Here is a 54,407-nt window from a genome sequence, read left to right as displayed (position 1 = left end):
GATAAGCAGGCACTCTCCGCCTTTCCTTATCCTTTATCTCGTCGGAGGCACTCCAGTCTGTACCTCGATAAACAGGCGCTTGCGCTTTTCTTATTCAAAAAATCATTACTGTAAAATGAAGGGATTGATCGTCATAAAAATCGAAGCCATACATATTCATGCTGTCCATTTACCTTTGTACAGCCCTTTTATTGTGAGCTATGGTATCTTTCACCATATGCCCACCATCATCGTCAAAATAGAAACGGATGAAGGCATTATAGGTTACGGGGAAGCTTTGCCGGACGAATACGTGACCGGCGAGTCTTTTGAAAGCACGTACTACCTTTTAAAACATACTCTCGCTCCGCTGCTGATCGGCAAAAACCCGATGGAATTTGAAAAGATACACGATCTGATGAATCGGACAATTTATGCAGTTCCTGCAGCAAAAGCAGCATTGGACATCGCCTGTTTTGATGCTGCCGGCAAAAAGCTCGAACAGCCTGTCTACCAGTTGATTGGCGGGCGTTATCACGAAAAATTTCCGATCACCCATGTTTTGAGCATCGCAGAGCCGCAGGAAATGGCTGAAGAAGCGGCAGCCATGATGAAACAGGGCTACAACTCTTTTAAAATGAAAGTCGGTACGGCAGTACAGAAAGATGTCGAGCGGATTCAAGCTGTCAGAGAAAAAGTCGGCAAGGACATTGCCATCCGTGTGGATGTCAATCAAGGCTGGAAAAACAGCGCCGCCTCCCTTGTCGCGATTCGTTCATTAAAAGACTTGAATATCGATTGGATAGAACAGCCTGTGGCAGCCGATGATATCGACGGCATGGTTGAAATCAAATCAAAAACCGATATTCCAGTCATGATTGATGAAGGTATGAAAGGGCCCCGTGAACTGCGGGAAATCATCCGGAAGCGGGCTGCGGACAAAGTCAATATCAAGTTGATGAAATGCGGAGGCATCCTTCCGGCAGCAAAGCTTGCATACCAAGCCGAAATGGCCGGCATTGAGTGCCAGGTCGGATCGATGGTGGAATCATCGATCGGGTCAGCCGCCGGTTTCCATGTCGCTTTTTCCAAGAAAAACATCACAAGTGTTGAACTGACCGGACCATTGAAGTTTTCTCGGGATATCGGAAACCTTAAATACGACGTACCTTTCATAAAGCTCAATGAAGAGCCGGGGCTCGGCGTGGAGGTCGACGAGGAAACTTTGAAGGAATTGACGCAGTTCAAGGACGTTGTCCGTTAAGGGGTTTGAAGGTATTTACGGCAAATAACATAAGCTCCAGGAAAGGAATTTTCCTTTTTCCCGGAGCTTTTTTCTCATTCCGTGGAGACAACTTCTGTTTGCTGAGCGGTCTCCTGCCTTGCTTCCATCCGTTTTACAATATAGATACTCGCTTCGTATAGTAATGCCATCGGGATCAGCACCATCAACTGGCTGATAAAATCAGGGGGTGTGATCAAAGCCGATACAACCGCTATGGCCAAATACGCCCATTTTCTCACTTTTTTCATCGTTTCCGAGGTCAACACCCCGATGGATGCCAAAAACATGGCGACAATCGGCAGTTCAAATAACAAGCCAAGCGGCACAGTCGTCATAATCAGGAAGTGTACGTATTCCTGTGCCGAAACGATGACATCAAAATTCATTGCACCAAAATTCATTAAGAAATGATAGCTTAAAGGATTGACAACAAAGTAGCCGAAAGCGACCCCCATAATGAATAACAGAAACATTGCGGGTGAATATAATCCAAGAAATCGAATCTCATTGGACTTCAAGCCCGGCTTAACAAACTGCCATATAAAATGGACGAGAAACGGCAGCGACAATCCAAGCGCAAGAGTCACACAAATAGAAGTGTAAAACTTGACGATTTGAAAAGGGCCGAAAACAACAAGCTCATTCCCTTTCGTCACATAAGGGAACCAATAGTTCATCGTTGTAAAGACAACAAGAAGAAATACAACAAACACAGCCAGACTTTTGATCAACTGCTTGCGAAGATCGGCTAAGTGCTCAACCAAAGCTTCCCCGTTCGTTTCTTCCTCTTGCTTTTCTTTCCGATAATAGGGACGATCCATATTGCGGTCTTCGGGCTTTTTGTCCAAGGGACTGAGAATTTTTCTATCCTGTTTCGTATCTTGTCCCATTCAGCGCACCTTCTAAATCAAATCTCTTTTTTATTCTCTTGCTTTGAGGTATCATCGTCGTCCATGATTTCCCGGGTCGATTTTTTAAACTCTGACAGCGTTTTCCCCATGGCTCCGCCAATCTCCGGAAGCTTTTTCGGCCCGAAAATAATCAAAACGATGACCAGAATAATAATTAGTCCTGGTACTCCAATCTGTGAAATGCCCATCTCTGAACGCCTCCTTTTGTATTAAACAAGACTTCCGCCTTTTTTGCTGTATTTTATGATGCCTTCCGCACATCTGTAAGCCAATGCGCCGACAGTGCCGGTAGGGTTATAACCACTGTTATGGGCGAAATTTCCGGCTCCGACTACGAATAGATTATCGGCATCCCAATGCTGCAAATAGTTGTTTACAACACTTGTGGCGGGATCCGCTCCCATTGTCGTGCCGCCCGTGTTATGGGTTGTCTGGTATGGGACGATATCATAATCTGTCAATACGTTTTCAGGGACAACCTCTTTTGCTCCCATATCTTTCATAATTTCAGCGGACCTTTCCGTCGCAAATTTGTGCAGGGCACGGTCCTGATCGGTAAAATTATAGGTCATCTGCAACAGCGGCAGGCCGTATGCATCTTTATATGTCGGATCAAGCGACAAATAATTTTCCTTAAATGGCAGCGATGCACCCTGGCCACCCACAAACAATGTCCGTGTGTAGTAGTGAATGGATGCCTTCTTGAACTCCTCGCCCCAGAGTGGAACATCCGGCGGGACCGGGTTGCTTGCAATCGGCCTGGATCCCGACTGTGTAATCCAGATTCCGGCGCCGTGGAGAAAATCTTCTTTGCTATGGTCAAAATTGTCGCCGTTGAAATCGTCCATATACATCCCAAGTGCTCCTGCTCCCATGAATGTATTCATTTGATCATCAAAAAAGCCTGTCGCTCCGGCGTTCATTTGATAGCAATAGTTTCTGCCAAGCGTTCCTCTTCCTGTGTCAGGGTCATACTGTTCGCCGATGTCGGATACCATCAGTAGTTTGGCATTGTTCAATACATAGCTTGTCAGCACTACTATATCTGCAGGCTGGATGTATTCCTGCCTTGTCGCTGTGTCGATATACCTGACACCTGTAACCTTGTCGCCTTTTTTCAAGATCTCAACGACATTGGCGTTTGTCCGGACTTCATAATTGCCGGTCTTTTCCGCTGCCGGAATCACTGTTATTTCCGGGGAAGACTTCGCCCCGTACTCACATCCGAATCTTTCGCAAAACCCGCAATATTGACAGGCGTAAATGGTCTGCCCGTCCGGATTTTCATATGTTTCGGACAAGTTTGCAGATGGCATCATATACGGATGATATCCCCTGTCCTTCGCCGCTTTCTCAAACTTTTGCAGTATAGGCGTCTTTTTCATCGGCGGCGTCGGATAATCATTGGACCTTTTTCCCCCAAGCGGATTGGTTTCACCGGAAATCCCCGCTGTCTTTTCAAATTTATCAAAGTAAGGCTCCATTTCATCGTATGTAATACCCCAATCCTGAAGCAAAAAGCCGTCAGGAATCTTATCTTTTCCATATTTCTTTTCCGTCATGCTTCTGATTTCAAAATCGTAAGGCAAAAATCTGAAAGTCCATCCGTTCCAGTGGGTTCCAGAGCCGCCAAGGCCTTCGCCCAATAAAAATGACCCCATCTGTCTCATGGGCAGTGCTTTTTCTTTGCGGGTATTTCTGAATGTGATCGTCTCTTTTGACAAATCCTGCATCAAATCATAACGGATGGCATACCGATACTCGTCGTGAATCCGCTGATAGTCCTGGGTCCCTCTTCTTTCCCCGCGTTCGAGGCCCACCACTTTCAATCCTTCCTTTGCACACTCGGCTGCTACGATGCCGCCTGTCCAGCCGACCCCAACGGTTACAACATCCACTTTATCCAAAGTTTTAGCCATGTCCTCAACTCCTTTAATGATCCATACTTGCCAGTGACTGGGGATTGATTTTTTGAAATTTGTCACTGTCCACGACGTTTATATATGCTGCCTGGTGACCCGGGAAGTTTTTCATCCTCCAGCCGTCCATATTGTTATTGCCGCCGTATATCGGGTCTGCGTAGGCTCCTTCCAGTGTTGCAGACCTGAGCAGCGTAAAAAAGAAGTCGGATGTGATTCCATCCATTTTCACTTTTCCTTTTTGGAAGTCCGTCAATATTTCATCCATCTGATCGGCTTCTAAATTGGCAAAACCTTTTTTAAAACGATTTTGCGCTTCTTTGTCCATCGTTTTGATTCCAAGCAGAAAAGCCTCCTGACGGTTCATCGGAGTTTGATAACCCTGGGTGATTTCCCCAATATCAAATGGTCCCTGCATATATTCCCTTGCATTCAAACCGTAGCTTCCGGCAAGCTGATTGTCGATAAAATACGGGACACCCAGTTCGATGGCACCGGGACCCAAATCATCCTTTGGAAAAATCCGTTCGGTTGCCTGTGATAACACTTCAAAGTCATTGTAATTTTTGAAAAACTGCAATCCTTTTGGGCTTGACCTGTCTTTGCCGGTTCCCTGATCCTTTCTCGCAGTATCGGGTTGTTTGTTCGCGTTATATCCGATCAATCCGCCGAGCACACCGCCTCCAATCAACGTTCCTGTCGCAATTCCGGAGGTTTTCAGGAAATCGCGGCGCGTCAAGCCCTTATCTTTTTCTGACATTTTAACTGCCTCCTTATTTTCCTATTTGATTACCAAACGGCAATGAAACAAAGGCGCAAGCGCCACGTCCTGTGGCGCCGGAGGCACTAGGACCTCCTGTCCGTCGGAGCCGGACGCAGCATTAAGTGACAAATAAGCTACTTACAACCTGAGCATTTTATAATTTCCTAAATAAAAAAACCGCCATAGGACTTATATTGCCCATGGCGGTTTTAATCATACTTTTTTTTACATTTTTTTCATTAAGCCCGCTCAGATTTTCCAATTTGAGACCGTTTCTAAAAAGTTTTGGCCGGCGAATCCCCGTACTTGATCCTCCGAGTAATATTTTAAAAGCTCATTGATCAGATTTTGGTATTTTGATGCATTTTCCAAACCGGCAATATGGCTATCGATTCCATCAAAATCAGAACCGAATCCAATATGGCGAACTCCGCCGAGCGAACAGAAATGATCAATATGTTTGATGAGATCCGGGATGGTCACTATTTCTTTTTCTGCTATGAATTCAGGAAAAAAAACAACATGGACCATGCCGTTTTTTTCAAAGAGGGCTTCAGCCTGCTTATCTGTCAAATTTCTTGGATGGCTGCATAGTGCCTTTGCATTGGAATGGCTCGCAATCGGATAATCCGCAAGGTCCATCACGTCCCAAAAGGACCTCTCACTTAAGTGGGAAACATCTGTAAGCATCTTGCGCTGATTATTAAAATGAACAACTTGCTTTCCAAAAATTGTAAGACCCGCTCCACGCGGCTCTTCCGCCCCATCCGCAGCCAGGTTGGCATAATTCCAGGTAAGACCTACAGAACGGACCCCCATACGATTTAGAAGACTGAGTTTCTGCAGGTCATTGCCAATGCAATCTACCCCTTCAAGTGTAAGCACAGCCCCTGTTTGGCCGGGTTTTAAATCCAGAATATCCTTCCAGCATTTGATCTGGATGATGTCGGGGTTATTTTCCAGGATTTCCGTATAGTAATAATTGATTTGCTCAAGGGCGTCCTGAAATTGCTCTGTTGTCTTAATTTCCGGTGGAATGAAAACAGCGAAGCACTGAACCTTCACATTTCCCTTTTTCAAACGTTCCTTATTTGCATCAAGTTCAGGTGAATCATTGAAACGAAGCTTACCCTTGCTTTCCCACAGCTTCCATAAAACATCACAATGAAGATCGATGATATTCACACACACCCCGCCAATTCCGGTTAGATTCTTTTTAACGCTTCTTCAATAGGAGTGTCGCCGGAGACAAGATCGAACGATTTATTATGAGTATGCTCTTCTTTTAAACATGCAACAACTGCCTTGGCCACATCTTCACGTGGAATGATGTCCCGTTCTGTTTTTTCACCAGCACTTACTTTCCCGGTCCCAGGCTCGTTTACTAGACCGCCGGGCCGCACAATCGTATAGGTCAAACCGCTTTGCAATAAGGCTTTGTCAGCGTAATGTTTGGCTGCGTAATAGTGTTTGATTTTTTCATTCCAGTTTTCACGGTTGTTCGCCTGGAAAGCACTGACCATAATAAAGCGGTTAACGTTTGCCAATTCGGCTGCTTCCACCGTTTTGACCGCTCCATCCAGGTCAATAAGTAGTGTTTTGTCTGCTCCGGTATGACCGCCTGAACCGGCTGTGAAAACGACGGCATCACAGCCCTTCATAGCCTCTGCCAATTCATCGACACTGCCTTCCAGGTCTGCCAATACCGCTTCCATCCCCTTCTCACTGAAGGCTTCGGCCTGTTCTTTGCTTCTAACCATTGCAATACCGGTATAATCGTCGCTGTCTTTCAATAGTTTCATAATATGACGGCCGATTTGTCCATTTGCACCCGCTACAAAAACTTTCACTTGAACACACCCCTTGTTATTTTTGACTTTGGCTGATCCCTATTTGCCCACATCATATCCCTGGTCTTCTACGGCTTCTTTCATTTTGCCGATATCCGTTTTGGAACGATCATAGGAAACTTTAACAGTTCCTTCATCCAGGTCTGCCTCGGCTTTTTCAACCCCTTTAATGGCTGTTAATGCTTTTTCAACTGATTGTTTGCAGTGTCCGCATGTCATTCCTTCTACTTTTAATACGGTTTCTTGCATGTTCAATCTCCTCCTGATTTTATAATTTTACTCTTTTTAAACGCAGTGAATTGGAAACAACTGAAACCGAACTGAAGGCCATCGCCGCTCCGGCAACCCATGGGGCCAGCAGTCCAGCTGCCGCGATTGGAATTCCGGCTGAGTTATAGGCAAGGGCCCAGAAAAAGTTTTGGTGAATATTTCTCATCACTGCATGGCTGAGGCGGAATGCTTTTGGTATGAGAAGCAAATCTCCTCCGAGAATTGTCAAATCAGCAGCTTCAATGGCAACATCTGTACCCGTTCCAATGGCGATCCCTACATCAGCGAGTGCAAGCGCCGGGGCATCGTTGATGCCATCCCCTACCATCGCCACTGTTTTCCCTTGATCTTTCAGCTCTTTTACCTTTTCCGCTTTTTGTTCCGGCAAAACTTGCGCATAAACACGATCAATACCGACCTGGCCCGCAATCGCCTTCGCAGTTCTTTCATTATCTCCTGTCAGCATGAGGACTTCAATGCCCTCTTCCTTCAAACGGCTGATGGCCTCTTTTGCATGTTCTTTCACAGTGTCCGCAACTGCCACTATGCCTGATAATTTTCCATCCACAGCAATAAACATGACTGTTTTCCCCTGGCTCTCCAATTCTTCAGCCTTTTTCACTTTTTCCTGATATAAAACAAGATTGTCGCTCATCAGCTTTCTCGTTCCGACCAAAATTTGGCGGCCATCTATCGCAGCCCTGATTCCGTGTCCTGCGATTGCCTGAAATTCCGTTACCTGTTTCATTTCAACGCCTTGCTCTTTTCCATACCTTACAATGGCGTCCGCCAATGGGTGTTCGGAGGCATTTTCGGCAGAAACGAGATAAGCAAGAACAGCCTCATCATTACAATCAATATCTGTTACCGAAGGTTTTCCCACCGTAATTGTGCCAGTCTTATCCAAAATGACCGCATTCACTTTATGCGCCATTTCCAAATGCTCGCCGCCTTTGAACAGGATGCCTGTTTCCGCCCCCTTGCCGGAGCCTACCATGATCGATGTCGGGGTAGCCAGTCCAAGAGCACACGGACATGCGATGACAAGAACAGTGATCGATGATTCAAGCGCTTTGGCAGCATTTCCGGGTTCCACAATCATAAACCAGGCCAAAAAGGTTAAAACGGCTATACCTACTACGATCGGTACAAATACCCCGGATATTTTGTCTGCAATCCGCTGGATAGGAGCTTTGCTTCCCTGAGCCGCTTCAACGATTTTAATAATCCCGGCAAGGGCCGTATCCTTCCCGACTTTCGTTGCTTTTATCCGGATCATGCCTTGCTTATTGATTGTCGCTCCAATAACCTCTTCACCCGGCCTTTTTTCTACCGGGATTGATTCGCCTGTGATCATCGATTCGTCGATAGCCGCTTCACCAAAGATCAATTCTCCGTCTACAGGTATTTTTTCACCCGGCCGGACAACGATAATATCTCCTGCTTTTACATCCTCCACAGGTATTTGCTCTTCTTCTTCCCCTCTCAGCACGCTCGCATTTTTTGCCTGCAGGCTTAATAAGTGGGAGAGAGCTTCAGTTGTTCTTCCTTTCGCCCGCGTTTCAAAAAGCTTGCCAAGCAGAATCAGTGTAATCAGCACTGCACTTGTTTCAAAGTAAAGATGCGGCTCATATCCCGGATGAAGCCAAGCGCGGATCCCTTCCAGTACACTGTAAAAGAAAGCCGCGGATGTACCAAGCGCCACTAGGACATCCATATTGGCACTCTTATTTTTTAATGATTTATAGGCACCTCTGTAAAATTGTCCCCCGATATAAAATTGGACCGGCGCCGCCAAGATGAACTGAAGCCAGGGGTTCATTAAGACAGCCGGAACCGGAAGGGCCAAATTGCCAGGCAAATGTCCCAGCATCGTATAAAGCAAAGGCAAGGAAAATAGGGCGGAAAGAATGAATTTCTTTTTTTGTTTCTCGTATTCCTTCGATTTGGCCTCTGTTTTTTCTGCCTGAGTCGTCTTCACTTTGGCATCGTATCCGAGTTTTTGGATTTTTTCAATGATATCCGAAGCAGTTGCTATACCTTGCTCAAATGCTACGGATGCGGTCTCGGCAGCAAGATTGACTGTTGCCGATTGGACTCCGTCCATTTTATTCAGTACTTTTTCAATTCTTGCTGAACAGGCTGAGCAGGTCATTCCATATATATCTAAATCAAGCTGTTCTGCTTTTACCCCATATCCAAGGTCTTCTATTTTTTTCGCAACGTCCTGAGCAGAAACTTGCTCATCTGTAATCGTCACAGATGCCTGTTCCAAAGCAAGATTGACATTCGCTTCAACTCCCGGCATTCTGTTCAATACCTTTTCGATCCGGTTCGAACAGGCTGCACATGTCATGCCTTCTATAGGTATGTCCAATGATTTGTTGGGCATATCGGATTCCTCCTTTCTTAATCATGTCTTGACCAGTTGATTGACAATCTTCATCATTTCTTCAATGGTATCATCGCCTTCTCCGATTTGATAGCATCTGCAACACAATGATGAGCATGCTTTTCAAGCTGCGTTAAACCCACCTGTTTCAAAGCCGAACTGATCTTTTATAAATAACATACCCCTAGATGGTATTTTAATCAAGTCTTTCGCATTGGAATTCTTTTATGCATTATATTTGTCCAAGCAATAGGCACTGCTTGTTCATACAATATTCCAGGAGAGATAAGGAGGTGTTTATTCATGAGTGGAATGAGAATGGGTTTCGCTTTGATTGTTGTCCTGTTTATCCTATTAATTATTGTCGGGACATCTTACGTTTATTAAGACGTTTTGGAAGCGCCGTCGGCGCTTCTTTCTAATGTATAGGAATCCTCATATCCTGTGAAAGTTAAGGATATACTATCAGTTATTATGATAATAAGGTGTGATCAAATGGAGCCATTTCCGGTCATACATACAAATTTCTGGGATTCAGTCATTGCGGTCCCGGCCGTATTGATTGCCACCCAGTTCATCAAGATCCTGCTTCCGATTCCGCGAGTTCTCATTCCGACTGTAGCCAATATTCTCGGATTGGCATTCGCTCTCTTTATCGCCCATCGATTTAATTTTTGGGGAGCCGTCTTTATGGGTTTTTTTTATGGAAACGCCGCTGTCGGCGTATATGCATCATTAAAAACTTCCTTGAAAACTTACCGGGACTCGGAAAATTAGAAAAGCGCAAGCGCCTTGCCCATCGACGTACAGACTGGAGTGCCTCCGACGAGATAAAGGAAACACGGCGAGGAACGAGCCGATGTTGACTTATCGTAGGAGGAGGTGCGAAGTCTGCTAGTCGATAGGCGCTGGAGCTAGACAACAAATGGCTTTGTTCAAAGTTTTAAAGCTGAAAAATCTTATACGCTTACTCTGTAAAAAAATAGGCCGGGTGCATGAGAATTTCGTGCACCCGGCCTCTATTATGAATGGAAGCCGATCAATTTGGCTTCTTTTCCGGCCCCAGGCATTTCATCAGCCGGGAATACAATGATAGAGTCAATATACTCCCATTTAATCAATAGATGTGTAGGGCAGGTCTCCTTAAATTGTTCAGATGCCGGAACATCACTCCCGTCATCTTCTTTTACTTTTGTCCTTTCAAAACACGGGTTTTCAACCCAAATCCCCATTGATTCTGTAAAAATCAATTTTGCTATACACCATTTGTCCGGGTGATAAATGCCTGTAACAGGCCCTGAAAGGGATTCCGGTAAGTTCTTGAACTTGATTTGAATCTTTTGGTTTACATAACTGTCCAAAAACACGATCTCAGCCCCCTCTGCTACATTCTACTGTAATACTTCCTCTTTTTTCATTCTTTAAACTGAAGAAAGCACACCTGTAATGGTGTGCTTGGCGACTGCTGTCACTTCCCGAATTTTGTCATAAAAATTTCCTCTGGACATTTCTGCCGTCATAGCTAAAGATCATTGGGCGGTTTTCCACAACACTCTCCAGGTGGACGGATCTCCCCCAAAGCTGGTAAATGTACGGGAGCACCTTTTCCAAATACTTCAAATCCAGTTCGACGCCCTCATAAGAGTGCTTGATGTATAATTCCCCATTTTTCATGTAATCCCCATCATTTACGGTCAAATATGGGAAGCCGCCGTTGACTCTCATATTGACAAGCTGGTCCCTTACTTCTTTCCAGTTTTTATCGACAATTTTATAATCGCGGCCCTGTTTCTGAAACAAATACATGTCTTCCCTTGTAACAAGCTCTTTCGTAAGGTAATTCCGAAGGAAAGAGATGTCCGAATCAAGTTCCCTTACTTCAAACATTTTCTCTCTTCCCGAACCCGGTTCGACTCCCTGTTTTTTCAATTCCTCATCCGGATTGTCCCAGCGCTTTTCGATATCTTCGAAAATTTTCAACCCCAGGTAGTAAGGGTTAATGCTCGTTTTTGACGGCTGAATGACTCCCGCATTCAGTTTCGCAAATTCAATCGCCTCATCGCTGGATAAATCCATTTCTCTGATGATCCTTTGATGCCAATAGGAAGCCCAGCCCTCATTCATGATTTTCGTTTCGAGCTGCGGCCAGAAATAAAGCATTTCCTCCCGTACCATCGTCATAATGTCCCGCTGCCAATCGGATAGCTCCCTGCTGTATTGCTCGATAAAAAGCATAAGGTCTTTTTCCGGCTGCGGCGGAAACTTTTTCTTCCGCTTTTTCCTTTCTTTCTTAGGCTGCTTTTCATCCAAATCCCAGAGATCGTCAAATTCAGTTACCGGCTTCTCCTCTTCTTCCTCCCACTCTTCTTCATCCATTTTCCAATCAAGTGATGGACGAAGCAAAGATGGATCAATATGCTCTTCTATCGACAGGACGGCATCAAGGAACTCCTCGACTTCCCTCCTGCCGTGTTCAATTTCATATTGCCTGATTCTTTCCGCGGTAGCAGCCATGCTTTCGACCATATCCCGTTTCGTATTCCGGAACCGGACATTATTTTTGAAAAAATCGCAGTGGGCAAGGACATGGGCAACAATCAGCTTATTTTGAATAAGTGAATTCGAATCAAGCAGGAAAGCGTAGCAAGGATTCGAATTAATGACCAGTTCATAAATCTTGCTTAAGCCGAAATCATAATGGAGCTTCATTTTGAAAAATTGTTTTCCGAAGCTCCAGTGGGAAAAACGAGTCGGCATTCCGTAAGCTCCAAATGTATAGATGATATCTGCAGGGCAAATTTCATAACGCATTGGGTAAAAGTCAAGTCCAAATCCGCTGGCGATTTCTGTAATCTCACTTATGGCATTTTGCAACGCTTTCGTATCCGCACTCATTGGCAATTCCCCTCCCTTATCCACAATGTATGAATAAAAGAGGGCAATCATGAAGGAGCAAAAGCAATTCATCATATTTTTCCTTGAAGCACTTCCATATATACGTATCATGAATTGGCAGGCGGATGCGGCGGCAATGTCAACATTTACAGCCAAAACATCCATTTCGGCTGTCCATACTAAATACAACTCCTAAAAAAGGAGGGAGTTCATTTGCTGGATTATGACCGTGCCCTATATTATACCCATCGGTCCCAATGGGATAATTTAATCGTTTTGATGGTCAGGACGAAAGACGACATGCTCTCAAAAAGAATTGAACACTTTTTGCATGCGTATTATTTTTCCAGGGATTACTCACTGATTGAACGCCGGCTATTTTCCCTGCTCCGTTTTTTGGAGCATGCCGCAGCAGTTGTGGACAGCAAGGACATTTTTGAGGAATATCCGCTAATTCGAATGTGAACCCCGGCTGCCAATCTTTGGCAGCCGCTTTTTACATAAAACTTTAACAATCCTGTTACAAGCTCCCATATTTTTTACATTCATAAGGGATTAATACTATAATCAAGATAATTCTTATTAAAGGCAGAGGATGCAGATGGAATCAAAATCGGCGAAAAATCAGGAAAATATGCTTTTTTTTGCATGGGCCATCTCAGTTATTGCAACGCTTGGGAGTTTATATTTTTCCGAAATAAAGCAATTTGAGCCTTGTGAGCTTTGTTGGTACCAAAGGATTTTAATGTATCCTTTAACGATCCTCCTTGGGATTGCTTCGGTTAAAAAATATTACGGCATTTCATTGTATTCGGCTGTCTTTTCCGGAATTGGAATTTGCGTTTCCTTATACCATTATTTAATCCAGAAAGTTCCTTTTTTCACTTCAAGCGCTCCGGCATGCGGCCGTGTTCCATGCACCGGCCAATACATTAACTGGTTTGGCTTTATCACCATACCTTTTCTTGCCCTTATTGCTTTTATCATGATTTTCATTATTAGTTTGCTGTTGCTGAGAATGACCAAGGGAGTGGACCGTACATGAAGAAATTAATTATTTTTTTTGTTGTCATAATTGCTTTATTTGCCGCTATAGCAGGCCTGACCAAATGGCAGCAGGCGAAGAAATCGGAAGGAAATGTTTATAAGAAGGAGAGCCTTGATCCCTTAACTGTAGATTTGCTGGACGATCCTTTATATCAAAACATCATTTTGCCTGATGAATTAAAGAAAAAACTTAAAGACAAAGAAGACGTGACCGTTTACTTCTTCAGCCCCGAATGTCCGCATTGTATGAAAACAACACCGGAGCTGATTCCGGCTGCGGAAAAGACAGACGTAAACGTTTATCAATTCAATCTGCTGGAATTCAAAGATGGTTGGGACCAGTACAGGATCAAATACACCCCTACCCTGATGCACTTTAAAGATGGGAAAGAATATGCAAGGCTCGTTGGAGAACAATCACAGGACGAAATAGAAGCTTGGTTAAAAGAAAACGTTAAGTAGGACCGGCCCTTTTGCCGGTCCTTTTCATATTAGAAACTCATTGGCTGCGCTGGTAAACATGGATAACGCCAAATCAGAATTATGTAGAGAAGAAAACTGTCTGTATGTAAACGGAAAAGAGATATGGTATTTTTCCAATATCCATTTGTTTTTATAAAACAAATTTTCGTAATCCTTATTCTCACCGGGAAGGGACTTCAATTCCAGTAAAGAAATGAGCACCTGGAGTGCGGCAATGATACGGAACGCATCATCCGCAGTTTCAAGCCACTCCTCCTTTTCGTCAGGAGCTTTCAAAACCTCCCAGCGAATGAACTCCTTTATTTCCCCCGCTTCAAAATATAAAGGGAATACGGAATGATAAAGATGGTCAATCAAATCATTGATCATCTTTTTTTGTTCCAAGCTTGCCGCAAAAACCACTTTCATTGCCTGCCCCTGCCTTTAACTATAGTAATAGGTCTTTTAAGAATAACATACGTTTAATCTTTGTTTTTATGGGAATGGCAGGAAATAAAATGGAATTTTTATTCAAGTTCATAAAAGAGGCCATATGCCTCTTTTATGAAAAATTGAAATTGTCGGGATCTGGCCCGTACCTTTCATCCATATTTAATGCACTGATTTCATTCATGTCACTCATCGATAATTCAAAATCGAACAAGTCGGCATTTTCGCGGATTCTTTCTTCGTGTACAGATTTCGGAATAATGATATGGCCGTTTTGCAAGTGCCAGCGCAATATAATCTGAGCTGTGGTTTTTCCGTGCTTGTCGGCAAGATGCTTCAATGTCGGCTCTTCCAGAAGGCGGCCGCGCGCAATTGGTGACCACGCTTCAACGGCAATGTCATTCTGCTCGCAATACTCACGCAATGGCTCCTGCGTTAAGCGCGGATGCAGTTCCACCTGATTGACAACCGGCTTTTCATTGCTGCTGGCCGCCAGGTCTTCCAGGTGATGAATTTGAAAATTGCATACACCTATGGCCTTCACCACTTTTTCATCATAAAGCCTTTCAAGGGCGCGCCATGTTTCTTTGTATTTGTCTTTTACAGCCCAATGGATCAGATAAAGGTCGAGATACTCCATATCCAGCTTTTCCAAGCTCTGTTCGAATGCTTTCAGCGTCGAGTCGTACCCCTGATCGGTATTCCAAACTTTTGTAGTTATAAACAGTTCTTCCCTTGGGACTCCGGATTCCCTGACCGCTCTGCCGACAACATGTTCATTTTCATAAATACGGGCAGTATCAATAGACCTGTATCCGTGCTCAATGGCATATTTTATCGCAGCAGCCGCTTCTTCTTCCTCTTTCATCAGATAGACCCCAAGCCCTATGTACGGCATTTTCACTCCGTTATGCAGTGTTTTTACATCTTGCAAATTATTGATCATACACAGTCCCTCCTTGACTTTTCTTTTATTGTATCCGTTACCGGGCATGAAGACGAATAATTTGTTCACAATATTTATTCGACAGAAACTTTTAACTTTCATCAATATGAGCTAAAATAAAATCGTTTGGTATAATAACCATGGAAAAGGTGGGAATTTATTAATGGTCTTTAACAGGAAAAAAGACAAGTTTGCTACATTATTGGAGAAAATTGCGGCAAACTTGAAAGAGAGTGCGGATTATTTCGCCGACTATAAACTTGGGAACAAAGATGACACCAAAATTTTCGCCGAAAAAATGAAGGAATATGAGAATATCGGAGATTCACTTGTCCATGAAATGATAAAGGAATTGAACAACTCCTTTATTACTCCGATTGAACGTGAAGATCTTTGGGACCTTTCCATGATCATGGATGATGTACTTGACGGCATGGAACATACAGCCGGTCTGTTTGAAATGTATAATATTGTCAAAGCCGATGAATATGTTGTCAAATTTGTAGAAACCATCCGAAAATGTGCAATTGAAATTGAAATTTCCATCGGTTTGTTATTCAGTAAAAAACTTCCGGAAGTCCGGCCTCACGCCATCAAAATAAAAGAATACGAATCAGTATGCGATGATGTATTACGCGAATCCATGAAACATCTATTTGCAACTGAAAAAGATCCTATCCAGCTGATCAAATATAAAGAAGTGTACGAGCATATGGAACAAATCGCGGACGACTGCCAAGGCGTCGCCAATACACTCGAAAGCATTATAATGAAAAACGCTTAAGGGAGTCTTTATTTATGGATTCATTATTACTGATCACCATACTGATCGTTATTCTTGCTCTTGCTTTTGACTTTATCAATGGTTTTCATGATACAGCCAATGCGATTGCCACAGCCGTTTCGACTAAAGCACTAAGGCCGCGTGTCGCCATTGTTCTTGCGGCTTCAATGAATTTTCTCGGAGCCATGACATTTACAGGCGTTGCACAGACCATCACAAAGGATATAGTGAACCCTTTCAATTTGCAAAATGGTTCAATCGTGATCATGGCAGCCCTGATTTCGGCCATAGCCTGGAACTTGATCACCTGGTATTTTGGCATTCCAAGCAGTTCTTCGCATGCGCTGATCGGATCGATTGCGGGCGCGGCGATTGCATCTGCAGGAATGGCATCGATTAACTTTAAAGGTTTTATCAAAATTATTGAAGCGCTGATTTTTTCGCCTATTATTGCTTTTGTAGTAGGCTTTATCATTTATTCCATTTTCAAGGTCAGCTTCAAGAATTTTAATTTGGCGAAAACGAATAAACGTTTCCGTTACTTCCAAATATTCACTGCGTCCCTGCAGGCATATACCCATGGAATGAATGATGCCCAGAAAGCGATGGGGATTATCACAATGGCCCTTATTGCCAACAACCTGCATGCAACGACCGACATTCCGCATTGGGTACAGCTCTCCTGTGCGACAGCAATGGGTCTGGGTACCTCAGTCGGCGGATGGAAGATCATCAAAACTGTTGGCGGTAAAATCATGAAGATCCGCCCTGTAAATGGAGTGGCTGCCGATCTAAGTTCCGCTCTGATCATTTTTGGGGCAACATACATTCATTTGCCCGTAAGCACCACGCATGTCATTTCATCCTCCATCCTTGGCGTCGGTACGTCTCACCGGGTAAAAGGCGTTAAATGGGATACAGCCAAGACGATGGTCATCACGTGGTTTATTACGCTGCCGATTACTATTTTGCTGTCTGCACTAATTTATTACCTTTTAAATATTTTTGTATAAATGCCGGGCAATCCTGTTTCCAGGATTGCCCTTTGACAGTTAAACTTTAACCGGAGGTTCCTTCATGTTCAAATTAACAGAAAACAAAACAGACGTTAAAACAGAAATTCTGGCAGGTGTCACAACTTTTTTGACAATGGTTTATGTTGTGGTTGTCAATCCGATTATTTTAAAGGATGCGGGTGTTCCCTTTGAACAGGTTTTTACAGCTACCATCATTGCCACTGTTGTCGGAACATTGTGGATGGCGCTTGCCGCCAATTATCCGATTGCCATTGGGCCGGGGATGGGATTGAATGCGTATTTCGCCTATTCTGTTGTCGGAGCGCATAATATATCCTATACAACTGCGTTTGCAGCAGTTTTTGTTGCCGGTGTGATTTTTATCATTTTATCCCTGACCCCTTTTCGCAAAATATTGATTGAGGCGATACCGGCCAATTTGAAACACGGAATTACAGCAGGTATCGGGTTGTTTATCGCATTTATCGGAATGAGACTGACCGGAATCATTGTCGCCCATCCTTCGAACCTTGTAGCGTTGGGCGACCTTCACTCCCCAGGCGTCTTACTGGCCCTGCTCGGGCTTGCGGTTACACTTGTTTTGATGGCGCTTAATGTCCATGGAGCATTATTTATCGGTATGATCATCACGGCGGTTGTTGCTTATTTCACTGGCCAATTGTCATTTGACCAAGGATTTGTACAGATGCCGTCATTGCCGGAAGGTTTGCTTGTCACAAATCCGATTGCCGCAATAAGTGACGTTTTCCAACATTTTCTTTTTGCTGTCGTCTTTTCATTTCTGCTTGTCACCATTTTTGATACAACCGGAACGATGATCGGAGTTGCCCAGCAGGCGGGGTTGATGAAAGGCAGCTCATTCCCGCGTGCCCGACAGGCTCTCCTTGCAGATTCAGTGGCCACAACTGTTGGAGCCATGTTCGGGACAAGCCCGACAAGCGCTTATATCGAATCTTCATCAGGCGTAGCCGCAGGAGGCCGGACAGGTTTAACAACAGTGACCGTCGCTGTCCTGTTTATCGCCGCAGCTTTCTTCGGCCCGCTTGTCAGCGCGGTATCGGGGCTATCCGCCATTACAGCGCCTGCCCTCATCATTGTCGGAAGCCTGATGATGGGTGCTATCTCTGAGATCAATTGGAAGGAGATAGATGAGGGATTTCCTGCGTTTTTAATCATATTGAGCATGCCGCTGACATCCAGCATTGCAACAGGCATCGCCCTTGGATTCATCTCCTACCCGTTATTGAAAATCGTCAAAGGGAAATGGCGCAGCGTGCATCCTCTTCTGTATATATTTGCGGTATTGTTTTTCTATCAGCTGGCGTTTATACCACATTAGGGTTTTAGAAAAAGCGATTATCAAATTGATGATCGTTTTTCTAAGGGTTCTTCTATTTAAGGCGTTGGCTACGCGAGCCAATGACCGTGTTTCACTTTTTTACCCTTGTGCGGGCTTTGGCTGCGCGAGCCGATGACCGTGTTTCACCTTTTCACCCTTGTGCGGGCTTTGGCTGCGCGAGCCAGTGACCGTGTTTCACTTTTTCACCCTTGCGCGGGCTTTGGCCACTCGAGCCAATGACCATGTTTCACCTTTTCACCCTTGTGCGGTCATTGGCCGCTCGAGCCAATGACCGTGTTTCACCTTTTCACCCTTGCGCGGGCATCGGCCACGCGAGCCAATGACCGTGTTTCACCTTTTCACCCTTGTGCGGGCATTGGCGGCGCAAGCCAGTGACCGTGTTTCACCTTCTCACCCTTACGCGGGCATTGGCACCGGGAGCCAGCTGCAAAAACTGCATACAAAAAGCCTAATCTTCAGCGATTAGACTTTTCACCGGACCTTTCATTAAAAATTGACTGTCTTCTCGATCGCTTTTGCAACACGGCCGACGGACGGCAAATAGTGCTGTTCCAATGAATAAAACGGAACCGGAACATCGAAGCCAGTGACCCTTTCAATCGGCGATTTTAAATAAAGAAAAGAGGTGTCATTGATTAATGCTATGATTTCCGTTCCCAACCCGCCCGTTGCATGGGCTTCATGAACAATAACTGCCCTTCCGGTTTTTTGCACCGACTCTGCAATCATGTCACGGTCAAGCGGGTACAGTGTCCGCAAATCCAGCACATCACAGTGAATCCCTTTTTCTTTCATTTTTTCTGAAGCCTGGACTGCTACCGGAACCATTGCTCCCCATGCAATCACGGTGACATCTTCTCCGGATCCCAGTTTTTTTGCCTTTCCGATTTCCACTGTATATTTTTCTGTGGGTACCTCTTCCCTGAAGGCCCGGTAGACCCTCATTGATTCAAGAAAAAGAACCGGATCGGGATCTTCTATGCTGGCAATGAGCAATCCTTTTGCATCATAAGGGTTGGCCGGACAGACTACCTTGATCCCCGGCATGTGGGTAAAAAATGCTTCGACACTGTCAGAATGGATTTCCGGAGCCCGGATGCCCGCTCCATATGGGGCCCGTATGACGAGGGGAACATGAAAATGGCCGTTCGTCCTCATCCTGAGTCTTGTGGCATGAGTCATGATCTGTTCAAATGCCGGGTAAATGAAGCCAAGAAATTGCATCTCTATCACCGGAAGCAGACCGTTGACTGCCATTCCGATGGCCGTTCCCGCAATTCCGGATTCGCTGATGGGGGTATCTATGACCCGGCGCTCCCCGAATTCTTCGATCAAACCGTCCGTTGCCCGGAAAACACCGCCGTTGACACCGATGTCTTCCCCCATCAAGACGATTTCTTCCCGTTCCTTCATCATTGTCCTTAAGCCGTCGGTCACCGCTTGAACCAATGTCAGTTTTTGAGTGGCAGGTGCTGAAATACTCATATTTACACACCTCGCAAATAATCGAAATATTGGTCTTTCTGGTCCTGGATCGTCCACGTTTTTTCTTCAAATACATGGTCGAACAAATCATTTGCATCGGCTTCCGGATAGGCCTCCATTGTCCTGACAGCCTCTTCAACCGTCTCAGCCGCCTCTTCCCAAGTCCATTCATTCCATTTCTCGTCCCAAATGCCTTCCATTTTCATGAACCTTTCCAGCCGTAAAATAGGATCTCCGGATTCACGTTTTTTCTCGCTCAATGACTGGTCACGATATTTTGTCGGGTCATCCGCTGTTGTATGGGCGCCATATCTCCATGTAACTGCTTCAATCAATGTCGGGCCTTCCCCTGCCCGAGCTCTTTCCAAAGCCTTCTTCGTCTCAAAATAGGCGGCGAACACGTCATTTCCGTCAATCCGGACGCCCGGTATGCCATAAGCAACAGCTTTTTGCGCAATTGTCCTGGAATTCATCTGCCGTTCAATCGGAACAGAAATAGCGTATTGATTGTTTTGGTTGAAAAAGATGACCGGGGCTTTGAAGATGCTTGCAAAATTCATCCCTTCATGGAAATCCCCTTCAGACGTAGAGCCGTCGCCAAAATAAACAATTGCCGCATGATCGGTACCTTTGTATTGTTCAGCCATAGCGGCTCCGGCAGCATGCGGCAGCTGGGTAGCTAAAGGCACAGCCGGCGGAAAGATTCTTTTTCCTTCAGGCGGAATGCAGCCTTCCGATCTCCCGTTCCAATAGAGCAGCACCGTATCCATCGGCATTCCAAATGTCATCGTGGCTGCGTGGTCCCTGTATGTCGGAAATATCCAGTCATCCTGCCTGAGCGCATACGCGCTGCCCACCTGGGCTGCTTCCTGCCCTTCAAACGGAGCATAGGTTCCTAGCCTTCCCTGACGCTGCATATTGATCGCTTTCCGGTCAAAAGTCCTCATCAGAACCATCTGCCGATAAAAGTGCTTTACAAGGTCCTCTGTCAACTGACTTTTCATTTCATTGTCCACCAGATTTCCATCTCCGTCTACATAAACGACCTTAGCAAATTGCTCCTCCATGCTGCCCCTCCTTTTGGTAGATGATCACACGGATATTAATGCCGATCTCCCATTTGGGCGGCTTGTTTCTTGTGAAAAACTTTCTCTTGGACTGATCCCCCTATAGTAACCGCTTACATTTAGCGAATGACATCGTGTGCCGGGTCGCTTTCCGGCCTGTACCTGGTCATTGCTGAGATTAGCCTGCTCATATATTTGAATTTGCCCGTAAAAATCCATAAGCGCCGTTTTGTAAAAAAAAGGAGTTCCGTTGATTCAAAACTCCCGTAAAACGCCTTCAATTTTATTTTTAAATCCGGCATATCCGGGGCAGTATAATCCTACCAATCACAAAGCCCCGCCGGCTTTCGGTACTATCAAAAATGATCCGATATAAACCGTATGAATCTTTACAAAAATCAGCTTGTCAAAAGTGCTTTATCGCTTGCAAACTGTTCACCGCGTATTCTCTGGAACTCGGCAAGCAGCTTCTCAATCGTCAATTCCTTCTTCTTATCTTCTTCCACCTCAAGGATGATTTGGCCTTTGTCCATCATGATCAGCCTGTTTCCAAGATCAAGCGCCTGCTGCATGTTGTGTGTAACCATCAGGGTTGTCAAATTATCTTTATCCACAAGCTCCTTGGTCAGGTTAGTGATCAATTCCGCTCTTGCCGGGTCAAGTGCGGCTGTATGCTCATCAAGAAGTAAAATGGAAGGCTGGGTGAAAGTCGCCATCAATAATGACAATGCCTGCCTTTCCCCTCCGGACAGCAGTCCAACCTTGGCGTTTAAGCGATTTTCCAAGTTCAAATGGAGAGTTTCCAAAGAGGTGCGGAAAAAGTCCTTTCTTTTCCTATCCACTCCTTTTTTCAAGGTGCGTTTTTTATTTCTGGAGTAAGCCATTGCCAAGTTTTCTTCAATTGTCATCGTAGGCGCGGTGCCTGCCATGGGATCCTGAAACACTCTGCCAATAAAATGAGAGCGTTTATACTCGGGGAGTTTAGTCACATTTTTAGAATCAATTTCTACTGTACCGACATCGGGGGTAAGAACACCTGATATCATATTCATCAAAGTGGATTTGCCAGCACCGTTACTTCCGATCACTGTGACGAAGTCGCCTTCTTTCAAAGAATAGCTTACTCGATCCAGGGCGATTTTTTCATCCGGTGTGCCTTCATTGAAGATTTTGCTAATCTGTTCGAGCTTCAGCAACGGTTTCTACCTCCTTGTTTTTGGCTGCTTCCAATGCCGCCATCCTGTCGGCATGCCACTTGACTTTTCTTCTGCTTTCTCTTCTCTTCTCAATGTATTGAGGCATGACAAGCGCAGCAATGACGATGACGGCCGTGATCAGTTTCATGTCGCCTGTATCAAGCAATTTAATTCTAAGTGCCAGGCCAAGGACAATCCGGTAAATGATTGCACCGGCTACAACAGCGAGTGTTGTCCTTACAATCGTCTTTGTACCGAAAATCGCTTCGCCGATAATGACGGATGCAAGGCCGATGATAATCATCCCGATCCCCATGCCGATATCAGAGAATTTCGCATATTGCGCAATCAACGCACCTGATAAAGCAACCATGGCATTGGAAATTCCAAGCCCTATTATGACCAAATTATCAGTATTCGCTGAAAAACTTCTAATCATCCGCTTATTATCCCCGGTTGCCCTGATGGCAAGACCCACTTCCGTTTGCAGGAACCAATCCGCTGCAAATTTGATGATCAGGGTCAAAATTGCCATAAGGATCAGCGTACCCCAAGTGGATGGAAGATGCTGAATGCCGATGGCCCCCAACATATTGTTCAACGCCGCGTCAATCCCGAGGTTCCCCCAGAATGCCTGGAACTTTGAAAATACGGTTTCTGAATTCAATAGCGGGATATTCGGCCTGCCGACGGAATTATCGGAAGTGAATCCCATAATCCGTAAATTGATGGAATAAAGGGCGATCATCATTAATATTCCGGATAAAAGGGGGTTGATCTTTCCTTTTGTATGCAATAATCCCGTAACACAACCGGCAAGGAATCCAACGACAAGTGCAACAGCCGTGGCTGCCGCCGGATGATATCCGAAAAATATCATCGTGGCAGCAACCGCAGCACCTGTTACAAAACTTCCATCAACGGTAAGATCCGGAAAATCCAGAACCCGGAATGAAAGGTACACCCCAAGGGCCATAATCGCATAGATGATTCCTTGCTCCACGGAGCCAAACAAAGCTGCAAACATCTAGAATCATCTCCTTATTTTTCAAGATCTTTAACGTCTTCTGCGTTCCAATCATCTTTAACTTTTAACTTAATAGCTTCAGCAGTATCCTTATTAATGACAAATTTCAGATTTTGAGGATATTGGACCGGCATATCTGCAGGTTCGCCTTCGCCATTTAAGATTTTAACCGCCATTTCACCAGCTTCATATCCAATATCATAATATTCAAAGCCGTATGCACCCAGACCGCCTCTTTCGACAGAGTCGAATTCACCGACCATCATTGGAAGATTATTGTCATTTGCAACAGCTACTACAGATTCAAGTGCAGAAACAACAGTGTTGTCCGTGATGGTGTACAAGGAATCCACTTTGCCGACCAGTGATTCAGCCGCTTGTTTCACATCAGCGGATGTTGCTACAGAAGCTTCTACGATTTCAAGGCCCAGTCCCTCGTCTTCAATCAGCTTTTTAATGGAGTCTACCTGTGCACGTGAATTTTGCTCACCGGAGTTGAATACCATGCCAACCTTTTTGGCATTAAGTTCTTCTTTCAAAAATTTTAATGTGTTTGGGATGGCATCCGGATGTGTATCAACTGTACCGGTAACATTTCCGCCCGGTTTTTCATTTGATTCTACCAATTCTGCTCCCTCGGCATCGGTAACGGAGGTGAACACAATCGGAATGTCGCTTGTGGCGCTGGCTGCCGCCTGTGCACTCGGCGTGGAGTTGGCAAAAATAAGATCCACTCCGCCGCTTACAAGGTTATTTGCAATAGTAGTGTTTTGGCTGTTGTCACCTTGCGCGATTTGCACATCATATTCAGCTTGGATGCCTGCTTCCTTCAGAGCCACTTTAAAACCTTCAAAAGCTGCGTTCAATGACGGGTGTTCAACAATTTGGGTAACCCCGATTTTATAGGTCTTGGCTTCTTCCTGCTGGGCCGGCTCATCCGGCTTCTCCTCTTTTTCCGGTGCCCCGGTATTGCTTCCGCAGGCAGCAAGCATCAATACAGCTCCGCCGAATAAAGCCATTGCACTTTTTTTCCACTTTCTTTTCATTTATTTTCCCCCTCTTTAGTTTTTTATCGCCTTATGGTAAAGGACAATAATTACCGTAATGGTACAATGGTTGGACTTGATAGTCAATAAGTTTCAAAGGTTGGCAGGCAGAGTTGCTCTATCAATCTCCTTTGAATAGAGGTTTCCTTTTTTCCAAAAAGGCCTGGACTCCTTCGCGGTGGTCGCCTGAAAGTCCCGCCAGGCTTTGCGCATGAGCCTCTTTCTCCAAGACCCCCTCAAGGGGCAAGTCCCATGACTTCATCAGGGCCTCTTTGATCAGGGCGATGGCTTTTGTTGGCATGGAAGCCAGTCTATCGGCAAAGGCGGATATCTCACTTTTCCAATTCTCTTCGGATATGACTTTTGTCGCAAGCCCAAGCCTTCCGGCTTCCTCAGCTCCCACCTTGTCTCCAAGAACCATGAGTTCAAGAGCTTTTGCATGGCCGACCATTCGCGGCAAATAATATGTATTGCCGGAGTCGGGCACAAGTCCTATATGGATGAACGCATTTAAAAAACTAGCTTTTTCAGATACAAGCCTGAAATCAGCTGCCAATGCCAAGCTGAATCCCGCCCCGGCAGCCGTACCGTTTACAGCGGCAATGACCGGCTTCCCAATCTCGGCCATTTTTTGGATAATCGGATTATACCTATTTCTCAATAAATCCCCGTAGTCCGTGGAATTGTCCACCTCAGACAAATCCTGGCCGGCGGAGAACGCCCTTCCCGCTCCCGTCAACACAATGGCCCTGATCGCTTTGTCATTCTCCGCCTCTTGAAGCGCTTTCAGCAATTCGGAATGCATGGCCTCATTAAAGGAATTCAGCTTCTCGGGACGGTTTAGCGTAATCCAGACAGTGGAACCTCTTACTTCATATAAAATGGTATCAAACATCATATCTCTCCTTTAACGCCCCTTGAAATCCGGCTTTCTTTTTTCAATAAATGCTTTCATGCCCTCTTTTTGGTCTTCCGAAGAGAATAGCAGATAAAAGTTCTTTCTTTCAAAGAACATTCCTTCCTGCAGCGGATAATCCACCGCTTTGTTGACAGCTTCCTTGATCAGGCGGACTGCAAGTGGGGGCTTTTCAGCCAGCTCCTTTGCATATCCGAGCGCTTCTTCTATCAGATCGTCTTTCGGATACAGCCGGTTGACGATCCCTAATTCATGGGCTTCTTCCGCTGGGTGCATGTCACCGCCCCAAATCCATTCAAGCGCTTTTGTCTTTCCGATCAGCTTGGTCAATCTTTGGGTTCCGCCGGCTCCGGGCATGACAGCAAGATTGATTTCCGGAAAAGCGAATTTGGCATCGTCTGCCGCAAACAGCAGGTCGCATACAAGTGCAAGCTCAAATCCTCCACCGAGACAAAATCCGTGTACTGCCCCGATGATCGGCTTTTTTACAAGGCTTAACCTGTCCCAGTCGGCAAACTGGTTCAACAGTTCCATGGAAACGGAATCATCCTCGGCCATTTCATCGATATCTGCGCCTGCCGCAAAAGCTCTCCCCTTTCCGGCAAGGAATATCACACGGATGTCATCATTGCGGTCATATTCTTCAAAAACTTCGAGAATTTCATTTACCATTGTCCGGTTTAATGCATTCAAAACATCCGGCCTGTTCAGCCAGACGACCCCGACCCGGCCGCATGTCTCCGTCTCAATAAACCGGTAATCACTCATTTACTTCCTCACCAAACATGAATGTGACAATATCGCCCGCAAATTTCATGACATCTTTGCCTGAAGCTTTCGACTCCTCCGTCTTTGAAGCTTCTTTGAAAGCCTCAAAGCTGTCATAATACATTTCGCACATCAAATAGTACGGGCTTTCCCCCATTGGAGACCCCGTGAATTTGGTGATTTCCACCTTTCGCAGCCCCGGGATTTTTTCAGTGATTGGAATATGTGTTTCAAAATAATATTGATCAAACTCCTCGGTATTTTCCGGTTTTTTGAATAACGCTATCATTTTAAACATTCATCATTTCCCCTTTCTGTATATATGTGGAATTTTTTTAAGAAAAGCGCAAGCGCCTTGCCCATCGACGTACAGACTGGAGTGCCTCCGACGAGATAAAGGAAACACGGCGAGGAACGAGCCGATGTTGACTTATCGTAGGAGGAGGTGCGAAGTCTGCTAGTCGATAGGCGCTGGAGCTAGACTACGCTTGCGAAGGCGTAGTTTGCCTTCATCAGCGATTGGCTTAATCCTTGCGCTGATGGCGCCTGAAGCTGAACATTACGTTAATCTTGTTGGAAGAGAAAATTCGGTAAAATTTTATGCTTTCTTAAGCTGGCTGCCCCGGAGAAAATTTATTTTGTTTTCTTCTTCGAAGGTTTGCCGTCCTCCCCCCAGGACATGATCTCCTTTTCATCCAGCATTTGCTGCTCATATTGGCGCCACTTCTTGCGCAGGTAGCCGTAACCTTTCGTCAAACGGTAATCTTTGTTATCCAGCCGGTTGACGATCTGACGTTCTTCGGGCTGCATCATGCGGATATCATCCCGCTTCACTACCCAAATATCAACAACCGGCTCCCTGCGCATGAAGTTTTCCTGTGCCATGACAAATGCCATTTCCTTATTTGGGGCCAGCAAACTGAATTGGTGCTGAAAATCTGCTTTGTGATTTCTCTTGCTGAATACTTCATATATTTGATAAAATCCATCTGTTTTTTCTTTGCCCATGCAGTCCTCCTCCCTCCTTTTCGCTGCTTTAGCCGAGTGCCCTTCTGACCCATTCATGCTCCTTGTAGGCTGTTCTTCTTAACTGGAGCCTGCTTCCGGATCTGGGTCCTTTATTGGAAATGATTTTTTTGAACTCGCTCCAATCGGGCTGCTTATAGATCCACTCCTGTTTGTCCTCGTCAAACCTCAGTGTTTCATCCGGGACTGTAAGGCCGAGTGAATGGACTCTCGGAATATATTTTGAGAGAAAATCCTGGCGAAGCTGCTCATTCGTTTTAGTTCTGATTTTATATTTGATGGTTATATCCTGCTTGGACGATCCGGTTGTTGCAGCTGAAGCGGGTCCGAAAAACATGAGCAGCGACGGCCACCACCTGTTGATCGCATCCTGTATCATTCTCCGTTGTTCCTGCGAGCCTTCCGCAAGAGCCAGAATGATCGATTCCCCATGCTGGGCGTGAAACACCTCTTCCGCGCAAATTCTTTGAAGGGCCCTCGCATAAGGGCCATAGGAGGCTCCGAGCATATTTGTCTGGGTGATGATAGCCGCTCCGTCAACGAGCCAGCCGATCAACCCGGCATCCGCCCATGTAGGGGCTTCCATATGAAAAACATTATGAAACTTCAAATCTCCCTTCAGAAGATCATTCATAATATCTTCCCTGCCTTTTCCAAGCGGGGCCAATAAATCTTCGGCTACACGCAAAAGAAGCTGGCCGTGTCCCATTTCATCCTGGACTTTCGCCATGATTCCGAGCTTTCTGCGAAGTGACGGCGCCTTCGGCACCCATTCCTTTTCCGGCAGAGCCCCCATGATCTCACTGACTCCATGCATTGAAATCAACTTGATCAAGGCCATCCGGTAATCATCCGGCATCCAGTCATTCGCCTCAATTTTTTCTCCGGCATTTATTCTCTCCATGAAACGGTCCAGCTTTTCTTCGTAAGAGAGCCCTGTTGCCACATCCATCAAACGCACTCCTTTCAAAAAGCAACGTTTTTTGTAGGCGCTTTCATACGGGTTTTTTATAATATAACGAAAAATCGCCTAAATGGGTAAATTCCGTTATATTTATCTAAAGAATACTTTTAATTTCATATGCTGTCAACTATAAAATCAGAAAATTATTCAAAAACAAATTGCAGGAGGTTCACTCTAGATTTGAGCTCTCCTCCTGCAATAATTTCCGAAAGATCATACCATCGACGTTTCAGTTTCCTTTTTAAAGAAACTTTTCATGGCATGATACACATCGGCCTTCTGCTTTAAAATATAATAGTGGAACTTTTCATCTTTGATATTTTTATAGGCTGACATCAAAGTGGAATTTCTTTGGTATTGATTGACCTCTCCGTAACCAAACATGTTCGATTTTTCCATTAGTTCGCCTACAAGTTTGATACACCTGGCGTTGTCTGAAGTGAGGTTATCCCCATCGGAAAAATGGAACGGATAAATATTGAAACGGGCGGGATCATATTTGTCTCCGATGATTTCAAGTGCTTTTCTATACACGGAAGAACAGATCGTGCCACCGCTCTCTCCTTTTGAGAAAAAGTCCTCTTCCGATACGACTTTCGCTTCCGTATGATGGGCAATGAATTCAATGACGACTTTTTCATATTTTGTCCGTAAAAACCGGGTCATCCAAAAGAAGAAACTGCGGGCCATATACTTCTCCCAGACGCCCATTGAACCGCTTGTGTCCATCATTGCGATGACGACAGCATTAGATTCGGGCTTTTGGACCTCATTCCATGTACGAAATTTCAAATCTTCCGGAAAAATGGGATAAAAATTAGGGTCACCGTTCATGGCATTCCGTTTAAATGCGCTCATCATCGTCCTTTTCTTGTCAATGTTGCCCATCAACCCTGTTTTTCGGACATCATTATATTCTATATGCGTTACCTGGTTGGCATCCTGCTCTTTTCTTTTCAGATTCGGCAGTTCCAGCTCTTTGAACAGCGCTTCTTCCAAATCCAGCATGGAAACTTCCGCTTCAAAAAAATCTTCGCCCGGCTGGTCGCCTGCGCCCTGCCCTTTGCCCGGACCCGGCTGCCGGGAACCGTCCCTGGCTACTACATCTCCAACTTGGCTGTCCCCTTCGCCTTGGCCGACATGTTTATTTTTATCATAATTATATCTGATTTTATATTCATCTAAAGATCTGATCGGAATTTTAACAACATCGCGGCCATCTGACATAATGATACTTTCTTCAGTGATCAAGTCCGGCAGGTTGTTTCGAATGGCCTCCTGTACCTTCTCCTGATGTCGTTGTTGATCGTCAAAACCTTTTCGATGGAGGGACCAATCTTCTTGAGAGACAGCAAACTGATGAGACTGTGAGTTTGACATATTTACGACGCCCCCCTTGCATTTTTTTAAAAATATGGTGAATGCACAGACGATGTACACTCACCATTTATTACTCTATCTTATGCAGAATGGCAGATTTATTTACAGAAGTTTGCGAGAATGGGACAATGGATTTAATAATAAAATAACCCCTTCCATTGTCGGGAACATGTGTTGTTCACTCCTTTGGAAGGGGCCGCACATTATCTGTTCAACAGGCTTCCGACATAGCGGAGCAATTCGTTCGCTGATGTCGAGTTATAACCGTGTTCATCAATCAAACGGGCTACAACTTCGTTTATCTTTTTCAATTGCTGCTCATCCGGCGTTTTTGCCGATGTCGTAATTTTGACAACATCCTTCAAGTCAGCAAACAGCTTCTTCTGGATGGCTTCCCGAAGGCGTGCATGGGATCTGTAGTCAAATCGCTTCCCTTTTCGTGCGAGAGCCGAGATGCGAATTAAAATTTCTTCCCGGAATGCTTTTTTGGCATTTTCGGAAATGCCGATCTGTTCCTCAATGGAGCGCATCAATTTTTCGTCCGGATTGATTTCTTCCCCTGTCAGAGGATCGCGAAGCTTCGATTTATTGCAGAATGCCTCTACGTTATCAAGGTAATTGTCCATCAACGTTTTTGCAGACTCTTCATATGAATAGACAAACGCCTTCTGAACTTCCTTTTTCGCCATTTCATCGTATTCTTTCCGGGCAACGGAAATGAAGTTCAAATATTTTTCACGCAGCTCCTGTGTAATGGACGGGTGCTGGTCAAGTCCTTCTTTTAAAGAACGCAGTACATCCAATGCATTGATGGACGGCACTTTTTTGCGGATGATCGTGGAGGAAATCCGGTTGATTACATACCTTGGATCTATGCCGCTCATACCTTCATCCTGATATTCCTTCTTCAGTTCATTCAGATCGGATGAATTGAATCCTTCCACATTTTCACCATCGTAAAGGCGCATTTTTTTCAAAAGGTCAATATCTCCGCGTTTCGGTTCTTTTAACCTTGTCAGTACAGTAAACATTGCAGCAACTTTCAATGTATGCGGTGCAATATGGACATCGGCCACATCACTGTCGCGAATCATCTTCTCATAAATTCGTTCTTCCTGGGAGACCTTCAAGTTATATGGAACAGGCATAACGATGATCCGGGAGTGAAGCGCTTCGTTCTTTTTATTGGAAATGAAGGACCTATACTCAGTTTCGTTCGTGTGCGCTACAATCAGTTCATCGGCGGAAATAAGAGCAAATCTGCCCGCTTTAAAATTTCCTTCCTGTGTCAATGAAAGCAAATGCCAGAGGAATTTTTCGTCGCACTTCAGCATCTCCTGAAATTCCATCAGACCGCGGTTGGCCTTGTTCAATTCACCGTCAAAACGGTATGCCCGGGGATCCGATTCCGATCCGTATTCTGCAATGGTTGAAAAATCAATACTTCCGGTCAAATCGGCTATGTCCTGGGATTTCGGATCGGACGGACTGAATGTTCCGATTCCCACCCGTTTATCTTCGGAAAGGAAAATCCGCTCCACCAGCACGTCTTCAATCCTGCCGCCGTATTCCTCTTCAAGCCTCATCGTATTTAACGGCGAGAGATTCCCTTCCACCTTTATCCCATATTCCCGGTAAAAGTCTTCCCGTAAATGCTGAGGTATTAAATGAAGGGGATCTTCGTGCATCGGGCAGCCTTTGATGGCATATACCGCTCCCCGGTCAGTTCTTGAATATGCTTCAAGTCCTCTTTTTAGCATCGTGACAAGTGTTGATTTCCCGCCGCTGACAGGACCCATCAGCAATAGGATTCTCTTTCTGACATCAAGGCGTTTTGCCGCCGGATGGAAATATTCTTCAACAAGCTTTTCCAGTGCTTCCTCCAACCCAAACATTTCATGACTGAAAAAGCGATATACTTTATGGCCGTTCTCTTCTTCAACACCCGCATCCCTGATCATATTGTATATACGGGAGTGTGCCGACTGTGCTACCCACGGCTTTTCTTTGACTAATTTCAAGTAATCGGCGAATGTTCCTTCCCACCTCAACTTCTCTTCTTGAGACCTGTATTGTTCAATCTTTTTTAGAATATCCATATGGACCTCCCTGTGTGCTTGATGAGGAATGTTTAATTAACCATATGCATCCGCCCGGCCGAACATGTCTCAATTAAGCCGGCATAGCTTTGTCCCAAAATTTTTTTCAAAGGATCGCCATATTTACAATACGGGTGTTCCATTCACATTATGCAGAAAATCGGATATAATAAGCTTCAGGGACAACTATGATGAAAAAGGAGGCTTACATAAGAATGAGATTAATCTTGGTATTAGGAGTGACTGTTGCATTCTTGTCAGCAATTTTCGCATCCGGCCGTGAAGATAAGCCAGGGGTATTCAAGAAATAACAATCCATTTTATGAACGAAAAAAGGACCGTCGGGTTTGATGTGACGGTCCTTTTCTATTGGGCGGGAATCGCCGCTTTAATGAACTAAAGGGGTCTGCCCCCCTCACTTCAACCCCGGGTAGCCCTGTTGACGCAGCGCCTCGTATACAAGGATAGCTGCTGTATTTGACAAATTCAGCGACCTTACATTTCCGGTCATCGGAATCCTCAGGCACCTGTCGATACGATCCTCCAGCAGTTCCTTCGGAAGCCCCGTCGTTTCTCTGCCGAATATGAAATAATAATCTTTTTCAGGATCATCATATGCGAATGATGTATGCGGTTTCTTGCCGTATTTTGTCAAAAAGAAATATTCGCCGCCCCGGCTTGCGGCAAAAAAAACATCCAAAGAATCATGATATTTAATGTTTACATACTTCCAATAATCAAGCCCTGCTCTTTTCAGCATTTTATCATCAGTGGAAAAACCGAGAGGCCGGATAAGGTGCAAAAATGTATCCGTAGCAGCGCAGGTCCTTGCAATATTCCCTGTGTTGGCAGGTATTTCAGGTTGATATAGTACTACATGTATGGCCAAAGTGTGTCACCTCATTCATCAAAATACCGTGATATTATAACACCTTGATGAATGAAAAGGAACCGATTATCCGTATCTATGAACTGCCGTCGATAATATGGAACATTTTATATTGTATATTTGGCGTGTAAGCCGAGGAGTCTTCGTAGGCCCAATACCTCATTCGGCTGTTATACGTATGCGCATTGACAAGCGGCATGCCGTAAGCATCTTTGCCGGTCACCACCGTATTATGGTCAAACCGCCCGTCACCCTGAAAATCATAGCAAATGACATCTCCCAATTGAAGTTCCTGCGGTTCCTGGACTTCTCTTGCACGGAGCCCGGCGGTTGAATTCTGCAGGTAGTTTTTCAATGCATGTGCAACTGCCCAGCTGAAACTCCAATTATTATTCCGGTACCACCAGCCTTTACTTCGATTAGGGTATCCCCTCATGGGAGCCCCTCCGGCATGAAGGCATTGGGACACATAATTCGTACAGTCCACGTCAAATTTCCGGTAAGCGGGATTGTATTCATCCCACCATCTTTCTGCATATTGAACAACTGCCATACGGTCATATGAATACCGCTCCATCCCCTGATCTCTATCTTCTTCGAATGTAAATTTTTCAGGTGTATTTAGCGTAAAATCAACCGGGACTTCCACATCTTCATACAATTCTTTTTTTCCGAAAGATGCCTTTCTCCTTTCCAGTTCTTCTTCCACATAGAAAAAATCGCCCTGCTTAATAAGATGTTTCAAATGTACATTATAATAAAGATGTTGAAGCCCATCTTTTGTTTCAGCCTTTGAAATTTTTCCGACTGCAAGAGTCTTGACGATATCCGCGTTCCTCTTGGACATTGTTTCTCTTTTCCGGATAACCTTTTCATCCTTTGCTTTTTTCTCCCCCACAAATTCACTTACTTTTCTTTCCAGCATCTTCTGAAGCCGCTCTCTCACTTCATCCCTCCTCGCCGATATATATGCATATGTATAAGCAAAAAGAAGAAGACGCCTAAACGCCTTCTTCTTTAACATATTTACGGTTCAAAATATCAAGTTTATTTGTCATCACGCTGTTTGGCTCGAGCGTTTCCGCCTTTTTCGCCGATATCTTCGTAGAAATCCCGGTCATGATTTTTGGAAGTGGCTTCGCCGCCTTTGCGCCCGATATCTTCGTAGAAATCCCGGTCATGGTTTTCGGCTGTAGCTTCGCCGCCCTTGCGGCCAATTTCTTCATAGAATTCCCGGTCATGGCTTTCTGCCGTTGCTTCGCCGCCTTTACGCCCGATTTCCTCGTAGAAATCTTTATCGTGGTTTTCGGCTGTGGCTTCGCCGCCCTTGCGTCCAATCTCTTCATAGAACTCTCTATCATGATTCCTTGAAGTAGCTTCGCCGCCTTTACGTCCCGCTTCTTCTACTGACATTTTGCGATCGTTGTCTTTTTTAGCCATTATGTGATTCCTCCTTCAAAGAATTTTTCCTCTTACAGTACTACTACGTTCCCGGTCAGCATGATTTAAAACATGTTTAGACAAAAAAAGCGGACAAACATGTTGTCCGCACAGATTTCCGGTTCACATTTCCAACCCGAAAAACTGAAGCCCTTTTTCTATTTCCTCAAGAACGACAGGATCCTCTTCCATCTCTTGAGCACGCATGAGCGCTTCCTTAGCCTGTTCGCCTCCGATTTTTCCAAGTGACCAGGCCGCTGTCCCCCTGATTTCAGGCCTTACATCTTCATTCAGCACTTTGATCAAATCGCTGACAGCGGATTGGTCCTTAAAGTGCCCCAGCGCTATAATCGCATTGCGCTGTATGGGCTTTTTGCCTCTCCATGAACCCGAGACTGCTCCATATTTTTCTTTGAATTCCCGGTTTGAAATGTCAAGCAAAGGCTGGAGCAAAGGTTTTGCAATGTCTGGATCGGGTTCCATGCCGGGATGGAGATGGAAGTCAACCCCTTTATTTTTGGGGCAGACGGCCTGGCATGTATCACATCCATATAGACGGTTACCGATTTTATCACGAAATTCATCCGGAAGGAGGCCTTTCGTCTGCGTAAGAAATGCTATGCAGCTTTGGGCATCGAGCTGTCCCGGCTGGACGAGCGCGCCGGTCGGACATGCATCAAGACATTTCGTGCATTCCCCGCATTGATCGTGCATCGGCTCATCCGGCGCAAAAGGAAGGTTCGTTATCATTTCTCCGAGATATACGTATGACCCGAATTCCGGGGTGATAATCGAGCAGTTCTTTCCGCTCCAGCCGATCCCTGCCCGTTCTGCCACAGCCCTGTCCACCAATTCACCGGTATCGACCATCAGCTTGAATCTTGCATCACAGACCTTGCTGTCAATGAATGCTGCCAGCTGTTCAAGCTTTTCGCGAACCAATACGTGGTAATCCACGCCCCATGATGCCTTGCAGAAAATCCCTCTTCTTGCACCAGGTTTGCCGCGTGGTGCATTATTCATTTTTGAAGGGTAGGCAAGGGCAATGGCGATTATGGACCGGGGTTCATCAAAAATGAGCTCCGGATGCGTCCGTTCTTCGATATTTTTGTGTTCAAAACCTGATTGATAGCCAAGCTCCTCCTGCCTGATCAGCAGGTTTTTCATTTCAATGAAAGGATCGGCACTAGTAAACCCGATTTTATCAATTCCGATTTCCCGGCTGTATGCAATAATCTCATCTTTCAATTTCCCGTAGTCCACAGTCCGCCCTCCTTTCCCTAAAAGTTAATATTTGAAAACCGTTTGGCTTAACTGTCATTACCGCAACTATATGATAAACTATTTACAACGGAAATTGGAGGTGAAAACGTTGGAAGTAAACATAGACCCGTCACTCTATGAAGTCATTCCGGACCTGAAAATCGGGGTCATCCATTATGACAATATTACAGTCGGAGACTCACCGCAAATGTTAAAAGGCAGGCTGCAGCTTTTTCAGGAAAATGCCTATTTTGAACTTGAGGATAAAAACGTCACCGATTATGAAGAAATCAAGGAATGGAGAGCCATTTTCAAAAAACTTGGCAAGGACCCGAACCGCTATCGGCATTCCGCGGAGGCCCTTTATAGAAGAGTGAAAAAACAGAACTATCTTCCGACATTGAACTCGGCCACGGACCTGAACAACTTTTTCTCACTTGAATATAAAATTCCTTTGGGCATTTATGACAAAGATCAAATAAGAGGCGATGTTGAACTTCGAAAAGGAAGAGCAGAAGAACAGTATGAGGGTCTGAACGGGAGGAAAAACAACGCAGAGAACTTGCTTGTCACGGCAGACGATGAAGGGCCGTTCGGCAGCCCATTTGTGGATTCATCCAGGACAGCCGTCACATCCAATACAACGAATGCCCTGCAGATCGTTTATCTTTCACCGAAGATCGCTTTACATAATGCCCGGGAACTGGTAGACTCACTCGCCTCCATGTTCACGCATATAAACGGCGGCGAAGCGCGAAATGATATCCTGGCGCATACAAACTAATAAAATGGAAACGCAGTGCTTCGTCCTTCATTGGAACGAAACACTGCGTTAGTAAAAGGTTATGTATGGAGCAGACTATCCAGCTGCTCAAGCATACATTTCGTTGCATGCAAATCATATTATACAAAAGGCGACACAATTCGGCAACAGTTGTCACAAATTGTTCATATTCCTCGGGTTTAAATCAGCATTTTATAGGGATTTTCCAGCAGCCCTTTCACGGTTGTAAGAAAATCACTTGCCGGAACTCCGTCAACTGCACGGTGATCGAAGGTCAGACTCAATGGAAGCAGTGACCGCCGTTTCAGCTCCTCACCTACAAATACAGGGGTATCTGTAATAAGGCCGACCCCGAGAATCCCCACTTCCGGCGGATTTAAAATGGGGGTGAAAAATTCGACCCCTGATGCCCCAAGACTCGTGATCGTAAACGTGGAACCCTTCATTTCGGAAGCATCAAGCGAGCCGTCTCTTGCCTTTTTGCTTAACATTTTAATTTTATTGGAAAGTTCCTCCATGGAATACCGTTCCGACTGGCGAATGACTGGCACCACCAATCCAATTTCCAATGCCACAGCTATGCCAAGATGAACCGAATCATAGCAATTGATTTGGTTGTCCACAAATGTTCCGTTCATATTTTTATGTTTCTGAAGCGCCAGTACAACAGCCCGTGCAATAAAGTCAGTCACGGTCAAATTGATGTTTTCCTGTCCGGCATTGATCTTTTTTCGTAATGAGAGCATTTCCGTTACATCTGCACGCATATGGATGGTCAGTTGGGCGCTTTGTTGAATGCTGGAAAACATTCTTTCAGCAATGACCTTCCTCATGCCGGTAATTTGTTTTACAGATACAGAATCAGTTTGTTGTTCTTCTGTCATTTGTTCATTTTTATCCTCTAGCCTGTTTTTAATCGCTTTTTCTATATCCTCTCTTGTCACTCTTCCCTGGGGACCCGTTCCTTTGACTGTGTTCACGTCGATTCCTTCCGCTTTTGCAAGCTTTCTGGCAGCCGGAGAAACCCTTACTTTTATTTGCATGTTAATTGGCGGGCGCCCGGCTTTTTCCACTGAGGCAGCCGTCTCCCTAGCGGCTGCAACAGGCTGTTTTTCACTTTCCGAAACTGAGCTGATATTTTCTCCCGGCTCACCGATATATCCGATTGCTTTCCCGACCGCAACCGTTTCATCTTCCTCTGCGGCAACGTCCAAAAGGACGCCGCTATCGGGTGCTTCTATATCCTTTTCAATTTTTTCCGAACTGATAACAGCGACGGATTCTCCTTTCTCTACCTTATCGCCTTTCCTTTTCAGCCATTCGACTACCGTTCCTTCCTTCATTCCCATTCCAAGCTTAGGCATGATAATTTCAACGGCCATATTCCGCCCTCCTCATATTAATATGGAAAGAAGCGTGCTGTGCCCGCCATGCACAGCACACATTAATTTCAGTTATTGCACCGCGACTGTTTCGTCACCGATCATTTCGCCCACTACTTGTAAAACTTTATCGGCGGACGGCAAATAAAAATCTTCCAGCACCGGCGAGAACGGTACAGGGCTATGGGGAGCTGTGATCATTTTGATCGGGGCATCCAAATAATCGAACCCTTTATCCGCTACAAGCGCGGAAATATCCGTTGCAGCGTTACATCTTGGGTTTGCTTCATCGATGATGATCAAGCGGTTTGTTTTGGCCACCGAATTTAAAATCGTTTCTTCATCCAGCGGCGACAAGCTCCGCGGATCAACCACTTCCGTTTCAATTCCTCTTTCTGCAAGCTTTTCCGCCGCTTCCAATGCCGTATGGACCTGTTTTCCAATGGCCACAATCGTGAGGTCTTCTCCTTCACGTTTAATATCCGCTTTCCCAAGCGGAATGGTGAAGAATTCCTCTTCCACTTCGCCCTTCATATTGTAGAGGGTTTTATCTTCAAAGAAGATGACGGGATCATCATCGAAAATGGAGGCCAGCAGGAGTCCCTTGGCATCTCTCGGGGTTGAAGGGACGACTACCTTTAATCCTGGTATATGGGTGAAAAGGGCATACAGGCTTTGCGAATGCTGCGCAGCCGCCCTGAACCCGGCTCCATGCATCGTCCGGATGGTGAGCGGAACTTTCGCCTTCCCGCCAAACATATACCGGAGTTTGGCTCCCTGGTTCATCACTTCATCCAGACAGCTTCCGATAAAATCATTGAACATCAGCTCCGCGATTGGGCGAAGCCCGGTAGCCGCCGCCGTCACAGAGGCCCCGACATATCCTGCCTCGGCAATTGGAGTATCCAGAACCCGGTTTCTTCCGAATTCAGCGACAAGCCCTTTCGTTACACCCATGACTCCGCCCCAGGCATCTTCATCCTGCAAGTGATCGACCTCTGCCCCTCCTGCTACGTCTTCCCCCATCAAAATAACTGTTTCATCCCGTCTCATCGCCAGCTTCATTGCTTCATTAATAGCTTCTGAGTATGATATCGTTCTTGTCATCGCCATTTCGCCTCCATCCTTTTAATAAGAAACATAGACATCTTTCAGAAGATCTTCTTTTGACGGAAAAGGGCTCTCTTCGGAAAACTTGACTGCTTTTTCCACAGCTTCTTTCACTTGATTGTCAATTTGATCCAATTCCTCTTTGCTGACCAGCCGGTTGGTTAACATGTATTCCTGGAACAATGCAATGGCATCCAATTCATTCAAATGCTTATCTTTATCTTCAGAAGTTTTATATGTCTGTGCGTCCCCTTCAAAGTGCCCGTAATTCCGGTAAGTGACACATTCAATCAATGTAGGCCCTTCCCCATTTCTCGCGCGTTTGACCGCACGTTCCGCCGCCGCATAAACAGCCATGACATCTTTGCCGTCCACTTTTTCCCCCGGAATATTATAGGCAGCGGCCCTATCTGCTATGTTGGTACAGCTGGAGGCATAATGAAAAGGTGTCGCTTCGGCATAGCCGTTATTTTCCGCAACAAATATAACTGGAAGATTCCAGATGGCAGCCATATTGATTCCTTCATGAAACGTTCCGTGGTTATTGGCTCCATCGCCGAAAAAGCAGACAGCCACCGCATCGGAGTTCAGCGTCTTTGCCGTCAAGGCAGCACCGACTGCCAATGGAAAACCGCCGCCAACAATCCCGTTTGCGCCGAGCATCCCTTTTTCCACATCCGCAATATGCATGGAGCCGCCTTTCCCTTTGCATAAGCCGGTCACTTTTCCATAAATCTCAGCCATCATCCCATCCAAGTCACAGCCTTTGGCGATGCAATGCCCGTGTCCCCTGTGGGTGCTCGTGATGCTGTCCTTATCATCCAAATGGGCACATACTCCGACTGCCACCGCTTCCTGGCCCGCGTATAGGTGTACAAATCCCGGAAGTACACCCGTTTGGAAAATCTCATGGACCTTGTCTTCAAATTGACGGATTTCACACATCTTTTCATACATCCATTTGGCTTTTTTCTCCGTTAAGCTGACTGTTGCTGAAAGCGTCATTCCCTCTCCTCCTATTCGTTTTTTACACATTATAAAATAGTGCAAATTATGTGCCAATTTAGGTTATACTTTCATAAAAGCGGATAAGACAGCGATTAAACATCAAAATCAGATGCCTTTTGGGCATCTGATTTTGATTGGAGAATGGGACGATTTTGGACATCGTCTCATTCTGTCTCATATTTTCCCATGATTACAAATGGAATTTCTTTATTTTCCGGTACAGGGTGCTTCGTGAAATGTTCAGCTTTTCTGCAGCTTTTGTGACATTTCCTTCCGCAGCAAGCAGGGCATCCATCATTTTAGCTTTTTCAATTTGCTCCCTATATGTCAAGTCTTCATTTAACGGCAATGCTTCCGAATGACTGAGAAGCCTGATATCAGAATGAAGGAGCGTTTTCATTTCTGCCAATGTCGGGGGCCTGGTTTCAAATTCAATCCGGAGCCGGTCAAGAAAATTGTGAAGCTCTCTTATGTTTCCGGGCCACTCGTATGTTTGCAGGCATTCCAGCAAATCATGGGAAAATGTCACCTGCCAATTATTTGTACGGCAATAGTGCCGGACAAAGTATGGGATGTCTTCCATCCTTTCCCTTAAAGGCGGCAACTGGATCGGATAGACAAATATCCTGTAAAAGAAATCCTCTCTCAGGTCTCCTTTTGCGGCCAATTCGGCCAAATCCCGATGAGTGGCGGTAATGATCCTCACATCAACGGGGAACGGTTTTGCGCCGCCGATTGGAACAACTTCCTTTTCCTCCAGGACTCTCAGCAAGGCTACCTGCATTTCCTGAGGAATTTCGGCAACCTCATCCAAAAATAATGTTCCGCCATTTGCCTGCTGGAACTTCCCTTTATGGCCTTCACGCTTCGCACCTGTAAAAGCTCCGCCGGCATATCCAAACAATTCGCTGGCGATCAAATCTTTTGAGAGGGACCCGCAATTCACGGCTATGAACGGGCCGTGTTTTCTCGTACTGTTCAGATGGATGGAGCGGGCCATGACCTCTTTTCCGGTACCTGTCTCGCCATGTATATGAATGGTGATATTGGATTTGGCTGCCCTTTCAGCCTGAAAAAGAACCTTCCGAAATTTTTCACTTTCACCGCAAACACCGCCAAATTGAAAAGCCGGGTTGACGGGAAACCTTTTTGCCATATTGGTGGATTCAGTTTTTTTCAATGATATTTTAAACCCGATCACATCATTTCGGGTTCGGGAATAGACAGGCTGCTTCTCCAAAACTGTGCAGCCTTCATTCAAGACATCCGATAAATACGCCGCATTCAGATTTGAAAGTTCATTTTTCAAATGGGTGCTTGCCCAAATGATTTTTTCTTTCTCATTACAAACAAGTGAAAGTGGATCTTGGGGGTTAATGAAGGAGGCATATTGCATCAGTTCAAGTTCTTTATCCTTTGCTATATTGATCAGCTTTTGCTCAATTGCGTAAGCCGCGGATACAACAGACGGCAGCATATGTTCGTGAACGCCATATTCCAATGGGTATGAAATGTTCAATACGCCTTCCATTTGCCCATTTTCACTGAGGATTGGCGAAGCGGCGCATCCCCATGAATGGGAGGCTACTGCATAGTGCTCCGCCCCAATAACAGCGATCGGCTCCTTTGTCCTAAGCGCTGTTCCTACAGCGTTCGTTCCAACCTCTTTTTCCGTCCATTTTACTCCCTCAATAAAATTGATGGCCCCTGCCCTTTCCAATGCCATTGGGTCTCCGTCCATATAGAGGACATATCCATCAGAGTCAACAAGCAAGAACAAGGATCTCGTCTGGCCAAAAAACTTTTGCAGCTTCCTTATGAATGGGAGGGCCGCATTCAATAATTGGCTGCTGGCCTTTTTCCGCCGGAGAAATTGGTTTTCTTGGATTATCTCATTCCCTTTGCCATTATACGGATTGACTCCGTCCCGACGGCAAATATACCAAGACTCAGAGATTCTTTTATTGATCCTGCTTTTATCCAGAACACCTTCCTGAACAAACCGGCTCCATACAGAGTTCTTCAGAGAGTCCTGCACCTCCAGCACTCGTTACACCCCGCCTTTCATCATTTTCTTCCATTAAGAAAGATTTCGCTGCCGATGCCGGATATCCTGTTAATTTTTTCAAAAAATTATCTTTTACGTATAGTGATTTCTCTACAAAATAAGCAATAGCTCTTCTTGCTTTAGCCTAGCGAGAAGAGCTATTGCTTGTATCGAGCAGCGCTCATTAGCTGGCAGAGCCAATGACCGATTTTCAGCGCTGGTTAAAAGAGACCGTCGCTTGTATAGGCAATATCTATCGTAAAAGGATACCTGTCATATACGTTTCCGGCTTTTTCTTCTTCGTCTTCCAGAATAAGATAATATGTCTTGCCTTTATCGTAGGCTTCTGATTTGAAAACAAACTTTTCACGATATGTCCGCTCAACAGCTTGTGAGGACTCACTGTCTGCAATGATTCTGTTCTCATTCGATACACGATTGCCTTCTTCATCCGTAAAATACAGCTTTAAACGCAGCGGCAGTTTCTTCTCTTCGACTTTTTCCATTTGAAAAAATTCCAAAAACGTCATCATGTTCGTAATTTTCCGCGTTGGCGTTGTCAGTTTTACATCCACTTTCTTCACTGTATTCCGTGATGATTTGCTGCGATCATTCTTAAATGTAATCACAGGAACCACAATTTCTTGAAGCATGGCGCCGCCATGTACGTAATTCGCACCCGCCCCCTGAATCGCGAACCGGTGAATCCCTTTTGGAATGATGGCAAATCGTCCCCCGGGTTGATCCAAAATGTAGTCCATCGCAAAAGACCATGTTCCTTCAACTGCTGCTTCATCCTTCTTTATTGAAAATCTTCGGCTTATCAGTTCTGCACCCTCCGGCTTGCGCAAAAGCTTTTGGCTCATTTGGAGAGAATCCCGCTGGTAGATGAATCCGTGATCGGAGGTAATCAGGATATTGGATGCACTGAGATTGTTGACAAGCTGGTTGACCAGAAGACGGATATCATCAATCGCTTCGTCTACAGCATGGAATACTTCCCCCTCGGTTGCCGCATGATCTCCTCTCGCATCAATGACATTATGATAAATATAGATAACCTTTTTCCCTTGAAATGTTTCCCGCAAAGCCGACCGGCTCATGTTGTTGACTTCGTTATATTGAATGGCTATGGAATCAGGCAAATTTCCCTGAAGGATGGCATTACGGTTTGTGATGCCGGCTGAATCGGTGCCATCGAGCAAAAATTTGCTGCCGCCAGAGTACTCCATCTGTTCATATGGCAGCAACGAAGCCATACCAAGTGCAGTATAGGATGGTATCACACTTTGGATCGATGTGATTTCCGCTGCCGCCTTCCGCTGATTGTTAAGTATATCCGCCAATTCTTTTGCCGCCTCATATCGCAAGGCATCCGATATGATCACAAATACCCGTTCATCATTTGTCTGGTATCCGTGCACCCAGTCACGGTAAAATTCTTTCTGCTGCAAAATGCCATCTATCGGCCAAACCATGTCGTGGTCACGTTCCAAACTGCCGGACCATTTTAATGCCAGTTCTTCCATGAAGTGATGTACATAGATGTTTTCAATTTTATCTCGCAGCTGATGCAGTCTTTCTTTTTCTTCCGCCTGGTCATAAGCTGCATAGAATTTCCGATAGGCGGTATCGATAACATAGTATTGTTCTGTATAAGCCTGGAACATCTGGGCGGCTGGTTGTTCCGGAATAAAATAATCCCATTTTTCCATATAGTTCAATAGCTTCGCAGCATGCAGGACCGCCCCGTACTCATAGCGGTATTCGGGATACCAATGGAGCTTGCGCCTTTTTGCAATGATGTCAAAGTATTGTTCAAAGTGGTTGATGCCGCTTGTCAATTGTTCTGCCAAATAGCGAATAATTTTTTCGTCGTAGACGGAAAAAGCATCCAGATGGATTATGTCCTCTATATCCAATTGATCTGCGTAATGGTTTGCCCTGACAACGTCGGAAATTTCATCTGATAAAAGGTTAAATACATGGCGGCCCAAGCGATGATTCATCCATTGATCCATGAATACGATGATATTTGCAGGCCTTCTGCTCACATATTTCTGCCATGTTTCAGGAATTTCCATATCAGGGTTTTGTTCAGAAAGATATGTAAGCATAAAGAAGATGAGTAGCTCCCGAATCGAACGATCAGGCAATGTATAGCCGTAGTATTTTTCAACAAGCCACCAGAATTTCTCCTCGTCACCATATTTCCGGATACGGTCCCGGGCTGATTCATCATTGTCTTTATACTTGCTGAACAGTCTCCTGAGAATATCGTCAAGTGTGTTGGTTGGGCTTTTGCATAATACGGCCAATACCGTCAGGTCGATTGTTTCTTCTGTGTAAAATTCCACTTGGTACTTTTGGAATGATTGGAAACGCGCTCTGCTGTTGAAGAATTCCTTATATGACTTAAATGTCTCCCTTAATCCGTCATCGTTGATCCCAAGTTCCCTCATGATGACGGTGATTTTATCGGTGGCAAATTCATGGCCGATTTTATAAAGATCATAGAGCCAGTCTTCGCGGGGAACCGGCTTCGGCATGTTGGCATAAAGGAGAAAATGGGATTTTGTATCTTTTTTCTCCAGCTCATATTTTGTTGCGAATAGATTATGGTCGGTCACTTTCCAGATGCGTACATTTTCCAGTTTAATCTCATCGACATCTTCGATAAATTCCCCTTCTTCGTCATACCAAAAAACGATATGCCGTTTGCGACCATTTGTTAATTCTTTCTGATAGATGTCATTCAATACGCGATGTATTTCTCTAAGATTCATCTTACACCACTATCCTTTATGTAAACGGGGCGGGAGTGACTGGTCCCCCGCCCGTATCATTGTTTATATTTTTGCCAAGACGTTTCCTTTCAGCGGCTTTTTGCCTTCTCCCTGCGGGATTTCGATGTTTTGGAATTTGGCATAGTTCACTTTCACGCCGTCATCCAGGTCAAGGTCCGGTTTCTGGTTGGCTACATGGGCAATGATCTGATCGTAGCTTTGGCATTCCAGCAGCTGTTTCTGCAGTTTTTCTTTGTTTTTTCTTGCTCGTGTTTTTTCCTGCTTGGACACGTCAGACTCCAGGAGTATGTCCATCCGCTCGATTTCTTCTTCATATTTCCGCTGCTGGGCGTGCAGATAGTCTGTCCGCACCCGTGCTGCCAAGCCCGGTTCATAGCGGTGAAGATAAACGAGCGCTTTGAATCCGTCCTGCTTTCCGCTGTCAAAGAGCCAGTAGATCGGCCGTTTTTGGTAAATTTGCAAATGGTCTTTATAAAATTCTTTCAGGAAATAACGCCGGATCCGCTGGCGGGATGTTTCATTCGCTCTCCTTGTGAGCGTATCCGCGATGAAATCGAGGTTATCCTCCAAATGTTCATCACCAAAAACAATTTTCAAAATATCGACAAACCGCGAAACAATATCATCCTCGAAATACATTTCATCGGCAATCGGAATGACATTATCCGCATCAGGTACAAAAGTCTCATACCGACCCAAATCAAACTCACCCCCTGCAAACACAAGCCCTTCCTCATCCAGCGAATAACGCCCGAACATCAAACCGACGGCATAAGAAAGAAACGACTTCACATCCCGGAGCACATCCGCCCGCCGGACCGTCACATCCTTATCCTCCACCCCAGGCGTCAACTCATCCTCCAACCCATACAACCCGATAAAAATGCGATTCAACTCTTCCTCATTCGCCTTCAGCGTCTGAAAGCGTCGTTCAGCCTCTGCTTGCCAATTAGCAAAAGCCTCCGCAATCCGGGAGGCCGCCTGCCTAAACTCAACAAGCGGATGAACCTTAAAATCCCAGGAAGTCTCGAAAGAGTCCCAGTCAAACTTTGCTATATTCGTATTATCTTCCACTAAGGTACTTACATATTCTTTCCGCTCTAGCTTTATTGGAATATTACTAACATGTCCTACTTCATAGTTCACAGTGGGGCTTAAAAATTCCAGTATCCTTGTAGATAATTTGCTATTTGTTAAACCTAAAATATAAAATAAATTTTCCTTATCCGGAAATATTGAGCATCCGGCAACATCAAAAATAAAGCCTTTTGGAATAAACCTTGTTGAAAAGCCCCCTATGGTTACTTTTGACCATGTTATAGACTCTTTAAAATAATAATTCATATTTTGTGGTCGAGATTTTAACTTTCCACGCCCATCTTTAAAGTTTCTAATTTCATAGCCATCGTTCTCCCAATTAACAATAAAGTTATTGTTTCCATAATATTTTCTATACTCACCACCTTTATTGTACGGGAACCACTTATGTTTACTATTTTTAGTTGAAATTCTGTCTTGATATCCAAAACCGATTCTAGAATAAATTACCTCAAACCAGCTTCTTAAGTAGACATCATTTTTACCAGTTGCAAGACCTTGGCGAATTTCTGAAATTTCACCTAGATTCTTTTCGTTTTTGTAGATTTCTATTATTGATTCGGTTGCATTATAAGCAATTGGATAGCCTTGTATTAAAGAAAAATTCTCTTGCTCAATCTTATATACATTGTTTCTTTCGAAGAAAAGCTTTTGTTTAATTTCGTTGCTTTCAACAGAACTTTTTTTAACAAATAACTTTTGATAAAGAGCTAAATAATTTTTTATAAGCTTTTTACGAAATACTACGCTTACCGTACCAAAATCAGATCCAAATACTCCTCTTCCTAAATGCAAAAGATTAATTATCGTTTCCTGATGAAGTATTTTTTTTCTATAACCCTCATAAGAAGATAAGTTCATCCATGTCGGTATATTTATGAGAGCATAATACCCATATGTACCAGTAAAAGCTGAACACTTTTCCATAAAAACTGTACTTAAATCCCTTTTGGTTAAAGGGAAATTCTTATTAAAATACAACAAAAGCTCTTCGTTCATTCCCCCACTGCCCATGTATGGCGGGTTGGTCACAACGACGTGGTATTTTTGCGCCAATGTGATTGCCTGGTCAATTAGTCTTTCGATAGTTGGCAGGGTGTTGATTTTGAAGTCCGCAACGAACATGTCGTCTGTTTCTTTTTCTTTTATTGACTGGGCTTGGTTTTTTAATGCCTTTAGGTTGATGTCCGGGACTTCGATGATGGAGCCGAGCAGTTTTCCATCTTTGAATGTTTCTATCAGTGTCTTTACGTCGCCCCGTATATCGCTGTTTTCTGCAAAGTTATCAATATCCTCATCTGTCAGCCGGTTGCTCTCTTCAATCCAGTGCAGGTTCGGGCTTATCGCGGAATTGAATATACGGTGGTTGTAGCTTCTTGCTTTCATCATGACCGAAAAATAGGCCAGCTGCGCCGCACGCGGGTCGATGTCCAGTCCGTAGAGATTGTTCTCTATGATCAGTTTAGGGATATCCTGCTCCCTGTACCCTTGAGATTTATACAATTGGTAGAAAACTTCAAACGCATAGACAAGGATATGGCCGGATCCCATGCATGGATCTAAAAACTTGATAGACTCCGGTTTCAGGTTGGGGTCCTTTAGTTTTTCCAATTGCCGAATGACGTTTTCCGGCTGCTCCGCTGCCTCCAAATAATACGGAAGCTTTTCCTGCAACACATCATCAGGATGCGATTCCAGCCACAGACGGCCCAAAGAGTTGTCCACCATATACTGCACAATCCATCTTGGCGTAAACAACTCTGTTGCCGCTGGTATATTTTCCTTCGAGATCTTCTGATTTTTCTTCAGCGCAGCAAAAACCTTATCCTTCTTCTCGGAAATGTAATACTGATACAGCCAGCCGATAATCTCAACTTCCTTCATCCAATCTTCCTCATCAATCATCGTCACCATATCATGGATGACAGACGTTTCTGCCAGAAGCTGGTTCGGGAGGAGAAGCTCCGTGTAATCCTCAATCTCCTCAAACATCATCGGCATGATTTCGCCCAATTTGTTGCATTGCTTAATCAATATGTATTTGAACAAATCCTCATCATCATTGGCATCCTGCAGCTCATAGACCTTCTGCTCATCAAGATCCAACTCATCCACAAGCATCTGGACCTCAGTTAATGCATCAGGCTCCGTCTTTCCCTGCTCAATCGACGAAAACACCCTGACACCCGTCGGCAAATAATCATTCACTTCCATAAACCGCAAAGCAATAAAGCGGTTGAACCATGTATAGGCTGCTTCCTCGATCACCTGATCGTAGCCCTTTTGCTCAATCTCACGGATCAACCTTTCCCTTTGTCTGATTTCGTACTTTTTATAAAACTTTTGATTGATCAGAAATCCATCCTGATACACTTCCGCCTCTTTTACCGCATCTTTTGTGACTCCCAGTTCAAACGCCTTTTGATTCACCGCCTCCATCAGCTTATTCCTTGCAGAGACTGCGAACCTCTTGATTGCACCCTTGTCCATCCATTATTCTCCTCTTTGTCACATTCCCATCAATAGGAAAAAATATATTCCGGAAATTCATTCTCCCGTTTGATATAATCATATGTCTCCTTCAAGCCTTCCCTTGGATTGACACCAAGTTTAACAGCACATTCATATTCTTGCTTCCATATCTCTACACTCTGATGCTCCATGATTAAACGAAGCAAAATAAACAACTTCACTTCATCTCTGGATTCAAAATGATATTTCTGAAAAATATCCACAGCAGGCTGATATTCACCCAAAGCACTCTGAGTAATAAAGATCATTTCTACCAAGTTATTTATATACTCCTCATCTTTCCAATCACTATATCTGCCTTTAGAGCGTTTCGCCGTTCTATGCTTTTCCAGAAGAAGCTTCTCGGCTATCTCTATCATTCTTTCTTTAAGCGGTGCATTATTTAAAGTACTTAGTATTACTTCTAACAAAGAGCTAGTCAATGTTTGATAATCTACACCGGTTTCGAGAACAAGATTTAATGACTCAGATATCCATTTATCTGGATCCTCTATTTCTTTCTTCAATAAAACTACTCGATTCAGGAAGTCTACCTGCGGGATTCTCAACGTATCAAATGGTTCTTCACTGGCAAACACGTAATGTCCTGATGCATAGACGAACAGACGATACAATTCTTCCAACAGAGCGGCACATGTTTTTCCATGTTCCGGATGATTGGCAAAGCTTGATACCTGCTCAACCAGCCTTTTAGCAGTAAACCGCCAATTGGCACGATCCTTCTTTGGTATCAGACGGTTAGGCGCAACATAATTTTGTTCATAAGCGTTTTGAATAAACCATCTCGTTTCCTTTTCAATACTGTGAAAATCCAGATTCTCCATCGGCCGCTGCGTATTTTTCCGCTTCTTAAAGGCATCCGGATTTTCAATCAACCTGTCTATCTCTTTTTCTTCCCGCATTTTCTTCGGAATCTGCTTATACATCTCCACAATGATTTGCTGAAGCTCGTCTTTCGTTGAACTTCTTATCTTTTCCCGCAGTTCGCTTACTTTCAACTTTATCCCCCCCAAAAACATACCTGTAATTAATCATGTATCAATTTATTGATCATACCCGCTCACACCAAATGAATCGTCGTATCCTCATCCAGTTCCTGCAGGAGCTTGGATCTTAACTCTTCCACAAACTGATCGACATCGTCCGCTGATTTGAGCGTTTTCGTTCCCTTGATGACCATATTTTTGCTTAAGGTCTTTGTTTTTCTTGGACGTACAGGCGTTGTTGCCGTAGTCTCCCCCTGTCCGCCTTTCGGGCCCCTTGCCGGCACATCGGCCGCCTCTTTTTCCCTTGCCTGTTCCAGTTCATCAAGGCAGCGCACTTTCAGCCTGTCGCTTTCCACCTGCATGGCAACTGCCTCATATAGATTATTCGTGGTGGAAAGCCGCTCTTCCAATCTTTGAAACCGCGCCCGGAATGTTACTAAAAATTTCTGCTTCAGTTTTTCATCATCCGCGAGTTCATCCATCACAGCCTTCAAGTCGCTTTGGATCGCCACCTTCACCGGCTTGCACTCTTCCTCAAGAAGCTCAACAAACTCTTCATCAAACACCTGATAGAGGCCGGGCAATTCCTGGATCATGTCATACGGCTCGGCATTGCGGACAATCCTGCCCATCTTTTCCACAATTTCCTGGATGCCCTTGTCTGTCACATACGTTCTATTATTCTCAAAAATCGTCAGCCTCTTTTTCGCTTCGTCGAATTTATCACGCTGATTTTCAAAGAAACTTTTTACCTCTTTCACATCATAAGCGTACTCTTTCAACTCATGGCGCAATTCCCGGATCGTTTTATAATAAGTAGCAGTATCATTGATATTGAGGACAGATTCAATTAATTTCTTCCCATCCAGAAGAACCGATTCCCCAGGGTAGTATTGATTATTGCGGTAGTTCGCCAATAAATCTGCCAACTTCTCTTTTTCTTGCGACAACAGCTCATTAAAGCGGTCTTTCAAGCCATCCTCATCAGTCGGCAGTGCGGAAATTCCGAACATTTCCTTGCATACATCCCTGACATTTTTAATCAGCAGCTGCGGTATCCGTTCCCGCTTTTTCACAATGACCCGATCTACATAATCCCGCTTTGTCAAGTAATGGATCAATTGGGGATCTGTTAATTGAAGCTCAGAACTGTTTAGTAAAAATTTCACTTCTTGGGCTTTAAAAAGTTCCAGCAGAATCGCAGTCGTATCAAGTTCAAGCCATCCATAAGGCTGTTTTGCAAAGTACGTGGTGATGCTCTTGACGGTCATGGGCTGATTGCGGGTTGTCAGACGGTCCACATAGTTGTCGACTTCTCTTATAGCACGGTGATTCGGCCCACCATTATGATCCATGGACAATTGCGTTGATGAAACGGCCAGATCCTGGAGCTCTTTCGGCGAGCCAACAAATTCTGTGACATAATCGAGCTTGTTATAAAGTGACTTGATCAGCGTCCGAAACGCTTCATTGATCCGGTCCGTCGGGTTTTTCCTATTAATCTCCAACTGCTGGGAACTGACAAACACTTCAGCTGAACTTAAAGCCTCTGTCAGCAGCGCCGTAATCCGTTCGCTTCGCTCAGTGACCTCCCGTGTTTTTCGGCTCTTAATATCCTCTATTGCCTGCGAGACCGATGTTCCGCTCTTGATTCGTAAATAAGCCTGTATCTTTAAAATTTCTTCCATTTCCTCCAAATACGATGCATCTTGGGGCAACTTGAAAATGACATTGTTTTCCCTTATGGACATCATTTTCAATTCGGATGCACTATACTCCATCGCCGCATCAGCGTAAGGCGTCAATATACGGATACCGATATCATGTGCCTGTGTGCCTATCGGCCGGTCATCAATGAAGGCATTGAACGCAAAGTGATGCTTGGGGGAATAACGGAACTTTTTATCCCGATAGATGCCCTCAAAGATTTCTTCCCCGATCATTTGAATGACTTCTGACATTTCTACATGCATGTTTTTAATTTCGCGATTTACATCCTGCTCATCGTTTGTGAGAAAAATATAGTCGTCGCCGTTTTTTTGGATGAGCGTCTGTCCAATCAACCGTGTCAATGATTTCTCAATCTTTTTCTTTAAATCCAATTTGTCTGCTTCAATGTGATCGACCATCAGAGTGGCGATATTTTCCAGGTTTGCAGGCAGTTCTTTTACATATTTTATAAGGAACAAAAGCTTCAGGATTTCAATATCGAAGTTTTCCAGCTTCTCATTTTTCCCGGCCTGAATGATGACGGTCCGAATGCTGGAATCGAGGAATGCTTCGATTGTTTCATAAAATGCCGAAAAAGGGACAAGCACTCCTTCTTCCTGATCGGCAAAGCGGATGGCCGACTCCTGAAATGCACTTAAAAGTGAACGTTCCCCTTCCGCCAAATGCTTCCCTGATGCTCCATGGATCCGAATGCCCGTAAAAACTTTTTGCAGCAAATTGAACTGATACGGCACGAATGGATACACATCAATGAAATCCTGTTCATCCGCATATTTTTTCATCTCTGCGCTGTTATCGGCAAACGTTAATAGGTTATGTAAAATAGAGCTGTTTTTTCGATATACTTCTTCCAGCGTCTGTTTTCCGGGTTCATTTTTTGTCAGAATCCGTTTTTTAATCACTTCATCAACAAAAGCACTGGACAGGCTCAACTTTGTATCAAAGCGCCCCTGGATTTTTGAAAAGTCGTTTCCTTTTACTGAAAGCACCGAATCAATGTCTTCTTGGCTTGTAACGGCAATCCACGCTTTTCCTTTGCATTGACGGCCAAATTCATGAACGATTGTCTGCAGATTCAACATGGCTTTTGAGTTGTCGCCGATATATTGGCCTACTTCATCAATCAGAAAGGCCACATGGTGATTCTTCCCTTTTGAATCAATATATTCTTTCACCCGCCCGGCAAAGCGGTCGATGCTGATCGTGTATTCCCGCTCTGCGCGTTCAAACCAGTTCCGAGCCGCTTCCTCGCTCATTTGCGTCGTCTTGGTAAGCGCCTCAATAATGGCGTCTTCCTCATAATAGAAATCTTCCCGTGACTCCACCCATTCATTTCCGGAAATTTCCTTGAAGACTGCTTTAAAATTTTCATATGTACCGCCATAGTGCATTTTCCGTTCGATTTCGGCAATCCAAGGAATTGCACCGCAGAAACCCTGCATTTCATTAAAAACCTTATTCAGCACTTTGACGATCGAATCCTTGTCTGCCATGGAATCTGATTCACTTTTCGCGTCAATGTCAAATAAGACAACATCTGTCGTAATGTCGCCTGCTTTTTTCATATCGGCAAAAATTTGCGGATCGTCGATTTTGTTTTCAAAATAGTCAATGGCAGTTTTTCCGGCAATGTTCTTGTTTTCTATTAAATAGGATAGTATTTTTAGAAAATGGGATTTCCCCGATCCAAAAAAACCGGAAATCCAAACGCCAATTTTATCAGTCGGCTCCGTAATGCTTTTCTTGTAGGCTGTAAAAAAATGGCCGATATGTTTTTGCAATTCATCTGTAACGACATATTCTTCCAGTTCCTGATGAATATTCGCCTCGTCGTCCTGTCCAACTTTGACGACCCCTTTTATGTCCCGGTCAATTTGACGTTCAAACATCTTTTTAATCTGCATGGATTTCTCCCCCCTAATAATCTACTAGCTGGAATGCGCGATAATAGTTGTCATCCTTTATCTCGCCGAATAATTGAAGGTCCTGACCATTGTAGCGGCCAGGGAAAAACAGTACAACCGGATTTTGGCCGACCGCTTTATACAAATTGTTCAAAATGACATGGGAGCGGATAATCGGAAAAGCCTTGCCAATTCCTGTTATAAATATGATGGCATTTTCCTCTACACGGTCAGCAATGTATTGGATCACCAAATCATTATTTAAAGTAAGCCTAAGAGATTTCCTCGTCGCGTTCAGGACAAATTGGCTTCCTTTCTTCTGTTCCATTTGAAAGTTTTTCTCCAGATAGCCTTTGCTGTCCAATATATCGAGAATGACTTCGTACAGGTCGAACTCAATAATACGCTGGCTTAAGTTATTTGCCTGTTCCTTCAAAAAATCGACATGCTCCCTTACAAGCATTTCATATTCGGGTTCATAATCAAAAATATGGTAGCCGATCTCATTGCCCAATCCCTTATTTTCCCGGAAAGAAGGATTTGTTATTTTCGGCAGAATTTCATCCAACCGTTCTCTTATCGTCTTCATGCTACCCTCTTCCTCCTGTGAGAACCTTGATGAACCCGTTACCATCGGAATCTTTTATGTAATCAAATACCTCAGGATTCATCATGGGTATGCTAACTTCCCGGTCCCCCTTCTGATTTTTTAACAGTCCCGCTTCGTATAAAATCCGTATATAAACCTGCTTTAACTTATAAAAGGTATACTCCTTCCATTCGGCAACCGTTTCGCTCTGCTGGCGCTTCGCTTCAAAAAAATGATGAAAATCGCGGTCTTTCAGCAGCAAATCGCGCCCGGAAATTTTCTCACTGAAAACCTCATACATAAATTCATAAAACAGCCTGTCCGTTTTAAGGATAGCGTACAGTACGATCAATTTACTTGTATGTATGTCAGTAGTTAAAAGCTTCCTAATGAGGTAATCATCCAGCACTTTTAAACGTGCCTTTATGGCTGAAGCAATTTCTCTTTTGCGGGTTTCAGTTTTGACTTGAAAGATATTTTGGCTGATAACTTTCTCTTTCAATTCGAGTTCATTCAACCCCTTCAAATGCAGTTCTGCCAGCATTTTGGTCTCCTTGTATAAGAAGGGTCGTGACTTGATGGTAGAGCTGTACTTTAATCCTTTTTCCATATTATCCCTTTCTCATGGTCCAGTATTTAGTTCCATTTTATCATTAAAATGTGCGCTGGCGGAACGGTTTTTTTGACAGTTTTAGCAGTTACTGAAGGGGCAAGCTTACCTCCAAGAAAAAAGAGATGAAACTCCAATTGACAGTTATCGCCATTATTCCCTTGTAAACCTGGATGTGATATAATTGGAATGCCTCTGGGGGATGTGATTCAGTCGCCATAATTCCCCTGTAAATCTTGATGTGATATGATGAAAACCGAAGAAAACATGGACGGGGAAAGGCCATAATTCCCCTGTAAATCTTGATGTGATATGATATTATTAACGAATTAAAATCAAACAACCAAGCCATAATTCCCCTGTAAATCTTGATGTGATATGATTTTTGTAGAATACGAGAATATCTTCATGCCGCCATAATTCCCCTGTAAATCTTGATGTGATATGATACTTCATCATGCGGTAAAACCCAAGCTCTAGCCATAATTCCCCTGTAAATCTTGATGTGATATGATCCAGACGTTCCGGGAAATTGATAATTACGTGCCATAATTCCCCTGTAAATCTTGATGTGATATGATTCGGAGATTTAACGTTAGCGCTCGTCTTAGGCCATAATTCCCCTGTAAATCTTGATGTGATATGATGATTAATATTACGAATACAAACGAACTGACGCCATAATTCCCCTGTAAATCTTGATGTGATATGATGTATGGGTATTGAATTTGTAAATGAGTATAGCCATAATTCCCCTGTAAATCTTGATGTGATATGATGATGATAAGAGATGAACGAAAAACTAGCATGCCATAATTCCCCTGTAAATCTTGATGTGATCCTGGATTACGAAAGTAAAATCTAGTTATTAAATACAAAAAGGGCTCCAGCCTTTGGTATAAT

Annotated in this window: 50 protein-coding genes and 1 CRISPR repeat array; of the genes, 11 read left to right on the top strand and 39 right to left on the bottom strand. The window is 44.5% G+C overall.

What is annotated here, in order from left to right; genetic code table 11:
- Window positions 1-133: 133 nt before the first annotated feature.
- Window positions 134-1,243, top strand: coding sequence for a mandelate racemase/muconate lactonizing enzyme family protein (locus FS666_RS09220; protein ID WP_144463245.1), 1,110 nt, complete (start codon window positions 134-136; stop codon window positions 1,241-1,243).
- Between the two features lie 74 nt (window positions 1,244-1,317).
- Here FS666_RS09220 and tatC read toward each other — a convergent pair whose 3' ends face one another.
- The 9 genes from tatC to FS666_RS20640 all read right to left on the bottom strand — a co-directional run bounded on the left by tatC (window position 1,318) and on the right by FS666_RS20640 (window position 9,521).
- The gene (gene tatC, locus FS666_RS09215; protein ID WP_120069314.1) at window positions 1,318-2,154 is read right to left on the bottom strand and encodes a twin-arginine translocase subunit TatC; all 837 of its coding nucleotides are present in this window, start codon (window positions 2,152-2,154) and stop codon (window positions 1,318-1,320) included.
- 17 nt (window positions 2,155-2,171) lie between these two features.
- Window positions 2,172-2,363 (bottom strand): twin-arginine translocase TatA/TatE family subunit, encoded by a 192-nt coding sequence (gene tatA, locus FS666_RS09210; protein ID WP_120069317.1) that lies wholly within the window; start codon window positions 2,361-2,363, stop codon window positions 2,172-2,174.
- Window positions 2,364-2,384: 21 nt separating this feature from the next.
- On the bottom strand, window positions 2,385-4,094 hold the full coding sequence (locus FS666_RS09205) for a GMC family oxidoreductase (protein ID WP_120069320.1): 1,710 nt from the start codon (window positions 4,092-4,094) through the stop codon (window positions 2,385-2,387).
- Between the two features lie 13 nt (window positions 4,095-4,107).
- A complete protein-coding gene (locus tag FS666_RS09200) occupies window positions 4,108-4,854 on the bottom strand; it encodes a gluconate 2-dehydrogenase subunit 3 family protein (RefSeq protein WP_120069323.1) in 747 nt (248 codons plus the stop codon).
- Window positions 4,855-5,106: 252 nt separating this feature from the next.
- A complete protein-coding gene (locus FS666_RS09195) occupies window positions 5,107-6,042 on the bottom strand; it encodes a dipeptidase (RefSeq protein ID WP_144463241.1) in 936 nt (311 codons plus the stop codon).
- A gap of 20 nt (window positions 6,043-6,062) precedes the next feature.
- Window positions 6,063-6,707 (bottom strand): SDR family oxidoreductase, encoded by a 645-nt coding sequence (locus FS666_RS09190; protein WP_144463240.1) that lies wholly within the window; start codon window positions 6,705-6,707, stop codon window positions 6,063-6,065.
- 39 nt (window positions 6,708-6,746) lie between these two features.
- Window positions 6,747-6,956 (bottom strand): copper chaperone CopZ, encoded by a 210-nt coding sequence (copZ, locus tag FS666_RS09185; RefSeq protein ID WP_144463238.1) that lies wholly within the window; start codon window positions 6,954-6,956, stop codon window positions 6,747-6,749.
- Window positions 6,957-6,975: 19 nt separating this feature from the next.
- Complete coding sequence (locus tag FS666_RS09180; RefSeq protein WP_144463236.1) at window positions 6,976-9,369, bottom strand: heavy metal translocating P-type ATPase; 2,394 nt, start codon at window positions 9,367-9,369, stop codon at window positions 6,976-6,978.
- A gap of 53 nt (window positions 9,370-9,422) precedes the next feature.
- Complete coding sequence (locus FS666_RS20640) at window positions 9,423-9,521, bottom strand: metal-sensitive transcriptional regulator (RefSeq protein ID WP_164876265.1); 99 nt, start codon at window positions 9,519-9,521, stop codon at window positions 9,423-9,425.
- Window positions 9,522-9,681: 160 nt separating this feature from the next.
- Here FS666_RS20640 and FS666_RS09170 point away from each other — a divergent pair, with 160 nt between their 5' ends.
- Both FS666_RS09170 and FS666_RS09165 read left to right on the top strand, forming a co-directional pair.
- Complete coding sequence (locus tag FS666_RS09170) at window positions 9,682-9,756, top strand: YjcZ family sporulation protein (RefSeq protein WP_164876267.1); 75 nt, start codon at window positions 9,682-9,684, stop codon at window positions 9,754-9,756.
- A 108-nt stretch (window positions 9,757-9,864) separates the two neighbouring features.
- Window positions 9,865-10,146 (top strand): hypothetical protein, encoded by a 282-nt coding sequence (locus tag FS666_RS09165; protein ID WP_120069341.1) that lies wholly within the window; start codon window positions 9,865-9,867, stop codon window positions 10,144-10,146.
- A gap of 245 nt (window positions 10,147-10,391) precedes the next feature.
- Here FS666_RS09165 and FS666_RS09160 read toward each other — a convergent pair whose 3' ends face one another.
- On the bottom strand, window positions 10,392-10,736 hold the full coding sequence (locus tag FS666_RS09160) for a hypothetical protein (protein WP_120069345.1): 345 nt from the start codon (window positions 10,734-10,736) through the stop codon (window positions 10,392-10,394).
- A gap of 118 nt (window positions 10,737-10,854) precedes the next feature.
- Window positions 10,855-12,264: a SpoVR family protein gene (locus FS666_RS09155; RefSeq protein ID WP_120069348.1), complete on the bottom strand. Its 1,410-nt coding sequence runs from the start codon at window positions 12,262-12,264 to the stop codon at window positions 10,855-10,857.
- Between the two features lie 49 nt (window positions 12,265-12,313).
- On the opposite strand from FS666_RS09155, the gene FS666_RS19775 reads away from it, so the two are divergent.
- The 4 genes from FS666_RS19775 (at window position 12,314) to FS666_RS09140 (ending at window position 13,773) form a co-directional block, all read left to right on the top strand.
- Entirely contained in the window at window positions 12,314-12,460 is a 147-nt protein-coding gene (locus tag FS666_RS19775; RefSeq protein ID WP_186306460.1) for a hypothetical protein, read from the top strand.
- A 17-nt stretch (window positions 12,461-12,477) separates the two neighbouring features.
- A complete protein-coding gene (locus FS666_RS09150; RefSeq protein ID WP_144463235.1) occupies window positions 12,478-12,729 on the top strand; it encodes a YhdB family protein in 252 nt (83 codons plus the stop codon).
- Between the two features lie 136 nt (window positions 12,730-12,865).
- Window positions 12,866-13,309, top strand: a complete 444-nt coding sequence (locus FS666_RS09145; protein ID WP_144463233.1) for a disulfide oxidoreductase — start codon at window positions 12,866-12,868, stop codon at window positions 13,307-13,309.
- Complete coding sequence (locus FS666_RS09140; protein WP_144463231.1) at window positions 13,306-13,773, top strand: thioredoxin family protein; 468 nt, start codon at window positions 13,306-13,308, stop codon at window positions 13,771-13,773. The genes FS666_RS09145 and FS666_RS09140 overlap by 4 nt, the downstream gene beginning before the upstream one ends.
- A 24-nt stretch (window positions 13,774-13,797) precedes the next feature.
- Here the strand turns inward: FS666_RS09140 and FS666_RS09135 are convergent, their stop codons facing one another.
- Window positions 13,798-14,202, bottom strand: coding sequence for a DUF5365 family protein (locus FS666_RS09135; RefSeq protein ID WP_120069362.1), 405 nt, complete (start codon window positions 14,200-14,202; stop codon window positions 13,798-13,800).
- Window positions 14,203-14,335: 133 nt separating this feature from the next.
- Window positions 14,336-15,169 carry an aldo/keto reductase gene (locus FS666_RS09130; RefSeq protein WP_120069365.1) on the bottom strand — a complete coding sequence of 278 codons (834 nt, stop codon included), beginning with the start codon at window positions 15,167-15,169 and terminating at the stop codon, window positions 14,336-14,338.
- Window positions 15,170-15,332: 163 nt separating this feature from the next.
- Here FS666_RS09130 and FS666_RS09125 point away from each other — a divergent pair, with 163 nt between their 5' ends.
- The 3 genes from FS666_RS09125 to FS666_RS09115 all read left to right on the top strand — a co-directional run bounded on the left by FS666_RS09125 (window position 15,333) and on the right by FS666_RS09115 (window position 18,329).
- Window positions 15,333-15,953 (top strand): DUF47 domain-containing protein, encoded by a 621-nt coding sequence (locus FS666_RS09125; protein WP_120069368.1) that lies wholly within the window; start codon window positions 15,333-15,335, stop codon window positions 15,951-15,953.
- A gap of 14 nt (window positions 15,954-15,967) precedes the next feature.
- Window positions 15,968-16,966, top strand: a complete 999-nt coding sequence (locus tag FS666_RS09120; protein ID WP_120069371.1) for an inorganic phosphate transporter — start codon at window positions 15,968-15,970, stop codon at window positions 16,964-16,966.
- A 64-nt stretch (window positions 16,967-17,030) separates the two neighbouring features.
- Window positions 17,031-18,329, top strand: coding sequence for an NCS2 family permease (locus FS666_RS09115; protein ID WP_120069373.1), 1,299 nt, complete (start codon window positions 17,031-17,033; stop codon window positions 18,327-18,329).
- Between the two features lie 507 nt (window positions 18,330-18,836).
- Here the strand turns inward: FS666_RS09115 and FS666_RS09110 are convergent.
- The 16 genes from FS666_RS09110 to queG all read right to left on the bottom strand — a co-directional run bounded on the left by FS666_RS09110 (window position 18,837) and on the right by queG (window position 34,916).
- A complete protein-coding gene (locus FS666_RS09110) occupies window positions 18,837-19,835 on the bottom strand; it encodes an alpha-ketoacid dehydrogenase subunit beta (RefSeq protein WP_144463229.1) in 999 nt (332 codons plus the stop codon).
- A gap of 2 nt (window positions 19,836-19,837) precedes the next feature.
- Window positions 19,838-20,902 (bottom strand): pyruvate dehydrogenase (acetyl-transferring) E1 component subunit alpha, encoded by a 1,065-nt coding sequence (gene pdhA / locus FS666_RS09105; protein WP_144463227.1) that lies wholly within the window; start codon window positions 20,900-20,902, stop codon window positions 19,838-19,840.
- Between the two features lie 398 nt (window positions 20,903-21,300).
- The gene (locus FS666_RS09100; protein ID WP_120069384.1) at window positions 21,301-22,098 is read right to left on the bottom strand and encodes an ABC transporter ATP-binding protein; all 798 of its coding nucleotides are present in this window, start codon (window positions 22,096-22,098) and stop codon (window positions 21,301-21,303) included.
- Window positions 22,076-23,125 (bottom strand): ABC transporter permease, encoded by a 1,050-nt coding sequence (locus FS666_RS09095; protein WP_120069387.1) that lies wholly within the window; start codon window positions 23,123-23,125, stop codon window positions 22,076-22,078. Before FS666_RS09095 ends, FS666_RS09100 begins: the two co-directional genes overlap by 23 nt.
- Before the next feature lie 14 nt (window positions 23,126-23,139).
- Window positions 23,140-24,171: an ABC transporter substrate-binding protein gene (locus FS666_RS09090; protein ID WP_144463225.1), complete on the bottom strand. Its 1,032-nt coding sequence runs from the start codon at window positions 24,169-24,171 to the stop codon at window positions 23,140-23,142.
- Window positions 24,172-24,292: 121 nt separating this feature from the next.
- Window positions 24,293-25,066: an enoyl-CoA hydratase-related protein gene (locus FS666_RS09085; RefSeq protein ID WP_144463243.1), complete on the bottom strand. Its 774-nt coding sequence runs from the start codon at window positions 25,064-25,066 to the stop codon at window positions 24,293-24,295.
- Between the two features lie 12 nt (window positions 25,067-25,078).
- Complete coding sequence (locus tag FS666_RS09080; RefSeq protein WP_144463223.1) at window positions 25,079-25,855, bottom strand: enoyl-CoA hydratase-related protein; 777 nt, start codon at window positions 25,853-25,855, stop codon at window positions 25,079-25,081.
- Window positions 25,848-26,153 carry an EthD family reductase gene (locus FS666_RS09075; RefSeq protein ID WP_120069400.1) on the bottom strand — a complete coding sequence of 102 codons (306 nt, stop codon included), beginning with the start codon at window positions 26,151-26,153 and terminating at the stop codon, window positions 25,848-25,850. The genes FS666_RS09080 and FS666_RS09075 overlap by 8 nt, the downstream gene beginning before the upstream one ends.
- A 335-nt stretch (window positions 26,154-26,488) precedes the next feature.
- Window positions 26,489-26,863, bottom strand: coding sequence for a 1,2-phenylacetyl-CoA epoxidase subunit PaaB (paaB, locus tag FS666_RS09070; RefSeq protein ID WP_120069403.1), 375 nt, complete (start codon window positions 26,861-26,863; stop codon window positions 26,489-26,491).
- A gap of 28 nt (window positions 26,864-26,891) precedes the next feature.
- Window positions 26,892-27,833, bottom strand: a complete 942-nt coding sequence (gene paaA / locus FS666_RS09065; RefSeq protein WP_144463042.1) for a 1,2-phenylacetyl-CoA epoxidase subunit PaaA — start codon at window positions 27,831-27,833, stop codon at window positions 26,892-26,894.
- Window positions 27,834-28,058: 225 nt separating this feature from the next.
- Entirely contained in the window at window positions 28,059-29,225 is a 1,167-nt protein-coding gene (gene yhbH, locus FS666_RS09060; protein ID WP_120069408.1) for a sporulation protein YhbH, read from the bottom strand.
- Between the two features lie 203 nt (window positions 29,226-29,428).
- Window positions 29,429-31,324: a PrkA family serine protein kinase gene (locus tag FS666_RS09055; RefSeq protein WP_144463044.1), complete on the bottom strand. Its 1,896-nt coding sequence runs from the start codon at window positions 31,322-31,324 to the stop codon at window positions 29,429-29,431.
- Window positions 31,325-31,739: 415 nt separating this feature from the next.
- Entirely contained in the window at window positions 31,740-32,213 is a 474-nt protein-coding gene (gene trmL / locus FS666_RS09050; protein WP_144463046.1) for a tRNA (uridine(34)/cytosine(34)/5-carboxymethylaminomethyluridine(34)-2'-O)-methyltransferase TrmL, read from the bottom strand.
- Between the two features lie 76 nt (window positions 32,214-32,289).
- Entirely contained in the window at window positions 32,290-33,159 is an 870-nt protein-coding gene (locus tag FS666_RS09045) for an amidase domain-containing protein (protein WP_144463048.1), read from the bottom strand.
- A gap of 101 nt (window positions 33,160-33,260) precedes the next feature.
- A complete protein-coding gene (locus FS666_RS09040) occupies window positions 33,261-33,653 on the bottom strand; it encodes a KGG domain-containing protein (protein ID WP_144463050.1) in 393 nt (130 codons plus the stop codon).
- Window positions 33,654-33,776: 123 nt separating this feature from the next.
- Window positions 33,777-34,916, bottom strand: coding sequence for a tRNA epoxyqueuosine(34) reductase QueG (gene queG, locus FS666_RS09035; RefSeq protein ID WP_144463052.1), 1,140 nt, complete (start codon window positions 34,914-34,916; stop codon window positions 33,777-33,779).
- A 109-nt stretch (window positions 34,917-35,025) separates the two neighbouring features.
- On the opposite strand from queG, the gene FS666_RS09030 reads away from it, so the two are divergent.
- Window positions 35,026-35,700, top strand: coding sequence for a B3/B4 domain-containing protein (locus FS666_RS09030; protein ID WP_144463054.1), 675 nt, complete (start codon window positions 35,026-35,028; stop codon window positions 35,698-35,700).
- A 179-nt stretch (window positions 35,701-35,879) separates the two neighbouring features.
- On the opposite strand, the gene FS666_RS09025 is transcribed toward FS666_RS09030, so the two are convergent.
- The 10 genes from FS666_RS09025 to FS666_RS08980 all read right to left on the bottom strand — a co-directional run bounded on the left by FS666_RS09025 (window position 35,880) and on the right by FS666_RS08980 (window position 53,504).
- A complete protein-coding gene (locus FS666_RS09025) occupies window positions 35,880-37,082 on the bottom strand; it encodes a dihydrolipoamide acetyltransferase family protein (protein WP_144463056.1) in 1,203 nt (400 codons plus the stop codon).
- Between the two features lie 72 nt (window positions 37,083-37,154).
- Window positions 37,155-38,189, bottom strand: a complete 1,035-nt coding sequence (locus tag FS666_RS09020; protein ID WP_144463058.1) for an alpha-ketoacid dehydrogenase subunit beta — start codon at window positions 38,187-38,189, stop codon at window positions 37,155-37,157.
- Between the two features lie 21 nt (window positions 38,190-38,210).
- Window positions 38,211-39,197, bottom strand: coding sequence for a thiamine pyrophosphate-dependent dehydrogenase E1 component subunit alpha (locus tag FS666_RS09015; protein ID WP_144463060.1), 987 nt, complete (start codon window positions 39,195-39,197; stop codon window positions 38,211-38,213).
- 193 nt (window positions 39,198-39,390) lie between these two features.
- Complete coding sequence (locus FS666_RS09010; RefSeq protein WP_186306461.1) at window positions 39,391-41,247, bottom strand: sigma-54-dependent Fis family transcriptional regulator; 1,857 nt, start codon at window positions 41,245-41,247, stop codon at window positions 39,391-39,393.
- Between the two features lie 221 nt (window positions 41,248-41,468).
- On the bottom strand, window positions 41,469-44,033 hold the full coding sequence (gene pglZ, locus FS666_RS09005) for a BREX-1 system phosphatase PglZ type A (RefSeq protein WP_144463062.1): 2,565 nt from the start codon (window positions 44,031-44,033) through the stop codon (window positions 41,469-41,471).
- Window positions 44,034-44,096: 63 nt separating this feature from the next.
- Window positions 44,097-47,642 carry a BREX-1 system adenine-specific DNA-methyltransferase PglX gene (gene pglX, locus FS666_RS09000; RefSeq protein WP_144463064.1) on the bottom strand — a complete coding sequence of 1,182 codons (3,546 nt, stop codon included), beginning with the start codon at window positions 47,640-47,642 and terminating at the stop codon, window positions 44,097-44,099.
- A gap of 29 nt (window positions 47,643-47,671) precedes the next feature.
- Window positions 47,672-48,682 carry a hypothetical protein gene (locus FS666_RS08995; protein WP_144463066.1) on the bottom strand — a complete coding sequence of 337 codons (1,011 nt, stop codon included), beginning with the start codon at window positions 48,680-48,682 and terminating at the stop codon, window positions 47,672-47,674.
- A gap of 62 nt (window positions 48,683-48,744) precedes the next feature.
- Window positions 48,745-52,305, bottom strand: coding sequence for a BREX system P-loop protein BrxC (gene brxC / locus FS666_RS08990; protein ID WP_144463068.1), 3,561 nt, complete (start codon window positions 52,303-52,305; stop codon window positions 48,745-48,747).
- 13 nt (window positions 52,306-52,318) lie between these two features.
- Window positions 52,319-52,894 (bottom strand): DUF1788 domain-containing protein, encoded by a 576-nt coding sequence (locus FS666_RS08985; RefSeq protein ID WP_120075790.1) that lies wholly within the window; start codon window positions 52,892-52,894, stop codon window positions 52,319-52,321.
- Window position 52,895: 1 nt separating this feature from the next.
- On the bottom strand, window positions 52,896-53,504 hold the full coding sequence (locus FS666_RS08980) for a DUF1819 family protein (protein ID WP_144463070.1): 609 nt from the start codon (window positions 53,502-53,504) through the stop codon (window positions 52,896-52,898).
- A gap of 149 nt (window positions 53,505-53,653) precedes the next feature.
- Window positions 53,654-54,349: a CRISPR direct-repeat array (repeat unit 36 nt; unit sequence GCCATAATTCCCCTGTAAATCTTGATGTGATATGAT).
- Window positions 54,350-54,407 lie beyond the last annotated feature (58 nt).

It is taken from the genome of Siminovitchia fortis (assembly GCF_007681465.1).
Taxonomy (GTDB): Bacteria; Bacillota; Bacilli; order Bacillales; family Bacillaceae_C; genus Siminovitchia; species Siminovitchia fortis.
Note: the sequence above shows the minus strand (reverse complement) of the source record. Positions and strands in the feature narration are given on the sequence as shown.

Excerpts from the sequence above, each read along its gene's own strand:
- FS666_RS09015 (WP_144463060.1), bottom strand. The coding sequence starts at position 39,197 with ATGACGCTTTCAGCAACAGTCAGCTTAACGGAGAAAAAAGCCAAATGG.
- FS666_RS08985 (WP_120075790.1), bottom strand. The coding sequence starts at position 52,894 with ATGAAGACGATAAGAGAACGGTTGGATGAAATTCTGCCGAAAATAACA.
- FS666_RS09140 (WP_144463231.1), top strand. The coding sequence starts at position 13,306 with ATGAAGAAATTAATTATTTTTTTTGTTGTCATAATTGCTTTATTTGCC.
- tatA (WP_120069317.1), bottom strand. The coding sequence starts at position 2,363 with ATGGGCATTTCACAGATTGGAGTACCAGGACTAATTATTATTCTGGTC.
- FS666_RS09145 (WP_144463233.1), top strand. The coding sequence starts at position 12,866 with ATGGAATCAAAATCGGCGAAAAATCAGGAAAATATGCTTTTTTTTGCA.
- FS666_RS09090 (WP_144463225.1), bottom strand. The coding sequence starts at position 24,171 with ATGAAAAGAAAGTGGAAAAAAAGTGCAATGGCTTTATTCGGCGGAGCT.
- FS666_RS09130 (WP_120069365.1), bottom strand. The coding sequence starts at position 15,169 with ATGATCAATAATTTGCAAGATGTAAAAACACTGCATAACGGAGTGAAA.
- FS666_RS09020 (WP_144463058.1), bottom strand. The coding sequence starts at position 38,189 with ATGACAAGAACGATATCATACTCAGAAGCTATTAATGAAGCAATGAAG.
- tatC (WP_120069314.1), bottom strand. The coding sequence starts at position 2,154 with ATGGGACAAGATACGAAACAGGATAGAAAAATTCTCAGTCCCTTGGAC.
- pglX (WP_144463064.1), bottom strand. The coding sequence starts at position 47,642 with ATGGACAAGGGTGCAATCAAGAGGTTCGCAGTCTCTGCAAGGAATAAG.
- FS666_RS09075 (WP_120069400.1), bottom strand. The coding sequence starts at position 26,153 with ATGTTTAAAATGATAGCGTTATTCAAAAAACCGGAAAATACCGAGGAG.
- FS666_RS09110 (WP_144463229.1), bottom strand. The coding sequence starts at position 19,835 with ATGAGTATTTCAGCACCTGCCACTCAAAAACTGACATTGGTTCAAGCG.
- FS666_RS08980 (WP_144463070.1), bottom strand. The coding sequence starts at position 53,504 with ATGGAAAAAGGATTAAAGTACAGCTCTACCATCAAGTCACGACCCTTC.
- FS666_RS09055 (WP_144463044.1), bottom strand. The coding sequence starts at position 31,324 with ATGGATATTCTAAAAAAGATTGAACAATACAGGTCTCAAGAAGAGAAG.
- FS666_RS09080 (WP_144463223.1), bottom strand. The coding sequence starts at position 25,855 with ATGAGTGATTACCGGTTTATTGAGACGGAGACATGCGGCCGGGTCGGG.
- FS666_RS09115 (WP_120069373.1), top strand. The coding sequence starts at position 17,031 with ATGTTCAAATTAACAGAAAACAAAACAGACGTTAAAACAGAAATTCTG.
- pdhA (WP_144463227.1), bottom strand. The coding sequence starts at position 20,902 with ATGGAGGAGCAATTTGCTAAGGTCGTTTATGTAGACGGAGATGGAAAT.
- FS666_RS09040 (WP_144463050.1), bottom strand. The coding sequence starts at position 33,653 with ATGGCTAAAAAAGACAACGATCGCAAAATGTCAGTAGAAGAAGCGGGA.
- FS666_RS19775 (WP_186306460.1), top strand. The coding sequence starts at position 12,314 with ATGAAGGAGCAAAAGCAATTCATCATATTTTTCCTTGAAGCACTTCCA.
- FS666_RS09095 (WP_120069387.1), bottom strand. The coding sequence starts at position 23,125 with ATGTTTGCAGCTTTGTTTGGCTCCGTGGAGCAAGGAATCATCTATGCG.
- FS666_RS09125 (WP_120069368.1), top strand. The coding sequence starts at position 15,333 with ATGGTCTTTAACAGGAAAAAAGACAAGTTTGCTACATTATTGGAGAAA.
- pglZ (WP_144463062.1), bottom strand. The coding sequence starts at position 44,033 with ATGAATCTTAGAGAAATACATCGCGTATTGAATGACATCTATCAGAAA.
- FS666_RS09085 (WP_144463243.1), bottom strand. The coding sequence starts at position 25,066 with ATGTTTGATACCATTTTATATGAAGTAAGAGGTTCCACTGTCTGGATT.
- paaA (WP_144463042.1), bottom strand. The coding sequence starts at position 27,833 with ATGGATGTGGCAACAGGGCTCTCTTACGAAGAAAAGCTGGACCGTTTC.
- paaB (WP_120069403.1), bottom strand. The coding sequence starts at position 26,863 with ATGGGCAAAGAAAAAACAGATGGATTTTATCAAATATATGAAGTATTC.
- FS666_RS09205 (WP_120069320.1), bottom strand. The coding sequence starts at position 4,094 with ATGGCTAAAACTTTGGATAAAGTGGATGTTGTAACCGTTGGGGTCGGC.
- FS666_RS09165 (WP_120069341.1), top strand. The coding sequence starts at position 9,865 with ATGGAGCCATTTCCGGTCATACATACAAATTTCTGGGATTCAGTCATT.
- copZ (WP_144463238.1), bottom strand. The coding sequence starts at position 6,956 with ATGCAAGAAACCGTATTAAAAGTAGAAGGAATGACATGCGGACACTGC.
- FS666_RS09180 (WP_144463236.1), bottom strand. The coding sequence starts at position 9,369 with ATGCCCAACAAATCATTGGACATACCTATAGAAGGCATGACATGTGCA.
- FS666_RS09200 (WP_120069323.1), bottom strand. The coding sequence starts at position 4,854 with ATGTCAGAAAAAGATAAGGGCTTGACGCGCCGCGATTTCCTGAAAACC.
- FS666_RS09155 (WP_120069348.1), bottom strand. The coding sequence starts at position 12,264 with ATGAGTGCGGATACGAAAGCGTTGCAAAATGCCATAAGTGAGATTACA.
- FS666_RS09135 (WP_120069362.1), bottom strand. The coding sequence starts at position 14,202 with ATGAAAGTGGTTTTTGCGGCAAGCTTGGAACAAAAAAAGATGATCAAT.
- yhbH (WP_120069408.1), bottom strand. The coding sequence starts at position 29,225 with ATGTCAAACTCACAGTCTCATCAGTTTGCTGTCTCTCAAGAAGATTGG.
- FS666_RS09120 (WP_120069371.1), top strand. The coding sequence starts at position 15,968 with ATGGATTCATTATTACTGATCACCATACTGATCGTTATTCTTGCTCTT.
- FS666_RS09025 (WP_144463056.1), bottom strand. The coding sequence starts at position 37,082 with ATGGCCGTTGAAATTATCATGCCTAAGCTTGGAATGGGAATGAAGGAA.
- brxC (WP_144463068.1), bottom strand. The coding sequence starts at position 52,305 with ATGCAGATTAAAAAGATGTTTGAACGTCAAATTGACCGGGACATAAAA.